General features: G+C 60.8%; 50 protein-coding genes and 2 pseudogenes (1 of these 52 running past the window's edge). 24 read left to right on the top strand and 28 right to left on the bottom strand.

Going from position 1 to position 57,671, the window contains the following annotated elements:
* On the bottom strand, nt 1–1,384 hold the 5' portion of the coding sequence (locus ACNQ62_RS13195; RefSeq protein ID WP_418095042.1) for a tetratricopeptide repeat protein. It extends 434 nt beyond the left edge of the window; the window shows 1,384 of its 1,818 coding nt (coding positions 1–1,384); the start codon lies at nt 1,382–1,384; the stop codon falls past the left edge of the window.
* Between the two features lie 118 nt (nt 1,385–1,502).
* Between ACNQ62_RS13195 and ACNQ62_RS13190 the strand changes: the two genes are divergently transcribed.
* The 5 genes from ACNQ62_RS13190 to ACNQ62_RS13170 are packed head-to-tail and all read left to right on the top strand — an operon-like array spanning nt 1,503 to nt 4,941.
* Nucleotides 1,503–2,234, top strand: coding sequence for a flagellar hook-basal body complex protein (locus tag ACNQ62_RS13190; protein ID WP_240790865.1), 732 nt, complete (start codon nt 1,503–1,505; stop codon nt 2,232–2,234).
* 21 nt (nt 2,235–2,255) lie between these two features.
* Nucleotides 2,256–3,041 carry a flagellar basal-body rod protein FlgG gene (gene flgG, locus ACNQ62_RS13185; protein ID WP_005849013.1) on the top strand — a complete coding sequence of 262 codons (786 nt, stop codon included), beginning with the start codon at nt 2,256–2,258 and terminating at the stop codon, nt 3,039–3,041.
* A 12-nt stretch (nt 3,042–3,053) separates the two neighbouring features.
* A complete protein-coding gene (gene flgA / locus ACNQ62_RS13180; protein ID WP_418095041.1) occupies nt 3,054–3,737 on the top strand; it encodes a flagellar basal body P-ring formation chaperone FlgA in 684 nt (227 codons plus the stop codon).
* The gene (locus ACNQ62_RS13175; RefSeq protein ID WP_005849010.1) at nt 3,734–4,471 is read left to right on the top strand and encodes a flagellar basal body L-ring protein FlgH; all 738 of its coding nucleotides are present in this window, start codon (nt 3,734–3,736) and stop codon (nt 4,469–4,471) included. The genes flgA and ACNQ62_RS13175 overlap by 4 nt, the downstream gene beginning before the upstream one ends.
* Nucleotides 4,472–4,485: 14 nt before the next feature.
* Nucleotides 4,486–4,941 (top strand): hypothetical protein, encoded by a 456-nt coding sequence (locus ACNQ62_RS13170; protein ID WP_005849008.1) that lies wholly within the window; start codon nt 4,486–4,488, stop codon nt 4,939–4,941.
* Nucleotides 4,942–4,950: 9 nt separating this feature from the next.
* Here the strand turns inward: ACNQ62_RS13170 and ACNQ62_RS13165 are convergent, their stop codons facing one another.
* The 12 genes from ACNQ62_RS13165 to ACNQ62_RS13110 form a co-directional block, all read right to left on the bottom strand.
* Nucleotides 4,951–5,622, bottom strand: a complete 672-nt coding sequence (locus ACNQ62_RS13165; protein WP_180829495.1) for a flagellar hook assembly protein FlgD — start codon at nt 5,620–5,622, stop codon at nt 4,951–4,953.
* Between the two features lie 13 nt (nt 5,623–5,635).
* Nucleotides 5,636–7,084, bottom strand: a complete 1,449-nt coding sequence (locus ACNQ62_RS13160; protein ID WP_418095040.1) for a flagellar hook-length control protein FliK — start codon at nt 7,082–7,084, stop codon at nt 5,636–5,638.
* 1 nt (nt 7,085) lies between these two features.
* Nucleotides 7,086–7,757 (bottom strand): sigma-70 family RNA polymerase sigma factor, encoded by a 672-nt coding sequence (locus tag ACNQ62_RS13155; protein WP_180829492.1) that lies wholly within the window; start codon nt 7,755–7,757, stop codon nt 7,086–7,088.
* A 126-nt stretch (nt 7,758–7,883) separates the two neighbouring features.
* Nucleotides 7,884–9,167: a TRAP transporter large permease gene (locus ACNQ62_RS13150; protein ID WP_009824360.1), complete on the bottom strand. Its 1,284-nt coding sequence runs from the start codon at nt 9,165–9,167 to the stop codon at nt 7,884–7,886.
* Nucleotides 9,160–9,681 (bottom strand): TRAP transporter small permease, encoded by a 522-nt coding sequence (locus ACNQ62_RS13145; protein WP_418095039.1) that lies wholly within the window; start codon nt 9,679–9,681, stop codon nt 9,160–9,162. Before ACNQ62_RS13145 ends, ACNQ62_RS13150 begins: the two co-directional genes overlap by 8 nt.
* Before the next feature lie 52 nt (nt 9,682–9,733).
* Nucleotides 9,734–10,714, bottom strand: coding sequence for a TRAP transporter substrate-binding protein (locus tag ACNQ62_RS13140; RefSeq protein ID WP_418095038.1), 981 nt, complete (start codon nt 10,712–10,714; stop codon nt 9,734–9,736).
* 88 nt (nt 10,715–10,802) lie between these two features.
* Nucleotides 10,803–11,684, bottom strand: a complete 882-nt coding sequence (locus ACNQ62_RS13135; protein WP_418095037.1) for an NAD(P)-dependent oxidoreductase — start codon at nt 11,682–11,684, stop codon at nt 10,803–10,805.
* A gap of 30 nt (nt 11,685–11,714) precedes the next feature.
* On the bottom strand, nt 11,715–13,202 hold the full coding sequence (locus ACNQ62_RS13130; protein ID WP_288960706.1) for an aldehyde dehydrogenase family protein: 1,488 nt from the start codon (nt 13,200–13,202) through the stop codon (nt 11,715–11,717).
* Nucleotides 13,203–13,422: 220 nt separating this feature from the next.
* Complete coding sequence (locus ACNQ62_RS13125; RefSeq protein ID WP_418095036.1) at nt 13,423–14,703, bottom strand: surface lipoprotein assembly modifier; 1,281 nt, start codon at nt 14,701–14,703, stop codon at nt 13,423–13,425.
* Between the two features lie 164 nt (nt 14,704–14,867).
* Nucleotides 14,868–15,860: a transferrin-binding protein-like solute binding protein gene (locus ACNQ62_RS13120; protein ID WP_235208571.1), complete on the bottom strand. Its 993-nt coding sequence runs from the start codon at nt 15,858–15,860 to the stop codon at nt 14,868–14,870.
* A 192-nt stretch (nt 15,861–16,052) separates the two neighbouring features.
* Entirely contained in the window at nt 16,053–20,915 is a 4,863-nt protein-coding gene (locus ACNQ62_RS13115) for a cytochrome P450 (protein WP_418095035.1), read from the bottom strand.
* Between the two features lie 56 nt (nt 20,916–20,971).
* Entirely contained in the window at nt 20,972–22,633 is a 1,662-nt protein-coding gene (locus ACNQ62_RS13110) for a hypothetical protein (protein WP_418095034.1), read from the bottom strand.
* Between the two features lie 162 nt (nt 22,634–22,795).
* Between ACNQ62_RS13110 and ACNQ62_RS13105 the strand changes: the two genes are divergently transcribed.
* Complete coding sequence (locus tag ACNQ62_RS13105; protein WP_418095033.1) at nt 22,796–24,481, top strand: thiamine pyrophosphate-binding protein; 1,686 nt, start codon at nt 22,796–22,798, stop codon at nt 24,479–24,481.
* 70 nt (nt 24,482–24,551) lie between these two features.
* On the opposite strand, the gene ACNQ62_RS13100 is transcribed toward ACNQ62_RS13105, so the two are convergent.
* Nucleotides 24,552–25,301 (bottom strand): SDR family oxidoreductase, encoded by a 750-nt coding sequence (locus tag ACNQ62_RS13100; protein ID WP_418095032.1) that lies wholly within the window; start codon nt 25,299–25,301, stop codon nt 24,552–24,554.
* Nucleotides 25,302–25,397: 96 nt separating this feature from the next.
* Between ACNQ62_RS13100 and ACNQ62_RS13095 the strand changes: the two genes are divergently transcribed.
* Nucleotides 25,398–26,033 carry a glutathione S-transferase family protein gene (locus ACNQ62_RS13095; protein WP_418095031.1) on the top strand — a complete coding sequence of 212 codons (636 nt, stop codon included), beginning with the start codon at nt 25,398–25,400 and terminating at the stop codon, nt 26,031–26,033.
* A gap of 13 nt (nt 26,034–26,046) precedes the next feature.
* Here ACNQ62_RS13095 and ACNQ62_RS13090 read toward each other — a convergent pair whose 3' ends face one another.
* From ACNQ62_RS13090 to ACNQ62_RS13075, 4 genes are all read right to left on the bottom strand, one after another.
* Nucleotides 26,047–26,340: a CcdB family protein gene (locus ACNQ62_RS13090; RefSeq protein ID WP_009824373.1), complete on the bottom strand. Its 294-nt coding sequence runs from the start codon at nt 26,338–26,340 to the stop codon at nt 26,047–26,049.
* An 8-nt stretch (nt 26,341–26,348) separates the two neighbouring features.
* Nucleotides 26,349–26,570: a type II toxin-antitoxin system CcdA family antitoxin gene (locus tag ACNQ62_RS13085; RefSeq protein ID WP_039911359.1), complete on the bottom strand. Its 222-nt coding sequence runs from the start codon at nt 26,568–26,570 to the stop codon at nt 26,349–26,351.
* 164 nt (nt 26,571–26,734) lie between these two features.
* Complete coding sequence (locus ACNQ62_RS13080; protein WP_005848981.1) at nt 26,735–27,880, bottom strand: ParB/RepB/Spo0J family partition protein; 1,146 nt, start codon at nt 27,878–27,880, stop codon at nt 26,735–26,737.
* A complete protein-coding gene (locus ACNQ62_RS13075) occupies nt 27,880–29,178 on the bottom strand; it encodes an AAA family ATPase (RefSeq protein ID WP_009824376.1) in 1,299 nt (432 codons plus the stop codon). Before ACNQ62_RS13075 ends, ACNQ62_RS13080 begins: the two co-directional genes overlap by 1 nt.
* A gap of 504 nt (nt 29,179–29,682) precedes the next feature.
* On the opposite strand from ACNQ62_RS13075, the gene ACNQ62_RS13070 reads away from it, so the two are divergent.
* From ACNQ62_RS13070 to ACNQ62_RS13035, 8 genes are all read left to right on the top strand, one after another.
* Complete coding sequence (locus ACNQ62_RS13070; RefSeq protein ID WP_009824377.1) at nt 29,683–30,363, top strand: DnaA N-terminal domain-containing protein; 681 nt, start codon at nt 29,683–29,685, stop codon at nt 30,361–30,363.
* Nucleotides 30,364–30,487: 124 nt separating this feature from the next.
* Nucleotides 30,488–31,249, top strand: a complete 762-nt coding sequence (locus ACNQ62_RS13065; protein ID WP_037941991.1) for an SDR family NAD(P)-dependent oxidoreductase — start codon at nt 30,488–30,490, stop codon at nt 31,247–31,249.
* Between the two features lie 24 nt (nt 31,250–31,273).
* The gene (locus ACNQ62_RS13060) at nt 31,274–32,434 is read left to right on the top strand and encodes an acetyl-CoA C-acetyltransferase (protein WP_418095030.1); all 1,161 of its coding nucleotides are present in this window, start codon (nt 31,274–31,276) and stop codon (nt 32,432–32,434) included.
* A 101-nt stretch (nt 32,435–32,535) separates the two neighbouring features.
* Nucleotides 32,536–33,513, top strand: a complete 978-nt coding sequence (locus ACNQ62_RS13055) for an NAD(P)H-dependent flavin oxidoreductase (RefSeq protein ID WP_005848974.1) — start codon at nt 32,536–32,538, stop codon at nt 33,511–33,513.
* Between the two features lie 58 nt (nt 33,514–33,571).
* Nucleotides 33,572–34,834, top strand: a complete 1,263-nt coding sequence (locus ACNQ62_RS13050; RefSeq protein ID WP_418095029.1) for a glycerate kinase type-2 family protein — start codon at nt 33,572–33,574, stop codon at nt 34,832–34,834.
* A 269-nt stretch (nt 34,835–35,103) separates the two neighbouring features.
* Nucleotides 35,104–38,220, top strand: a complete 3,117-nt coding sequence (locus ACNQ62_RS13045) for a CHASE domain-containing protein (protein WP_418095028.1) — start codon at nt 35,104–35,106, stop codon at nt 38,218–38,220.
* Nucleotides 38,221–38,355: 135 nt separating this feature from the next.
* A complete protein-coding gene (locus ACNQ62_RS13040; protein ID WP_418095027.1) occupies nt 38,356–40,008 on the top strand; it encodes an ATP-binding protein in 1,653 nt (550 codons plus the stop codon).
* A gap of 9 nt (nt 40,009–40,017) precedes the next feature.
* The gene (locus ACNQ62_RS13035; RefSeq protein ID WP_005848967.1) at nt 40,018–40,383 is read left to right on the top strand and encodes a response regulator; all 366 of its coding nucleotides are present in this window, start codon (nt 40,018–40,020) and stop codon (nt 40,381–40,383) included.
* An 88-nt stretch (nt 40,384–40,471) separates the two neighbouring features.
* Here the strand turns inward: ACNQ62_RS13035 and gspD are convergent, their stop codons facing one another.
* From gspD to gspG, 5 genes are read right to left on the bottom strand one after another with little or no spacing between them, the layout of a single operon-like run.
* The gene (gspD, locus tag ACNQ62_RS13030; RefSeq protein ID WP_418095026.1) at nt 40,472–42,394 is read right to left on the bottom strand and encodes a type II secretion system secretin GspD; all 1,923 of its coding nucleotides are present in this window, start codon (nt 42,392–42,394) and stop codon (nt 40,472–40,474) included.
* Between the two features lie 18 nt (nt 42,395–42,412).
* Nucleotides 42,413–43,306 (bottom strand): type II secretion system protein N, encoded by an 894-nt coding sequence (locus ACNQ62_RS13025; protein WP_289080765.1) that lies wholly within the window; start codon nt 43,304–43,306, stop codon nt 42,413–42,415.
* Entirely contained in the window at nt 43,303–43,680 is a 378-nt protein-coding gene (locus ACNQ62_RS13020) for a type II secretion system protein (protein WP_418095025.1), read from the bottom strand. The genes ACNQ62_RS13025 and ACNQ62_RS13020 overlap by 4 nt, the downstream gene beginning before the upstream one ends.
* Complete coding sequence (locus ACNQ62_RS13015; RefSeq protein ID WP_418095024.1) at nt 43,677–44,168, bottom strand: prepilin-type N-terminal cleavage/methylation domain-containing protein; 492 nt, start codon at nt 44,166–44,168, stop codon at nt 43,677–43,679. The genes ACNQ62_RS13020 and ACNQ62_RS13015 overlap by 4 nt, the downstream gene beginning before the upstream one ends.
* Nucleotides 44,169–44,187: 19 nt before the next feature.
* Nucleotides 44,188–44,673 carry a type II secretion system major pseudopilin GspG gene (gene gspG, locus ACNQ62_RS13010; protein ID WP_289082884.1) on the bottom strand — a complete coding sequence of 162 codons (486 nt, stop codon included), beginning with the start codon at nt 44,671–44,673 and terminating at the stop codon, nt 44,188–44,190.
* Nucleotides 44,674–44,830: 157 nt separating this feature from the next.
* Here gspG and gspL point away from each other — a divergent pair, with 157 nt between their 5' ends.
* The 4 genes from gspL to ACNQ62_RS12990 are packed head-to-tail and all read left to right on the top strand — an operon-like array spanning nt 44,831 to nt 49,084.
* Nucleotides 44,831–45,934, top strand: coding sequence for a type II secretion system protein GspL (gene gspL, locus ACNQ62_RS13005; RefSeq protein WP_418095023.1), 1,104 nt, complete (start codon nt 44,831–44,833; stop codon nt 45,932–45,934).
* A complete protein-coding gene (gene gspM, locus ACNQ62_RS13000) occupies nt 45,931–46,389 on the top strand; it encodes a type II secretion system protein GspM (protein ID WP_418095022.1) in 459 nt (152 codons plus the stop codon). Before gspL ends, gspM begins: the two co-directional genes overlap by 4 nt.
* The gene (locus tag ACNQ62_RS12995; protein WP_289080770.1) at nt 46,386–47,873 is read left to right on the top strand and encodes a GspE/PulE family protein; all 1,488 of its coding nucleotides are present in this window, start codon (nt 46,386–46,388) and stop codon (nt 47,871–47,873) included. The genes gspM and ACNQ62_RS12995 overlap by 4 nt, the downstream gene beginning before the upstream one ends.
* Before the next feature lie 2 nt (nt 47,874–47,875).
* Nucleotides 47,876–49,084: a type II secretion system F family protein gene (locus tag ACNQ62_RS12990; protein WP_418095021.1), complete on the top strand. Its 1,209-nt coding sequence runs from the start codon at nt 47,876–47,878 to the stop codon at nt 49,082–49,084.
* Here the strand turns inward: ACNQ62_RS12990 and ACNQ62_RS12985 are convergent, their stop codons facing one another.
* Nucleotides 49,085–49,705, bottom strand: coding sequence for a hypothetical protein (locus ACNQ62_RS12985; RefSeq protein WP_418095020.1), 621 nt, complete (start codon nt 49,703–49,705; stop codon nt 49,085–49,087).
* 146 nt (nt 49,706–49,851) lie between these two features.
* Between ACNQ62_RS12985 and ACNQ62_RS12980 the strand changes: the two genes are divergently transcribed.
* The 3 genes from ACNQ62_RS12980 to ACNQ62_RS12970 are packed head-to-tail and all read left to right on the top strand — an operon-like array spanning nt 49,852 to nt 52,258.
* A complete protein-coding gene (locus ACNQ62_RS12980) occupies nt 49,852–50,844 on the top strand; it encodes a penicillin-binding protein activator (protein WP_289082882.1) in 993 nt (330 codons plus the stop codon).
* Entirely contained in the window at nt 50,841–51,395 is a 555-nt protein-coding gene (locus tag ACNQ62_RS12975; protein ID WP_418095019.1) for a type II secretion system protein GspJ, read from the top strand. Before ACNQ62_RS12980 ends, ACNQ62_RS12975 begins: the two co-directional genes overlap by 4 nt.
* Nucleotides 51,392–52,258, top strand: a complete 867-nt coding sequence (locus ACNQ62_RS12970) for a general secretion pathway protein GspK (RefSeq protein WP_418095018.1) — start codon at nt 51,392–51,394, stop codon at nt 52,256–52,258. The genes ACNQ62_RS12975 and ACNQ62_RS12970 overlap by 4 nt, the downstream gene beginning before the upstream one ends.
* A 62-nt stretch (nt 52,259–52,320) precedes the next feature.
* On the opposite strand, the gene ACNQ62_RS12965 is transcribed toward ACNQ62_RS12970, so the two are convergent.
* Together ACNQ62_RS12965 and ACNQ62_RS12960 are read right to left on the bottom strand one after the other, a co-directional pair.
* Nucleotides 52,321–52,530 (bottom strand): hypothetical protein, encoded by a 210-nt coding sequence (locus tag ACNQ62_RS12965; RefSeq protein WP_064216680.1) that lies wholly within the window; start codon nt 52,528–52,530, stop codon nt 52,321–52,323.
* A 12-nt stretch (nt 52,531–52,542) separates the two neighbouring features.
* Nucleotides 52,543–54,105 carry a DUF4331 domain-containing protein gene (locus ACNQ62_RS12960; RefSeq protein WP_064216679.1) on the bottom strand — a complete coding sequence of 521 codons (1,563 nt, stop codon included), beginning with the start codon at nt 54,103–54,105 and terminating at the stop codon, nt 52,543–52,545.
* Between the two features lie 150 nt (nt 54,106–54,255).
* Between ACNQ62_RS12960 and ACNQ62_RS12955 the strand changes: the two genes are divergently transcribed.
* The gene (locus tag ACNQ62_RS12955; RefSeq protein ID WP_418095017.1) at nt 54,256–54,717 is read left to right on the top strand and encodes a prepilin peptidase; all 462 of its coding nucleotides are present in this window, start codon (nt 54,256–54,258) and stop codon (nt 54,715–54,717) included.
* 361 nt (nt 54,718–55,078) lie between these two features.
* On the opposite strand, the pseudogene ACNQ62_RS12950 reads toward ACNQ62_RS12955, so the two are convergent.
* A pseudogene (locus ACNQ62_RS12950) lies at nt 55,079–55,324 on the bottom strand (transposase); the annotation flags it as partial.
* A 113-nt stretch (nt 55,325–55,437) separates the two neighbouring features.
* Here ACNQ62_RS12950 and ACNQ62_RS12945 point away from each other — a divergent pair.
* Nucleotides 55,438–56,469: an IS110 family transposase gene (locus ACNQ62_RS12945; RefSeq protein ID WP_418095016.1), complete on the top strand. Its 1,032-nt coding sequence runs from the start codon at nt 55,438–55,440 to the stop codon at nt 56,467–56,469.
* A gap of 384 nt (nt 56,470–56,853) precedes the next feature.
* On the opposite strand, the pseudogene ACNQ62_RS12940 reads toward ACNQ62_RS12945, so the two are convergent.
* A pseudogene (locus ACNQ62_RS12940) lies at nt 56,854–57,588 on the bottom strand (IS30 family transposase); the annotation flags it as partial.
* Between the last annotated feature and the right edge of the window lie 83 nt (nt 57,589–57,671).

The raw sequence follows: 57,671 nt of genomic DNA, 5'->3' as shown, positions 1-57,671 counted from the left end.
CCTCCATCTCGGGGGCGATACTTACGTCCATCAGTTCCAACGTCAGCCGCGCATCGGCGAATTGCCCCCCCTGCACCTGCGCTTGCGCAAGCTTCATGTTCAGGCGAAAAATCTCGGCCGCGCGGGAGGTGCCTTGTTCTTCCTGCTTTTCTTGCAAGATACGCACGGCACGACGGTATTCCTTGGCCGCCAGATCGGTCGACCCCAACGTCAGGACGTAGTCACCCAGCGTTTCAATCTGCGCCGTGAACCCTTCGGTATAGCGGAAATAGGGCAGCAAACGCAGATGCAGCGCGACCCAAGCCGACAGCGGATACTGCCCCTCGCCCCCTGCCTTATAGATATCTGCCAGCAATTCTTGCGCCTGCGCCTCAATCGGGGCGGCTTCGGCAGGTTCGGGGAACCGCAGCAGAATACGGCCAAGGGTCAACACGGCTTCGGGATGATTGCCCAATGCGTGGTACACCCGCTCAAGCCGGCGCAAGACTTCCAGCTCGTACCGCCCGCCGCGCCAAGCCTCTGATCCGCCTTCTAGGGTCGATTGTGCCGCCAGCAGCGCGCCTCTTCCGCCATCGGCAAGCGCCATATCCGCCACCGCCAAACGGGCGCGCACGGCGTATTGGTCCCAGCCCTCTGCCGCTTCCAGATAGATCTTGAGCGCGGTCGCCGCGTCCCCCCGCTTTTGCGCAGCCCGTGCACGCAGGAATGTACCGGATGCGGCCCCCGCTAGCTCTGGCATTTCGTCCAGCAGGCGCAGGGTCGCGTCGACATATTCGCGCTTGTCCAGCTCAATCGCCGCCTCAAGCAGCACAGGCAGAACGGCCCGCACGACGGACTCCGGCTGTGTGCTCAGCCCGCCAAAGCTTGGCTCGATATTATCCGACAAGCGCCGAACGTCGGAGGTGGCAATCGCGTCCAGACTGGCCCAAAAGGCGCGATCCGGTCGGTTGCCTGCCAGCGGAGACGTGTTGAATGGTGGCGTTACCGCGGTCGGTGCTTCCCCTGCCAGCAGACGCACCGCGTCGGACAGCGCACGGTGACGGCGCTTATGAACCGGCGTATCAGGGGTCACTTCGGCAAGGATAGAGCCCGCCTCGAACAGCAGCATATGGGCCATATAGAGTTCGGCCACATCCATCATCACCCGCGTCTGGTCGCTGCCCCGTTGGCTGCCGAGCTTGGCAATGCTGTGCCGCAAATCATCACGCAACCCATCCGGAGACCAGCGCCGCAAATCCAGATCCCGTCGCCATGTCTGTCCTGCGTCTAACGCGCTGTGATCCAGCGTATCAACCACATCAGAGGGCGCGGCCACAAGTACACCCGCCGGAACCGCAAGAACCAGCAACGCCTTGACCACCGTTATGCAAATATACTGGCGCACACCTATCCTTGATAGTGTAAATAGAACTTGCCTTATCCTTGTATTCATGAAAATTTGTATTTGCAATGACATGTACAATGCGTTTTTTCGTGATGCTTCAGCACCGCCGGAGGATGAGATGAGCAATATCAGTTATGTGGCGCTTTCTCAGGCAACCGCGCTGACCCGCAGCATGGACACGACGGCGCATAACCTCGCCAACGCCACGACCTCGGGCTACAAGGCGATCCACCCCGTGCTTGAATCCATACCCGATGGCAGCGGCGATAACGCGATCAACTATGTGCGCGAAAGCGGGACATACCTTGAACTTGCCGACGGCCCGCTGATGCAGACCGGCAACCCGATGGACATCGCCGTGGCCGGTGACGGCTGGCTCAGCTTCCAGCTGCCCGGCGGCGAAACAGGTTACAGCCGTCACGGGCGCCTTGTTGTGGATGTCGACGGCCAATTGAAAACCGCAGGTGGTATGCCCCTGCTTGGCGTGGGCGGCGGGCCTGTCGTGCTACCCGATGATGTGGGGGACGAGGTGGTGATCACCACCAGCGGCACCGTGACCAACCCTCAAGGCGCGGTGCTTGGCGCGGTCAGCGTTGTCGCGATCAACGAGGCGGCGCAGATGCTGCCCATGGGCGCGGGCATGTACCAGTTGCCCCCGAACGCAGGCCAGCCACAGCAGATGGAGAACCCACAGGTCAAGCAGGGCTTTATCGAAGGCAGCAACGTGAACGCCGTCCTTGAAATGACCCGTCTGATCGACATCCAACGGGCCTATGAGAATTCAGTCAAACTGATGGGGTCGGACGATGATCTGACCCGCACGGCCATCCAGAAACTTGGGCGCGTATAACGCCGCCGGAAGGAGCATAAGATGAAAGCACTCGGGATCGCGGCCACGGGCATGTTGGCGCAACAGACCAACGTTGACGTTATCGCCAACAACATCGCCAACGCCAACACCACCGGCTTTAAAAGCGGGCGCGCCGCGTTTCAGGATCTGGTCTACCAAAGCTTTGCAAGCGCCGGATCGCTGACCTCCGAAGAAGGCACTGCGCGGCCCGTAGGCACTGATATCGGCTTGGGCGTGCAGGCGGCGGGCGTGATCCGTCACAACATCCAGGGCGGCTTGATCCAGACCGAAAACCAGCTGGACCTCGCGATCGAGGGGCGCGGCTATTTCACCGTGAACCGTCCCGATGGCACCCAGGCCTTTACCCGCGACGGGAACTTCCAGTTGAGCGCTGAAGGCCAGCTGGTCACCCTGAACGGCTATGAGGTAGAGCCCGCGATCATCGTGCCCGAACTGACCCGTCAGGTCGAAATCAACCAAGAAGGCGTGGTCATGGCCTATGTTGAAAACGACCCTGAACCGGTGGAACTGGGCCAGTTGAACTTTGCGACCTTCCTGAACGAAGCGGGCCTGAAACCCGTCGGTGATAACTTGATGGAGCAGACCGCCGCGTCGGGTGAGCCTGTGCAGAACGTCCCCGGCACCCCCGGCGTCGGCATCACACGGCAGGGATATCTTGAACAGTCGAACGTCAACATCATCCAGCAGATCACCGACCTGATTTCGGCACAGCGCGCCTACGAGATGAACTCCAAGGCGATCGAGACCGCCGATCAGATCATGACCACGACGAACCAGATCAAGTAACGGGTTGAACCGATGAAACGTGTTGCCATTGCCCTTTTCGTGTTGTTCCAGCTTGCCGCCGCCCTTGTCGTCGCTGGCCCTGCGCTTGCGCAATCGGTGCCCGTGACCGACCTGATCGAGGAACGCGCCGTCGCCGAACTGGGTGCCACTTTGCCCGCAAAAGCCAAGCTGGATATCCGCATGGCCGAGGGGATGATCAAGAAGGGCAACTTCGTGCAGGAGTTCTGGATCGACCCTGACTCGGGCCAATTCATCGCAAATGTGGTAACCGACAGCGGTGTCCCGCAACGCGTATGGGGTCTGGCGATGGTGACATTGACCGTGCCTGTTCCCAACCGGCGCATCGTGCCCGATGAAATCGTCCGCGCCCAAGACGTATCGCTGGTCGAAATGCCGATGCAGCGGGTCGGCAGCTATGCGATCAATGAATATGATCAACTCGTCGGCCAGCAGGTGCGTCGTATGCTGGTCACCGGCCGCCCCGTCCCGCGCAATTCGGTCATGCCGCCCCGTATCATCAGCCGCGGTGAAAAGGTCAAAATCCGCCTGACCCACGGCGGGTTGCAGCTAACGGCCAAAGGACGTGCCCTGGATGATGCCCATAAAGGTCAGGAACTGCGCGTCGTCAATCTTTCCAGCAACAAGGCCCTGTCGACCATCGCGATGGCAGCAGGCGTCGTCGAGGTCGTACAATGACATCCCTTCGTTTTCCCGCTCGGCTCGGCTGCCTGCTTGCAGCTTCGGCGCTTTTTCTGGCGGCCTGTGGTGATTTTCAGGAAACCCACAACCCCACGGTCAGCGATCTGACGCTCAGCCCCGACCACATGGGCGAGGTCAACCGCGTGAGCATCCCGATGCCTCTGCCCAAAGCGCCTGAACAGCCCAAACGCGCGGATCAGGCCAGCCTCTGGAGCAATTCAACACCGCGTCTGTTTCAGGATCGTCGCGCCGGCGACGTGGGCGATCTGGTCACCGTTCTGATCGATATCGATGACCGCGCGCAGTTGCAAAATGCCACAGGGCGCAGCCGGTCCTCCTCCACTGGGGTGGACGACCCCGATATCCTGAACTTCGACACCTCGACCGATAGCGGGCAGCTGATTGGCCTGTCGAGCAGCTCGTCCAGCGAAGGCGAAGGATCGATCCGCCGGAACGAGACGATACGTCTGCGCGTGGCCGCTCTAGTGATCCAGACCCTACCCAACGGGAATTTCGTGATCGCCGGACGGCAAGAGGTCAAGGTGAACAACGAACTGCGCGAGCTGCGCATCGCCGGCATCATCCGTCAGTCCGATATCAACGTCGGGAACACCATCGACTACGATAAAATCGCCGAGGCGCGGATCACCTATGGTGGGCGCGGGCAGATTTCGACGGTGCAAACCGCGCGCTACGGTCAGGACGCGCTTGAAGTGTTCCTGCCCTACTAAGGCGGGACGCGGGTGTGATCAAATACATCATCATCGCCGTTTGCGTGATTGGTGCGGGGGCCATGGGCTATGTCGGGGAACGCTTTATGCGGCCAACGACATCGGCCCCCTCGGATCAGGCGGCCACGCAAGAGTTGATGTTCAAAATGCCCTTGGGCAAATTCACCATGCAAATCATCCAGAGCCGCAAAATCCTGCATCTGGTGTTTGACATGGATGTCTATGTCATGGGGGCTTCGTCGTTTCACGAGATCAACGGTGCCGTCGGGCGCGCCCGTTTGCGTGACGCAACCGTGTCAGCGATCGCCGAGCTTGCGGAAACCGACCTGAGCCTCGCCCAACCGATCGAAGAAGAAGCCCGCAAAGCAGAGCTTGCCGCGCAAATCGTGCGCAAGCTCTACGTTAATTTCCCGGCGGTCCGCACGGCGCGGCTGAACAGCTTTTACGCCAATACCAGCCTGCGCAACTGACGGATCCGATCAGCTCGCCGATTTCACGGTGATCGACGACGCGGTTTCGCCGCCGTCCAGACCAAAGATGATCTCTCCCTCGCGGAAACGTACATCTTCGACGCGGGCACTGCGCGACGGCTGGATCGCGATATTGTTGCCAGCGGCATCTTTCGCCGTCAGCACCACGGTGTATTTCCCCGCCAACTGCGCGTTGCCGTAATCGTCCTTGCCATCCCATCCCAGCGGGTTCGTGGTGCCGGATACTGTGGACAGGCCGTTGATCGTACGCACATTGCGCCCCAGCGGATCATAGATTTTCGCGGTGACCTCGGCTGCGCCGGCCCCCACCTCGTAGGAGGTCGAGGTCGTGCCATCTTCCAGCATCACCACATCAGATTGCACTGTGACATCGCGCCCCAAAAGATCGGTGCCCCCCAGATTCAGCAAGCCGCTGATCTGGCTGGTCAATGTCTCAAGCTGGGTATTGGTCTGCACCGCTTGTTCCACCTGCGACAACTGCGCAAGCTGTGCGACAAACTGCGTGCTATCGACCGGCTCAAGCGGATCCTGGTTCTGGATCTGCGCGGTCAGCAGGGTCAGGAACTTGGTATAATCCTCGCCCAACTGGCCCAGTGAATCCTGCGCCGAGCTTTGGTTCGTGCTTGTGAAATTGTTCAACAGTGTCTGGCTTGTCAGCATGGATCACACCCCCTTAGGTGAGAATATCAAGTTGTCCGTCATCCACCACATTTTTGTGCTGAACGCCAGCGGTCACAGGGCCTGCGCCGTCATCAATGCCCCCACCGAACCCCGCGGTAGAGCGTTGTTGATCGCGCGCACCCTCGTCAGAGAACCCCTGCTGGAATTCAAAGCTGCCCGCGTCGGTAAACCCAAGCCCCTGCGCCAAAAGCTGGCGTTCATCGCGCAGCGTTTGCAGCACGGCAGGGTTTTCGACACGGACCACAACCCGGGTGCCGCTATCCTTGTCGGTGACGACCTCGATCTCGATTTGCCCCAACCCGCGCGGATGCAAGCTGACCGAGGTCCGGCCCTCTTTCGCCTCGACGGCCTTCACTTGGGAAATCAGCGCATCGGCAAAGGGTTTCGGTGCAGGTTTGGCCTGCGTCTCGGCACTTGGCGCGGCGGCTTTCAAATCGCTTGCTTGGTCAGCGAGGATCAGCGCGTTGCTTTCCACGGGCTGCGCCTGAACCACCTCGGCGGGCCGGAAGGTCGCGGTGACATCAACGGGCGCTTTGCCCTGTGCGGCTGCGCCATTCTGACCTGCGTTCAAAAAGGTCGGCTGCTCCGCCCCGAAAGCGGCCTGTCGCAACGGCGCGACGGGCGTATCCGCGTCAATTGATGGTTCTGGCGGGGCGGTTCCCTCAACAGCGGCCGCGGCTTGGGGTGCTGCACGCGGCGGGGTCGAAACCTTCTCACTAACCTGCGGTTTAGGGACGGGTTGCACCCCCGCCACCCCCTGCGTTTGCGCAACGCTTTGAACCTCTGCCGTAGCAGCGATTGGTTGCTGTGCCGCTACTGCTGTCGCGGGGGCAGTAACGGGCTGCGGCACAACAGAGGTTTGCGGTGCGGGTGCCGCGATTTTGACATCGGTTTTCGCCTCGACAGGGGATGGCACCGCAGGTGCAGCCGTTTCGGGCGCGACCTTAACAGCGGCCTGCGTCACATTGGCCGCTACCGCGTCAGCGGCCAATGGTGGCGCGGCCAACGGCAACTGAGGGTCAGTTTCGCCCGCGACACCTTGCACGAATGCCTGTGGCACAGCGACTGCGGGGGCGCCGACCGTGGTTGCGGTGGTTACTTGCCCAGTTGCTTGAACGATAGCCCCCTCGCCCGTCGGTTGGGCGGCCGACATCAGACCGGTGAAGGATGCCTCCATCGACAGGGCCGTCGGATCGCCCGCTTGCTCTGTGGTCAGCGAAAGCCCCAGCACATCTGCCATCCCTTCGGGGGTGATATCGTCACTACCCTGCAGAATAGGCTCACCATCGGGGCCGAGGGTGAAGGGCGGTACCGCAGCACCTGCCTCGCCAATTGCGACGGTCCCCATCAGCGCGGCGAACCCTTCGGGCACGGCGCTGGAGCCCTTGCCGGTTTTCACGCCAGCCTGCCCCGTCATCAATGCGGATAAAGCGACATTCATCTCAGTGCATCTTGCTTGTCATGACGCCACGCGCCGCGAGCTCATACTTCAACCGCGACATCGCGCGGCGTTCGATCTGGCGCAGCTTGGCGGGGGTGACCTCCATCCGCGTGGCAAGATCCTGAATGCTTTCGGGTGGCTGCTGCAAGGTCCGCGCCCGCAGCACCTCGCGGTCCATCGGCTGAAGCCGTTCCATCGCCTCAAGCAATCGCGCGCGGATCAGGGTTTGCGACGACTGCGCGATCACGGCCTCTTCGGGGTTGGGGTCTTCCGAGGCCAGCAGCGCAAAGCTGTCATCATCGTCAATGGAATGCTGCACCGTTCTCTGCACGCCCGCCGGAGTCTCGACAATGGCGCGCAGGTGGTTGCGGGCGGTCATCGTGGCGTTCTTGACCCACCATTTCGCATAGGTCGAAAACCGCACGTCCCGATCCAGATCAAACAGATCGGCGGCGTGGATCAGCCCCAGTATCCCTTCGGAAATCAGGTCTTCGCGTTCGGCCTGATCATCGCTGAGCTTGCGCGCCCAGTAGAACACGATACGCGCATGGGACAGCACCAAGGATTCAAGTGCGAACTTATCTTTGCTGACCTGCCAATCCTTTAACAGGACACGTTCATCTTCCAACGCCAACATCGGCGCATTGCGCGCTGCTGCATAAGTTATTGTCATTGCCTGCCCAACTTTTTCCCCAACATGACCACACTTCACGAATCTGGGAAAGTTTATTTTGCTTAAGGCACGGTTAAATTGGGTTTTATCCTTGGCAAACAACCCGATATCAAAGGACAGTTCCCCCTAGAACCCGCTGAGCGTCGGCAACCAAGTGGACAGCGCAGGGATAAAGGTGATCAACAGCAACGCCCCCATCAGTGCGATAAAGAACGGCGGCATTTCCTTGATCAGGGCCGATGGCTTGATGTTCACCGCCGACGAGACGACAAAAATCAGGCTTCCCACCGGCGGTGTGGTCAGACCAAGGGTCAGGTTCACAATCACGATAATCGCGAAATGATCCGGGTCGATCCCAAGCGCAAAGCTGATGGGCGCAAGGATCGGCACAAGGATCATCACCCCGGGCAGCGGGTCCATAAACAGGCCAAAGACCAGCAACAGCGCATTCACCGCCAGCAAAAAGACAATCGGCGACAGATCCCAGGCAATGATCGTCTCTGCCAGAAACTGCGGCACGCCTTCGATGATCAACACCCAGGCAAAGGCCCGCGCCGCGCCAAGGATCAGCAGCACCGCCCCCGACACCAGGGCCGCGCGCAGGATGATCGCGGGCAGATCCGCGACCCGCAGCGACCGGTAGACGAACATGCCGACGAACAGCGCGTAGAAGACCGCGATCACCGACGCCTCGGTCGGGGTGAACACGCCAAAACGGATACCGCCGACGATCAGCACCACCAGCATCAGCGCGGGCAGCGCGTAAAGCGCGATCCGCGCGATCTCGGCCAAGGGAGGCATCGGCGCGCCGCTGGCATAGCCGCGTTTGTGGCTGACCCGCGCATTGGCCAGCAGCACCGCTGCGGTGATCAGGATACCCGGCAGCACACCCGCCATGAACAGCGACCCGACCGATACCTGCTGGTCCTGCATGGCGTAGATAATCATCGTGATCGACGGCGGGATAATCGGCCCCACGACCGAGCTCGAGATGGTCAGCGCTCCGGCATAGGCACGGCCATAGCCACCCTTCTCCATCATGCGGATCATCATCGTCCCCGGCCCCGCAGCATCGGCCAGCGCCGAGCCGGAGATCCCCGCGAACATGGCAGAGCTGACTACATTCGCATGACCCAAGCCCCCTTTCAGATGCCCCACCAGCGATTGTGCCAAGCGCAGCATCGCAAGGGTCACCGCCCCGCCGGTCATGATCTCTGCCGCGAGTATAAAGAACGGCACCGCCAGAAGCGGGAAACTATCAAGGCCCGAGAACATCTCTTTCACCACAACGAGGTTGGGGTAGGACGACCCGAAGCTCAGCGCGACAAAGACGGATATCGCCATCGCAAAGGCCACGGGCAGACCAAGGGCGAGCAATACGAAAAGCGCGGGAAAAAGTATCTCAGCCATTTGCGCCTCCGGGCAGCGGATCGGCGGTGGCCCCATCCATACGTTTATAATCCCCCGCCATGATGAAGGGGCGCGCAATCAGCAGCAGGTGGGCGATCAGCAGCGCAAATCCGACCGGCATCGCCGCGTAGACATACAGGAAGGGCATCCGCAGTGCGGGCGTCACCTGATACTGCATGCGCTGCGCATATTGGATGCCGACGTAGACCATGAAACCGAAAAAGACCAAAAGCCCCATGGCAATCCCCGCCCGCAGCAGCTTTTGCCCCATGCTGGGCAGTGCATCCTGTAGGTTGGTGATCGCGACATGCCCGCCGGTGCGCAGCACAAGTCCCGCGCCGCCAAAGGTCATCCAGATCATCAGGTAGCGCGCCGCCTCGTCTGCCCAAGGCAGCGAATGGGCGGTCACATAGCGCAGGGTGATATTGGCACCGACGACCAGCGTCATTGCCGACAGCATGAGGATCAGCGCCCAACCGTTCAACGCCACGAAAATGGTTTCCAGTCTCTTCACGGCTTCCCCTCGCCCGATGTCGCCGGCATCCGTTGGATGCCGGCGGTATTGCTCACTCGAAGTTTACGATCGAGTCGACCAGCTCTTGGCCGTAGGTGTCATAGTAGCCTTCATAGGCCGATTTGATCGACGCCTGAAACGCGGCTTTCTCTTCGGCGGACAGGGCGTTTACTTCCATGCCACGCTCTTTCAGCGTTTCCACACCCGAGGTTTCCACGTTGTCGACATAGCCCCGCATCGCGGCAGCCGCTTGCGTCGCGGCTTTCTCCATCGCGGCTTTCTGATCGTCGTCCAGCCCGTCCCAGAAAGGTTTGGACACCAGCAGCATCGCGGGCGAATAGACGTGGCCCGACAGGGTCAGATATTTCTGAACTTCGTTCAGCTTGACCGAAACGATCACCGACAGCGGGTTTTCCTGACCGTCGATCACACCTTGCTGCAACGACGAAATCACCTCGGGCCAGGCCATCGGCGTGGGGGCGGCCCCCATGGCGTCGAATGCGGCGAGGTGCACGGGGTTTTCCATCGTGCGGATCTTCAGCCCTTCGACATCGGCAGGCGTGTGGATCGCATTGCGGTTGTTGGTGATGTGGCGAAAGCCCTGTTCGCCCCATGCCAGACCGTGCAGGCCGACAGTGTCGAACTCGCCCAGAATGTCCTGACCGATGGGCCCGTCGAGCACGGCGCGGGCGTGGTCCAACCCGCTGAACAGGAACGGAATGTCAAAAACACCGGTGGCGGGGACGAAGTTCGCCAGCGTGCCCGAGGACACGATTGTTGCCTCGATGGTGCCCAGTTGCAGCCCCTCGATCACTTCGCGTTCGCCGCCCAGACCCGAGGACGGGAAATGCTTGAAGCTGAACTGGTCGCCGGTCTCCGCCAGCACCACCTCTTCGAATTTCTGCGCCGCGACGCCGTAGTGGCTGTCGGGGGCCAGAGCATAGCCGATCTTGATCTCGGTCTGCGCGGCGGCGGAACCCGCCAGCGCGACAAACGCGCTTGCGGCCGCAAAATGTGTCAGATTGAATTTCATGGTAACCTCCCAGTAACCTTGTGGATGTGCTATCTAAACCCACCAAAGCTGACAAGATGCAGCCCTCGTGGCACCGCGCAACGCTGGCTTAGCCCTGCGCGGATTTCCGGAACAACTTTACCAGCTCGGGCACATAGGCCTGACCATGCCCCGCCTCGACCGTTCGGGCGAGCGCGGCAGAGACGTTATCGGCGACGGTCTGTTGCGCCCCCGATGCGGTCGACATGGCACGGTAATAGTCGATGTCTTTTTGTGCATTGCTGACGAAAAAGGGCAGCCCTTCGCGGTCGCCTTGCGTGATATAGGGGGCAAGGCGGTCCAGCGCGACACTGGCCCCGCCCCCGCCAGCCAGAACGTCCACGAACACCTGCGGATCGATCTGCGCATCGGCGGCCTGCGCTGCGGCCTCGGCCAGCAGGGTCATGAACCCGACCGACACATAATTATGCAGCAGCTTCAACCGGTGCCCGTGGCCAAGCGCACCGACGTGGTCGACCGTATCGGTAAAGCTTGCCAGCACGGGCCGGACCTTTTCCAGCACCGCGGCGTCACCCCCCACCAACAGGTTCAACGCCCCGTCATGGGCGTGTTTCGCCGTGCGTGTCATCGGCGCATCCAGATAGGCCCCGCCCGCGGCCTGCACCGCGTCGCCCATACACAGGGTGCTGTCGGGCAGCGCGGTCGAACAATCGACAACCACCGCGCCGGGTTTCAACGCCGACACCAGCCCGTGATCGCCCGTGACAATCGCCTCCACCTGAGGCGATCCGGTGACGCAGAGTATGATCACATCACTCACCGCCGCCAGCGCGGCAGGCGTGTCATACGCCACAGCGCCAAGGCCCGTAATCTCGTCTACCGGCTGGTTGCCGGGGTGATCCAGAAAGCCCAGTTCGAACTTGCCCTTGCGCAAGACGTTCCGCGCAATGCCATGGCCCATCAGACCGACACCGATAATGCCAACTTTCATCGCGTTCCTCCCTTTGTCCCGCAGCGCGGTTTAATCCGCGTTGATCCAGATCGCTTTGGTGTCCAGATATTCTTCCAGATGCTCGGTCCCGCCTTCACGGCCATAACCCGACATCTTGACCCCGCCAAAGGGCACTGCTGGATCAATGGCGTGATACATATTCACCCAGACGGACCCTGCTTTCAGCCGATGTGCCAGCTTGTGCGCCGTCCCCAGATTGGTCGAGAATACACCAGCAGCCAGCCCATAGGGCGTGTCATTGGCGCGGGTCACGACCTCGTCCAGATCATCGAACGGCAGCGCGGAAATCACGGGGCCGAAGATCTCTTCGCGGGCGATGCGCATGTCGTCGGTGACGCCGCCAAAAACGGTGGGCTGGATGAAATGCCCACCCTCCAGCGCCGCCCCTTCGGCGCGTTGCCCGCCGGTCAGAACCGTTGCGCCCTCGGCCGGACCGTCCGACAGGAAACCGGCGATCCGTTCAGCCTGACGGGCTGAGATGATGGGCCCGATATCCGTGCCCTCGTCAATCCCCTGCCCGATCTTCAGCCCTGCGGCAAACTCCGCCACGCGGCGGGTGAATTCATCATGGATCTCGCGCGCCACAAACAACCGCGATCCGGCGATGCAGATCTGACCCGAATTGGCAAAGACCGACATCGCGGCCACGGGCACCGCCTTGTCGATATCCGCATCCTTACAAACGATGACCGGCGATTTACCCCCCAGCTCAAGCGAGACGCGTTTCAACGTGCCCGTTGCCGCGCGGGCAATCGCCTGACCGGTGGCGGTTGAGCCGGTGAACACGATCTTGTCCACATCCGGATGCGCCGCCAGCGCGGCACCGGCATCGGCCCCCAATCCGGTCACCACATTCAGCACCCCGTCGGGCAGCCCCGCCTCTTGCATCAACCGCGCGATCATCAGCACGGTCAGCGACGCCTCCTCGGACGGTTTCAAGACCACGGTGCAGCCGGTCGCCAGCGCGGGCGCGATCTTCCAGACGGAACCGGCGATTGGCGCATTCCACGGGATGATCGCCCCGACCACGCCCACGGGTTCACGCACGGTGGATGAATAGATCTCGCCGGGGAAGGAGTTCGGGATTGTCTGGCCGTGGATCATCACCGCCTGCCCCGCATAGAACCGCAACATCCCCAAAACGCGACGGCTGTTGGCCAGCGTGCGCTGGATCGGCATCCCCATATCCAACGTGTCCGACAGGCACAGGCGTTCCCATTCTGCCTCGAACTTGTCGGCGATGCGCAGCAGCAGCGCCTGACGCTCGAACGGGGTGAACTTGGCCCAAGGCCCCTCGAACGCCGCGCGGGCGGCTTTTACGGCGGCATCAATATCCGCCGCGCCCCCCTGCGGTACAGTCGCCAGCAAAGACCCGTTCGCCGGATTGCGCGCATCCATCTCTGCGCCCGATTGGGCCGGGCACCATTTACCATTGATGAACATGGGCCGAAAGCTGCCGTCATACAGCGCGCTCGCCAAAGCGTTCCAGTCTTTCATACGTGTCTCCCTTGCTTTGCAGACCACCGCGTAGATGGCGTCTTTCTGCACCTCGGATCGAGGCGCCGCAAGGTAAGGCAGGCGAATTAATCCAAATTTTTGAAAGTTTTACGGCAAAGGCATGCCCGATTGGCCCGCAAACCTGTGTTTTGTCAGGATATTCGGGCCGTCTCTTTGGTGTTTGCAGGAACGGGCACCCCGTCAGGCTGCCCGCCCCACGTCAGAACTTGAGCGAGAGACTCGCCCCGATGTCGTGGCTGTCATAGTCGAACAACGCCACATTCGATTTCGCCCGCGTGTAGGTATAGGTGATGCGCGGCACGTATTTCCCGATCTGCACCTTGTTGTGCTGCACGGTGAAGGTGAGGCTGGTGGTGTCATCCTCGCGCGGGGTCGTGGTGCCGGGGAAGATGCCGTCGTATCTGTCCTGTTCGTATGCCAGTATCACGCCGGTCGAGAGACCCGATTTCCACTGTTTGTCGATCCCCATCGACACGCCGGTTTCATGGTGATCCAGATGCGCGCGCTGTGTCGTTTCGCGCAGCTGCGACAGGCCGAAGGATAGCCCGAGCGTGGGCGTCAACCGATGTTGGTACGAGACCGAGGCTCGCATCCGGTGCCCGTCCCGAAACGGGCTTTGGTCATAGGTCTGCCGATCAAACCGAAGCGCCCCCGACACCAGATCACGCGGACGCAGCTGATAGGCGCCGCGGAGCTCCGCCCCCCACCGTCGTCGCACGATGTCTGAATCAGAAAAGCTCAGCTCGGCAATCGGCCCGAAAGAGAACCGCCCCCGCTGCCCGCCACGAATGACATCGAACCGTGCGACGGCCGTGGTTTCCGTGTTCAGCGCGGAATCGTAGAATTTCGCATCCAGACTGGCGGTGCCCACGCCGGACCATCTTTCATTCCATTGCCAGCGCCGCCACGCAGTGCCGCCAATCGCCAGCCCCACCCCGGAAGACGCGCGCGACGCAGGGTTCAGCGTGAACGGCACCCCGCCAATCAGGATTTCCTGCTCGGCACTGCCGCGGGTCTGGTTCGACGACGGCAACAGCGCGAACCGCAGGGCAAAGCCGCCGGGCTTGCGCGAGCTATTATTCAGGATAAAGGTCTGCAATCCGGCGCGCAGCTGTTCGTCGGCGGTTTCCGCGACCAACCGTTCCGCATGATAGCGCGCAGCGGTCACGTCACCGCGATAGGCCAGCAGCAGGGTCAGCTCTCGTCTTGCCGGTTCATAATCGGGCGCGATGCGTACCAGATCGCGAAACAGATCAACCGCCGCCGCAGGCTGGTTCTGGCGCATCAGGATTTGACCTTCCAGATAGGCCTGATGCAGCGGCCCGTTCGGATCGCCCTTGACCAGCTGCGCCAGACTGGCCCGCGCGGCGTCATAGTTTCCCTGTTCCAGATAATTCTGTGGTGTCGCGGCCTGCGCCTGTCCGGGCGATTGGCACGCCAAAAGAACGCCCATCAGGGCGGCAAAAAGAAGATGTTTCATGGATTAACCCTCAAGCAGTTAAATCGGCGTGAAACCTGAACTCTGCACTGCGTCTCCCACATGAAATAATGGGGAGACGCAGGCATGGCTTGAGGTCATGCCCACGCCCAGAGAAGCGGGACCCGTAATTTGATCGACGCTTCTCTATCCCGTTGTCGTCGACCTTAGTCGACTTTGTCGGCCGAGAAGTAGCCGTTCCCGTTCAGCGACCCGTCGTCAGCGCCGATACCAAATGTCAGCGCACCGGCAACCTGTTCGGCGTTTGGCCCATAGAACGCACCGGAGTACGTCCCTTCGGCGCTATTGACGTCGATATCGCTGATGAAGTCCGCATCTGCCGTCAACGTCCCGGCAAAACCGTTGTTGTCGAACGTGGTTTTATCCATCGCGATGGTCCCTTCAACGGCATCACGTTCACCGTCTTCGGGGTCTTCGATGGTGGTGTTCCCGATGGTGCCCCAGATCTCGCCCGCGCCAAAGTCTGCCGTCATCGCAATTTCGCTGCGCACCTTGTACCGGCTTTCGCTGTTAGATTCGAAGCCGCTGTTTGGCACAACATTGATCCGCGACCGGCCCGTATATTCGGCTTTTGGCAGATCCTTCAGATCTTCATCCGCCGTCTCTGTGCCAAAGATCGCAAAGGTATTGTCACCCGACACATGACCTTCGGCGTTCTCTGAAGTCCGGAAAATGCTTACCACCTGGGCAAAGCCATTGCCCGCCGTCAGCAGTTCTTCGACCGGACCATTAAAGTTGTAGACCCCGGCGAATTTGCCATCCACTTCGACCTCGTAGCCGTCACCTTCGCCATTCACGTCGGCAGGGGTGAACGCCAGCTCTTCGCCGTCGATGGTCACGGTCAGCGCGCCATCGTCATTGCGCTTGATCGACGCGGTGACATCAGTCGTCGTGCTGGTTTCCCCGGTGTGATAGTTCAGGTTCTGCAAGGCGACGCCCACGGCGCGCGCGGTCAGCGTCTTGCCTGACGCGATCGCAGCACCGGCATCGACCGGATCACCATCCTCGTCTGTTGCAAAGGTCCGTTTGGCCTGCGCCTCTTCGGTGATGTCTGTCACATCAATCACCTTGTCGACCCCGTTCGATGACCCGCAGGCCGCGACGCTCAGCGCCAGTGCGGTCGTTGTCATCAATTGCATGTAAAGTTTCATTTCAATGCCCTTTCTAAATAGCCCCAAGCGGGCGGGTGCCTGCCGAAATCGCAGCAGGTTAAGAAAGGTTAAAAATCGACCGTAAACGTACCGTAATTTTTTGCGCGGCGCTCCGTGAAAAAATCGTGAAAAAAGAACGCATCAGGCGGTTTTTCATCGCTAAACGCTCAGGGGCCTAACCTATGGTTGCGACAGATATGCCAGCGCCTGTTTGCTTGGCATAAAGAAGTACCCCCCCGCCACTGTTCGGGTGAAATCCACCGGCGCAGGCTGTGCGACCCCCTCCCCTTCCGCGCGGGACATCGGGCACATATCCAGCGCCAGCGACTCCTCCGACCCCGGAATAATGAACGTATCACCCTTCTGTTTCGGCGTGATCAACGGGTCTGGCCCATGCCGCCCGCCGTGGAACCCGTCTGCGTTGATCCAGGTCTGCTGCACGAACTCGAACTGCCGTTCGATATTGGCGTTAAAGCACATAAAGAAGGTGCCTTCCTCTTGCTCAACCGGCGGTACAGTTTCGGTATCGCGCCGCACCCAGCCCGCGTCGATCAAGCCTGCGTCCTGCGGCGCGTCAAACGCGCTGCTATAGGTCCGGCCCCGCCGCAACAGCCGATGGCGGTTGTTGATCTGCAATGTGATCTCGTGACCGGGGCGGAAACTGTCGCGCGGGTTGGCGCGGCGGATATGCGACCCGATCGGGCAATACAGCCCCAAGGGGTCGTCCTCGCCATGGCGGAAATCATTGTCGGGGATCACCGGCCGCAGCAGATCGCGCGGTATGCCAAGCGGGCCGACCTCATGCTCCAGCTCTGACAAGGCATCGTTGAACGCGGCCCAGCCCTGCGCCGTCCAGATCGTCTCATCCATGCTCAGCCCGCCATCCACGCCCAAACGGACGCTTCCCCTTGGCGTGCGTGTCCGGTCAAGGAACTGCTGCAGCGCAACAAGATGGCCGTCGGTCGCAGGGCGCTGGTCCGTGGCGGCCTGCAATGCCTTGAGGCGCAGCCCGACATAGCGACGCACGACCGCGTGATAGCGCGCACGGTTGCGCAGGCTGCGCGACACCGACGGGTTGCGCGCCAGTGAACTGCCGTCCGCCCACCGACCGATGATCTTGGCGGTGATCCATTGCTCCATCCAGATCTGCCGTGCATCCGGCCCCATAGGCACATCGCCATAGGGCGACTGATCCATCTGCCCGCGCTGCATATCCCCCAGCACGATATCCTTGTCGCCGGGCATGTGGTCGCCCTGCCGGATCCTGATGTCGGCCTGCATATCCTCGCGGATCGCATCCGCGATGCCCTTTTGCGGCAGATGTCGCGCCTCAAGCCCGCGCGCCTTGGCCGCCACAAAATCCTTCAAAGCCTTGTCATTGTGCAAGATCTGCCGCACCGCCAGAAAGCTCCCGCCGCGGCCAAAATCACGCTGGTCCCCCAGATGCAGCCGCCCAAAGCGCGGCACCAGATCCGTGACCGGCCGCTCGACCGCCGACAGCCCCTGCGCCGCCGGCGTATCGGCGGGCACGGTGATCGCCAGCGGCAGGTAGCCCCGGGAATCGGGATACCCCAGGATGAACTCCCCCGCGCCGACCACATCATCCGGCGCGGCCTTGCCTTTGGCAAAGGCCTGGGTGTGGCGCATGATCGGCTGCGAGATACCGTCACGCGTGCCGAACCCGTCGCTATGGGCCAAGCCGCGGCGTTGCAGATCCGCCCGCACGATGCTGTCCACCGCGATGCCATATTGCTCGAACATCACGGTCAGCGTGTCGTCGGTTGCCGCCTGCTCCGAAGGATCGCGGGCATAGGACAGCAGCAAAGCATGCGCGGCACCGTCGCTCCACCGCCAGCGGGCGGGATCGGCGGGCGTGCCCGCATCGCCCAACACCCGCGCCCGTGCCGCCATGCCGCTGGCAAAGGCGTGGGGCAACGTCGCGCGCCCGTCGTGGGGCGTGTCGGGAAACCCCAGCAGCGACAGCCCGCCAGAGGAAAGAGCAATGAAATGCGCCGGATAATCGGGATAGGCGTCGCCAAAGCTCAGCCGCGCATCCCAAGGCGCACCGGGGGTCTCGGCATTGCGCGCCTCTTGCAGCAACTGCGCGATCAGGCGTTTGCCCCCCTGCCCCGTGTCAAAGCGCAGCACCCGCGCGGTCATCAACGGATGCCGCCCCAGCCCGTTGAACAGCAAGGTCTGCACCTGGTCCGTCTCGATCGCATCGGCCGGGCGCGGCGCGGTGTAGAATAGGTTGGCCCATGCGCGATATTCGTCATGGGTCAGCGCCCGCGCCAGCCCGTCGCGCACCAGCGCATTGGTGCGGATCATCCCAGTGGTCAGCAGCGGAAAGCGGCTGTACCAGACCTGCGTCTGCACCTGCTGGCGCCGCACCCAGCGTTTGAACCTGTCGCCGTCCTGTGCCCCATCCAGAAAAAACCACCGGCTGCGCGGAAAGCCCACGCAGTTATTCCACGCCATCGTCTGGCCGCGGTGCACCTTGGTGATGAAATCCTCTAGGTAGCTTTCCCAGCTGCCGTCATAATTGCCCTGAAAGATCAGCTTTTGACTGCCTTTGGGGCAGTACCAGCGCGCATAATGGATGGTGGCGAAATCGGTGACAAAGCCGGGGCGGAACCACAGGATTTTCATATATTTGATGATGTGGAACGCCAGCGCCGTGGTCAGCCGCCGCAGCAGCCCGGGCTTCAAGGCACTGACCGAGGTGATGTGGTTCTGCGCATAGCCGGGCAGATCCTCCATCGCTTGCACGGCGGCGACGTGATCATGAGGCGCATAGCGGTCATCCGGCGTCTCGCGCGTCTCGACCCGCCGCAACCATGCCAGCACCCCGCCCGCCACCGTGAGCGCAAGCAACAGCGGCACCATCCACAGCGAGACATAGACATCCGCCGCCTGCAGCAGACTGACAAGACCAAAGGCGACCAGCCCCACAGGCAGCACCAACGCCAGCAGCGCAAAGACCGCCAAGGGCTTCAGCCCCAGCCCCGCATATTTCGCGATAAACCCCGAGAAGGGGAAATCCTTGTGCCGCGAGAAACGCGGATAGCGATGGGATGGGCGGTACAGCAGCGCCGCTTTCGCAGGGTCCTCCTGCATCTGTCTGCGGATATCGGCCACCAGATCAGCAGGGTCCGTGGTGCCCTCGGCTGCGCGCTGCCGCACCTGCGCCTCGGCCCAGTCATAGAGGTTTTTCTCCGCCTCGATCTGGCGCACGGGCATATGTTCGGTGCCGTTGAAGTTCACCCCGATGGTGCCCCAGGGCTTGGTATCGGGGTGCAGCAGATGCGCGCGCACCGCCGCGATAAACCCGCCCTGCGCATCTTTCAGAAACGGCAGCACTGTCGAACAGGGCGCGTCGATCCGTTGCGCCAACCGCGCCAGCGCGTCCCGCGGCATGCCATCGGTGTTGAACTCTGCCAGCAGATGCGTGGGCCGCGCATCAAGCCGCGTCTCGGCCCCCAGATTGACCAGATTGAGGCTTGCGAAATGCACGATCCCTGTGCCCTCAAGCCCCTGCTTCAAATCCGACGTCTCCTCCTGCAACCCCGCCAGGACCGCGCGCAGCGCCTCTATATCCACCCCCTCTTTCAAGGGCACAGGCGCCACGATCGTCGACTGTGCCGCGTGGCCGTCCACCATGTCGAACCGCATCCGCAAGCGGCCCAGATAGGGGCCATAGAACTTTGGCCGCTCGGGCAGAAAGGCGATGCCGGGGCGCGACAGGATGATCTGGAACGCCTCGGTGATGATCTCATGCGCCATCTCATGCCCCAGACAGTGATGCATCCCCAAACCAAAGGACAGATCCGGCAGCGCGGTGCCGTCCTTGGCCAGGAACCCTTCGCCGGGCATGAAGCGGTTGGGGTGTTTCACCACCCGCGGATCATGCAGGGCTTGCGCTGTTGCCAGAATGACCACGGCACCGGGTTTGATCCGCCGCAGCGCCTCGGGCAGGCCGTGGGTATCGCCGGCCTCTTTACGCAGGCGGAACTGGCCGGGAAAAAGCGACGGATTGAAGCGGGCGATCTCGAACAATATGTCACGCAGGGCCAAGCGGGCCTGCGGGTCATCGGGGGCGGCTTCGGCCCGCGCGGCACAACGCAGCGCCTGATGGAACTGGTCCGGCTTGCGGCGCATCTGGTCGAGTATCTTGCCCGCCGCAAGCGCGGTGGTGGGCACAAAGCCGGTGATCACCCCGAACAGGATCACCCGCACGGTGTCTTTGTCCGACTGTTCCCAAACCGGCCCAGCATCGCCTTGCCGCGCGACCTGATCCATCAACCCTTGCAAGAACCCAGCCTGTGCGGGGTCCGCCCGTTCGTCGGCGGACAGATTGGCATAGGCGTCGATACTGGCATCCAGCAGATCGCAGATGCGCTTGGCCCCGATCATCGCCTGCCGACGCACCGCAGGCGTGCCCGAGGGGTCGGCAAAGATCAGCGAGGAACAGGCCGCCGAAAACGCGGCAAAGTTTTCCGCGCTCGGGGCCGCGATGCCAAAGGTCTTCAGACAGGCCTCTGCCGTAACGCGCATAAAGACATCGCGCGCCATGTCGATCTGCCCGCCGCTATCCTCCAGCAAAGCTTCGGTCACGCGGCGCACCACAGGGCGCACATGGGTCACTGGATCAATCGCCGCCCAAGGATCGCGCAAAATCGCCATCTGCGCGGCATGGGTCTGTGCATCATCGCCCAAGGCAAAAACCGGCGGGCCTGCCATCTCTTCCATCTCGGGGCCAAAGGGCACGCCGAACACATCGGGCCGATGCAATGCCGCGACAATATCGGCGTGGCGCGTGACAAAGTGATACGGCCCCAACCGCACCACCGGCGCAATCCGCTGCATCAGGCGCAGCCCGCCATGTTTCATCAGCCCTTGCGTGATCCGGCTCCGCAGCTGTGCGACCCAACTGCCGTTCAGCGCATCAAGCGTGAAATGCCGCGTTCCCAGATCAGAGGGATGCGCCCGCTCCTCCGCCTGCGCTTGCCGGATACCAGCGTAGTTGTCTGCATATTTCGTCATGCGTCGGATGCCTTCTGCAAAGGCCCCCCGGGGGGTCACCAGCCGGCGCGCCGTACCTAGAACATCTCTTCAATCATACGCGCGTTCAGCGACCGGTCCGAAAAGGGAAGCCAGTTGATATAGCTGCGGTTGAAACGGGGCTCGAACTCGTACAGGTCGCGCTTGGCACGCGCCACGGCGTCGGGGCGGCCCATGCGGTGCAGCGCCAGGACCTTGACCATATGGGCGTACCAATAGGCGGGGCGCAGCAACAAGGCGTGATCCGCGTGCTGCAATGCGGCCGACAGATCCCCGGCCAGCAACGCGGCAAGCGCTGTCTCCCCCTCGAAACAGAAGCGCTGCGGGTGGTGAGGCGACAGGCGGATCGCATGTTCCAGTGCCTCCAGCGCCGCCAAGGGGTTGCCATCATAGGCCAGATTCGTGCCGCGCTGGTCATGGGCAAAGGCCAGCGAGGGGCACAGCCGGATCGCCTCGTCCGTGTAATGCACAGCGGCCGTCTTATTGCCCAGCCAACATTCCGCACAGCCCGCAATCCAATAGCCCCGCCCGTCCGACACATCCAGCTTGATCGCCTTTTGCGCCTGTCGCCGCGCCAGCTTGATGTCACGTGGATCGGCGCGGCAGGTCCAGACCCGCCACAGCGTGGTCAGCGCAAGATAGACATGCGCCTCTATATGACCGGGGTTGCGCGCGATGATATCCTCGAAGATCGCCTGCGCCTTCTCGAAATCCTCAGCCGTGAGGCGGTTGATATGCCAACGCCCCTGCCACACCAGCGCCTCGTCACTTTGTGCCGGCCGCGACTGGGACCGCTGCTCGTAGGATTGCGCCAAGGCACAGCTGAAATTCCCCGCCACCTCAATCGCCATATCCCGCGCGACTGTGGCAAACCCCGCCCCGATGTCGGCAGCATCGGCCAGCGGCGCGGTAAACTGCGCACGTTTCACCGATTGCCCCGTGGTCAGATGCGTCAGCTCCACCATCAAGACCAACCGCCCGCCGCTCTGGCGCAACTGGCCGGTCACCACATAATTCGCCGTCGCAGGCCGCGCGGCACCGGCGGCGCTGCGGCCACTGTGCACGGCCCAATCCATAAAGCTGATCCAACGATGCCGCGCCAGCTGGTCCAACACCTGCTCTGCCAGCTCTTGCGCCTGAGGGGTCAGCGGCTCGGCACTGGCAAAGGGCATGAGTGTCACACAAGGCACATCCAGCGGCGGGGCGAAGTCAACCTCTGATGGGTCGGGACCGCCCTGCGAGGTCTCTAGCTGGCGGGACCAGAAGGCGCGCTGCTCGCGCAGCCAGTTGTCGAATTCAGGGTCCCTGATATCAAGCCCTTCAAGGAACTCCGCCTGCCCCGGCAACCGCTGCGCCACTGACGAAAGCTCAAGCGCATCTACCGCGACCTCGCTCAGCGACAGCGTGACCGTGGTGCGATCCGCCTCCAGCACATCGCCCATCGGGGCAAGCGCACGGCGCAGGGCAGACAGCGTCTGGCGCAGGCTCGCCGCACCTTCACGCTCTCCGCGTTCGCTCCATAGCTTGTATTGCAACCAACGTCTTTCGCGCCTGCCACCGGGGGCGACCGCCAACATCGCCAACACAGCGCGCGCCTTCTTCGAGGTGATGGTGACACGTGACCCATCGGTGCGCCGCAAATCGAACGGCCCGATGACATTTAGCTGCAATCCTAGAGTTTTATGAGAACCATCCGCCAAAACTACCCACCACTTTCGTCATGGTTGAGTGTGCGGGATACGTTTCCATCCGTCAATTTTTTTTCACCGCCGATGTTTCCCTAACGGCATTGCAAAACCCGCCCCAGCGTGCTGCATCTTCGGCAATCGAAAATACCAGATGACATGGACGGAGCCCGACCAATGACCCAGAACGCCCCCCTCAAACGCCGGACCGGCGGACAGGTCCTTGTGGACCAGCTTTTGATCCACGGGGCCGACACCGCCTATTGCGTGCCCGGTGAAAGCTACCTCGAGGTGCTGGACGCGCTGCATGACGTGCAAGACCGGTTCACCCTGATCAACGCCCGCCACGAGGCCGGTGCGGCGAATATGGCCGAAACCTACGGCAAACTGCACGGCACCCCCGGCATCTGCATGGTCACCCGCGGTCCCGGCGCCTGCCACGCCGCCATTGGCGTGCATATCGCGCAACAAGATAGCACGCCGATGATCCTGCTGGTGGGCCAGATCGCCCGCGACACCACCGACCGCGAAGCGTTTCAGGAAGTCGACTACCGCGCCATGTTCGGCCCTATCGCCAAATGGGCGACCCAGATCGACGATGCGTCGCGGGTGCCTGAATATATGGCCCGCGCCTTCCGCGTCGCCACCTCTGGCCGGCCCGGTCCCGTGGTCATCGCCCTGCCCGAAGACATGCTGACCGATATCGTCGAAGTCGCCGATGCGCGGCCCTATACCGCCACGCAGGCTCAGCTTTCGACAGCAAATGTAGACGCGCTGAAGGACGAGATCGCACAGGCCAAACGCCCGCTGATGCTGCTTGGCGGCTCCGGCTGGACCGAGGATGCCGCCGCCGCGATCACCCGCTTTGCCGAGACCAACAACATCCCCGTCGCCACCTCCTTCCGGCGACAGGATATCGTGCACAACCTGTCGCCCGTCTTTGCGGGCGATTTCGGCACCTCCACCGCGCCGACGCTTTTCGCCCACCAGAAAGAGGCCGATCTGCTGATCGTCATCGGGGCCCGCTTGGGCGAGATGACGACCAAGACCTACACCACCCTGCAATCGCCCAACCCCGATACCCGTCTGGTGCACCTGCACCCTGACGCGGACGAGATCGGCCGCGTCTATTCCCCCGACCTCGGCTTTGCCGCCTCCCCCGCCGCCGCGGCCTCGGCGCTAGGTGAGCTTGATCTGGGCCGCGCCGACGATTGGCAGGAGTGGTGCGCTAAGCTGCATGGCGATTACCTGACCGACACCGACAGTCCCAATGGCGAGGAATGGGAGCTCGACATGGGCGTCGCCCTTTGCCAGATCCGCGATAGCCTACCGCAAGATACAATCGTGACGCTGGACGCGGGCAACCACACCGGCTGGGCACAACGCTATCTGCGTTTTGGCCGCCCGGGGCGCATCGTAGGGTCGACCTGTGGCGCGATGGGGTATTCCGTTCCGGCGGGCGTCTCTGCGGCGCTGGCGCATAAGGATCAGCTGGTGCTGTCTTTCGTCGGCGATGGCGGCTTCATGATGAGCGGGCAAGAGCTCGCCACCGCCGCGCAATACGGGGCGACGCCGATCGTGCTGCTGTTCAACAACGGCATCTACGGCACCATCCGCATGCATCAGGAACGCGACCACCCCGAACGCATTTCAGGCACCACGCTGATCAATCAGGACTTCTGCAAAATGGCCGAGGGCTACGGCGCGCATGCGGAGCGCGTGACCAAAACCGCCGACTTCGCCGCCGCGTTTGACCGTGCCCGCGCCAGCGGTCGCCCGGCCTTGATCGAACTGGTCACCAACCCCGAACAGATCTCGACCCGCACCACGATCACGAAACTGCGCGATGCGGCAAAGAAGTAGGCTCTGAGCAGCGGATTAGAGCCTCATACCGGCACCCCGCCCGCAACCTTGCGCGGGCGGGGCCCCTGCCCTAACCGCGCCCGATAAAGGGCATCTTGGTCGCCATCACGGTCACGAACATGGCGTTTGAAGCAGGCGGCAGGCTTGCCATATAGACCAGCGTGCGGCCCACATCCTCTACATCCATGCGCGGCTCTGCCCGACGTGACCCGTCCGGTTGCAGCACGCCTTGGGCCATCTGCTCTGTCATCTCGCTGGCGGCGTTGCCAATGTCGATCTGACCACAAGCGATGTCATGCGCCCGCCCGTCCAGCGACAGCGACCGCGTCAGCCCTGTCACCGCATGTTTCGTCGCCGTATAGGGTGCCGAGAACGGGCGCGGCACATGGGCAGAGATCGACCCGTTGTTGATGATCCGTCCACCCTTGGGCGACTGCCGTTTCATCAACCCGAAGGCCGCGCGCGCGCATAGAAACGACCCCGTGAGGTTCGCGGCCACAATGGCGTTCCAGTCGTCCAGCGACAGGTCGTCAATCTCGACCGCGGGGGCGTTGACGCCCGCGTTATTGAACAGCAGGTCCAGCCGCCCGAACTGCGCTTCGATCCGATCAAACAGCGCCAGCACATCTGCCTCGACCCCGACATCGGCGGTGATGGCCAGATGCCCCTCCCCCGCCAACGCGGCGCGGGCCTCCTCTAGCGGGGCCATCCGGCGTCCCGTCAGCACCAGCGTAAACCCCGCCTCTGCCAGCGCTGCGGCGCAGGCGCGCCCCACGCCGCTGCCCCCGCCGGTAACCAGTGCAATCTTCCTCTCCATCATCCCCCCGATCTGCGCCTTTGTGATCCGCGCAAGCTGATTTATACCAAGGGCATAGCAACCCGTTTTCCCCCCTGACGCAAGCCGAAGGACGCCGCAATGATCGACCTCTATTCCTGGACCACCCCCAATGGCCGCAAGGTCTCTATCCTGCTAGAGGAGTTGGGCGTCCCCTATACCGCCCACCCTATCGACATCACCAATGATGACCAATTCGCGCCCGACTTCCTGAAAATCAGCCCCAATAACAAGATCCCCGCGATCAAGGACCATGACAACGGCCTCTGCCTGATGGAATCCGGCGCGATCATGTGGTATCTCGCTGATAAATATGGGAAATTTCTGCCGAGCGATGCGATCGGACGTGCCAAGGTGCATGAATGGTTGATGTGGCAGATGGGGGGCTTGGGCCCGATGGCCGGACAGGCGCATCACTTCTTGCAGTTCAACCCGGGCAAGGCCCCCTACGCCGAAACCCGCTATGCGAGTGAGGTCCAGCGGCTTTACGGCGTGCTCGACAAACAGCTCGACGGGCAGGACTTCATCTGCGGCGCCTATTCGATTGCGGATATGGCCTGTTGGCCCTGGGTCGCGCGCTATGAATGGCAGCGGGTGGACCTGACGCAATTCCCCAATGTGTTGCGCTGGTACAAAGCACTGCGCGCCCGCGACGCGGTGATCAAAGGGTATCAGGTGCCGAAAGATGTGGGCGAGGTTCCCCGCGGGGAACCGTAAGCCGCGCGCACCGTCACAGCCCGTCGATCAAGATATCCAACGCCCGCTTCAACGCATCGCGCTCTGCCTCAAGCGAGGTCACCTTGTCGCGCAGCGCGGTGCCGGGCACGGCGGCCAGTTCTTGCACCCGCACGATCCATGCGGTGCCGTCGACCTCTACCTGCGGGGTCAGACCGGGAAAGGCAGCGTACCGCCCCGCCTCGCGCAGCGGTGCCACCACGCGCGAGGCGTCGATGCCAATCAGGTCGGTTTGCAGATCCACCACAAGCTGCCCGCCCGCAAGCCGGTACACATCAAACTGCGCCATAGCTCGTCCTAGAAACTGCGGAAGCGTTCAAGCGGCAGGCCCTCGGCCTCTACCTCTTGTGCATAGGCATCCAGCGCCTGCTGGTTCTCGATCCGCCAGCGGCGGTTGCGTTCTGCCTTGGCGGCGTCCGAAATCGCGGCCTCTGCCAGCCGCGACATGTTCAGCCCAAGCGCGCGCGCCGTCTCGGCGACGCTGGCATCCAATGTAAGATTTACTTTGACACGGCCCATGGCACCCTCTCGCACTATGCGTATAGGGCAGGAGTATACGTGAGGCTGAGGATTCGGGCAAGGCGGCGCGGGTTGGCGCGAATATGTGGGCCTATACCGCCGATTAGGCCCGACCCATCGCAAAGAAGAAGGGGCAAGGCGATCCGCCCTGCCCCCTTCGAGTTTCAGTCTTTCTGATCCAGCGCTGCAAGGAACGCCTCGATCCCGCGCTGCAATCGCGCCTTGCTGACAGCCGAGAAATCGCGCGGCAAGCGCATCTCTACCTTACCGTCCGACGCGATCACCCGCATCTCCCCCTGTGGCAACCCAAGGCGCAAGGATGTCTTGGCAGAGCTTCGCCCCGCGGGTTTTGGGGCGGCTTTCTTCGCCGTGATCCCTGCCCGCAGAATCGCAAGTTCGGCATCGGCATCCCGTTCAGGCTGCTTGATCAACGCCTTTTTCAGCGCCATCGCATTGCCCGCCTGCGCATCAAGGAACCGATAGACATCCAGCCCAAGCGCCCGCGGGATCGCCTCGGGGTAGCGCAGCGCGCCGTCCAGATCGGCAAGCACACGGGCGAACTGCCGGATATAGGTCTTCTTCTGCTTAAGCGCAGAGGCATAGAGCGTGCCAACCGCGTCACTCACCTCGACGCCCGAATCCTGCGCATAGGACAGGGCCAACCGCGCCATCTCGCCAAAGGACAGATCTTTGCGCACAAGGTTCTCGTCCACCATCTTACGGTACAGATCGGCAAGGGGTTCCCCGCGGGGAACCAGCGCGGCGGGGATGCGGGAATAGCGCGGATCGCCGGTTTCGGCTGCAAGCTCGCGGAAAGCGGTGAGCCGGCGGAAGCCTTGAATAAGCTCATACCCGTTATCCGTCTGCTCCACCCGAATGGGGTTGGAGAGGCCGACCGACTGGATCGACTGTTTCAACTCTGCCAGTTCGGGGTCGACATTGGCCGACCGGTCGCGGGTCAGCTTGTCGGTATGCACATCCGAGGTCTGGATCAGATCGGTGATCAACCCCAGCCGTTTCAGCCGCACATGCTCATGCGCCAGCGCGTCGTTTTCCGCGCGAATGGCGGCCTCTGCACTGGCGCGCTCGGAAGTGGCTTCAAGCGTTTCCGAGATCGCGCTCGCCATCGGGCCGCGTCGCGACGGGGCAGGGGGGTTGGGCACAGGATCAGAGTTCTGCAACGGGTGGCCCTGAATATTGTACTCTTTCACAACGGGCGGTTCGGCAGGTGCGTTCCCCGCGGGGAACCCCGCGTCTTCCTCTTCATCCAGATCGAAGTTGATATCGAAAACAGAGCGTTTCTTAACCATTATTCATCCTCCAGTTTATCCCACGCATCGACAAGCGTGGCACGGAATTCATCATAGGCCCGATCAAAGGAGGCCCGCGCGCGGCGCCAGGTCTCGCGGGTCATCTGGCGGTAATCCATCTCGTAGATCGACGACAGGAACCGGCCTGACTGTTCAACCGCGCGGGTCATTTCAATCGGGTGCTCTGCTACATGTGGCTTAAAGACCTGATTAAATGCTGACTGCATCGCACGGTGCAGATCGTTATTCGGCTCGAAACGGGTCAATAGAAACTTGATGTCGGCAAAGGCCTTGACCGGATCGGTGCCCGACGGCAGCCGCCCGCGGAAGCGGCCCAGATCCTCAAGCGCTTCGGATAGCTGGCCGATGAAGCTGGTGGTGCTGTCATACTCCCAATAGCCGGGGCCGGAAGGGATATACAAAACATCCGCCGCAAAGACCGCGTTCATCGACTGGTAGCCAATGGCGGGCGGGCAATCAAAGATGATCAGGTCATAGGCGTCCGGCGGGATCGTATCAAGATAACGGGACACGGCGGCAAAGAACGACCATTCGGGGTTCAGGTGCCGGTACTGCGCGCTGGCAAATTCAACGAAGGCGGCATTGGCACAGCTGGGGATCAGGTCGATCGTGGGCCAGCTGGTTGGCTTGATGAAATCGGTGGCGCGCAATTCGCTAAGCCCCATACCGGTGACAGAGGCAGGCAGTTTGCGTTGGGGCAGGGTGGCCCCGCTTTCCGCGCCGCCCTGCACCGCGTTCATCCTCTCAGTCTCGCGGATCAGGTCGCGGGCCATGATGCCCCAGACGGTGACCTCTTCCGAGACATCCGACAGCCCCATCGAATGGCTGAGCGTGGCCTGCGGATCGAAATCCACGGCCAGCACGCGGTAGCCGTCAAGCGCGGCCGCATGGGCGAAATGCAGCGCGACGGTGGACTTGCCCGCGCCGCCCTTAAAGTTGGCAATCGCGGCACGCACCGCCCGCTTGCCCGCAGGGCGCGGCGGCATCAGCGACCGGTTCTTGATCTTCAGCTTGCGCCGCAGCTCGTTGATCTCTTCCAGCGCATACCAGCGCTGGCGGCCTTCCTCTTCCACCTGCCCCTCGGGCAGGGACGGGTCGGCGGCCAGCCGGCCGCGCAGGGTCGACGGGTTGGTCTTGAAGATCAGCTCCGCCACTTCCCAGCTTGAGAACCGGCGCAGGGTCTTTTCCATCTCGGGCGAATAGGTCTGATGCCGGATGTGCCCCTGCATCTTGAGCGACTGCGCCTGAAGCTTTGCCAGGTCCGCATAGGTAAACATAAGCTGTCCTTTTCCCTAACCGTTCCCCGCGGGGAACCGCCGCCCCGCACGCTGTGGCGGCACCGGAAAACCCGAAAGAGAACGCTAATTACTACTCAATTTGGATTTACGCTGAATTTGCATCTTATGGAAAGACATTTATTCTATAATCAGGTTTTCAATATCCCTTATACCACAGGGCCCCGGCGCGATTCGGGCGATAGGCGCGGCTCTATAGCTCCGGGGCGGAAATATAGGGGGACAGCAGGATCGGTCCCGCGACATATTGGGGGACAAAAATGCTGTAATAGGGGACGCTCTGTATGACCCCCTATACCAATGATACCTCAACTTTCAAATTTGAATGGGGAAGAAAGAGGGTCGGGGCAAAACCAATCCTTGACAGAATCGGGTTTCCGGACGCAAATCAGGGAAGAGGCGGAAAAGACGTTGTCTACGCCCCGAGGATCCATCAAGAGATCGAACTGAGGCTGCACATTCACACCGTGCCAGATCGGAGCAGCTATGCTTTCACCGAAACCCGTGGGGCGTGACGCCGCCGCGCGCAAGTATGATATCATCACCGCCTTGGGGGCCTATGCCCTTGCCGGCGGGAAACATGATCACCGTCTGGTGCTGCGCTTCATTACACTTGTAACGGCGCGCTACAACTGGGCGCGCAATGAACTGGCCGTGGGTCAGCGCGAGATCGCGCAGCTTTGGTCCGTTGATGAACGCACCGTCAAACGCGAGATGGCAAAGCTGCGCGGCTGTGGCTGGCTGGTGGTCAAACGTCAGGGCGCACGCGGACGGGTGACGGAATACGGGCTCGACCTTGATGCGATCCTTGAAAAGACGCGCCCGCAATGGCCGCAGGTCGGGCCGGACTTTGATCTGCGGATGCAGGGCGCGCCGGAACCGACGCGGGTGGTGCCTTTGCCCGTGCGTGGCACCGCCCCGACGCCGCCTGTCGAAGGGGGCAGCGAATGGGCGTTGGCGCAGGCCGTGCTCCATGCCGAAGATGCCGGTGTCTATGGCAGTTGGCTGCATAATCTCACGCGGCAGGATCGGGCAGGGGGGCGTGTCACGCTTCAGGCCCCCAGCCGTTTTCACGGGGCCTATGTGCAGACCCATCTGACCACCCGCGTGCTGGCCGCATTGCAGGCCGTAGATAGTGACGTGTCCGAGGTCGTGATCACCGCCTGAACCGGATCGGCTGAACGGGGGCACCGCGTGCCCCACGCTTTGCCATTGTAATCCGCGAAACCGCAGGCGACATTCCCCGCAATTAAACTGTTGCCCCTGCGTCAGCAGGGAAGGGGAGGATACCATGCAATTGAACGGACAAGCCGCCATCGTCACCGGTGGCGCTTCGGGATTGGGCGGGGCCACGGCAGCGTTTCTGGCGCAGGCCGGGGCCAAGGTCACCATCTTTGATATGAACGCCGAACTGGGCGAGGAAAAAGCCACCGCCATCGGGGGCAAGTTTCTGCGCGTTGATGTCACCGACGAAAGCGCGGTAGAGGCCGCGATCGCAGAGGCCGAAGGGCTGCACGGCAAGGCGCGTATTCTGGTAAACTGCGCGGGCATCGGCCCACCTGCCAAAGTCGTGGATCGTGACGGCGCGGCGCTGCCCTTGGCAAGCTTTACCAATGTCGTGAATGTGAACCTGCTGGGCTCGTTCAACGTGTTGTCGAAATTCGCCGCGGCCTTGCACAAGGCAGAGCCCGTGGGCGAGGAACGCGGCGTGATCATCAACACGGCGTCGGTCGCAGCGTTTGATGGTCAGATCGGGCAGGCGGCCTATGCGGCATCGAAGGGCGGGATCGTGGGCATGACCTTGCCCGTCGCCCGCGAGCTGGCGCGCTATGGCATTCGTGTGATGACGATCGCACCGGGGCTGTTCCTCACACCGCTGCTGGAGGGGCTGCCGCAGGAGGCGCAGGATTCGCTCGGCGCGCAGGTGCCCTTCCCCAGCCGTTTGGGCGATCCGTCGGAATACGCCAAGATGGTTGGGGCGATTATCGACAACCCGATGCTGAACGGTGAAACGATCCGCCTTGATGGCGCGATCCGCATGGCACCGAAATAGAGACTGAATAGAGGGGAAAGCGTTATGGCACATGCCTATATCGTAGAGACAGCCCGCACCGCAGGGGGGCGCCGTGGCGGCGCGCTGCGCGACTGGCACCCTGCCAATCTGGGGGCCGAAGTGTTGAATGCGCTGGTGGCGCGGTCCGGGATCGACGGCGCGGTGATTGATGACGTGATCGTCGGTTGCGTCAGCCAGGGCGGAGAGCAATCCTTTGCCTTCGGGCGCAACTGTGTGTTGGCGTCGAACCTGCCGCAATCGGTGCCCGCGGTCACCATCGACCGGCAATGCGGCAGCTCGCAACAGGCGGTGCAATTCGCGGCACAGGCGGTGATGTCGGGCACGCAGGATGTGGTTGTCGCCATGGGCGTCGAAAGCATGACACGGGTGCCGATGGGGTCGAATGTATCGCTTTATGCCAAGGCGGGGTTGGGCGAGGGCCCGTTCAGCGACCGGATCGAGGCGCGCTACGGCACCAAGAATTTCAGCCAGTTCATCGGCGCGGAAATGGTCGCGCAAAAGCACGGGTTCACCCGCGCGGAACTGGACGCCTATGCGCTGGAAAGCCACCGCCGCGCCGCCGCTGCGCGGGATGGTGGGGTCTTTGACGCAGAGATCATTCCGCTGGCCATCGAGGGCGGGATGCACACCCGCGACGAAGGCATCCGCGATGATGCGACGCTTGACGGGATTTCCTCTGTTAAACTGCTGGATCCGGACGGCATGATCTCTGCCGCGAATGCGTCGCAGATTTGCGATGGGGCGGCGGGCGTGTTGGTCGTGTCCGAAGCTGCGCTCAAGAAATACAAGCTGACCCCGAAGGCGCGGATCGTGAACCTGACGGTGACCGCGGGCGATCCGGTGATCATGCTGGAGGAACCGCTGCCCGCCACCGACCGCGCGCTGGAGCGGGCCGGTATGAAAATCGACGACATCGATCTGTTCGAGGTCAACGAAGCCTTTGCGCCGATCCCGATGGCCTGGGCGAAACACACCGGGGCCGATCCGGCCAAGTTGAATGTGAACGGCGGCGCGATTGCGCTTGGGCATCCTCTGGGGGCCTCTGGTGCGCGGCTGATGACGACGCTGGTGCACAGCCTGCATGCGCGCGGCCAAAGATACGGGTTGCAAACCATGTGCGAAGGCGGCGGCATCGCCAATGTCACCATCATCGAGGCGCTGTAGTCCCGATCACAAGAAGGGGGTGACGGACGCAACGTTCGTCATTTCCAAAGCGCGCACATCCTGACAAGTTGCAGGAAAATAATACGTCCCGGAGGAACAAGATGACGCTACCCGCCCTTTTCGACAATTTGCGTATCCCGCTGATTGGCAGCCCGCTGTTCATTATCTCGAACCCTGATCTGGTGATTGCACAGTGCAAGGCCGGTATCGTGGGCAGCTTTCCAGCGCTGAACGCACGCGAAGCGGAAGGGGAGCCGATTGAGCTGGACCGCTGGTTGACGCGCATCAAGGAAGAGCTGGACCGTCACAACCAAGCGAACCCCGACAATCCTGCCGCCCCCTATGCGGTGAACCAGATCGTGCATAAATCCAACGCGCGGCTTGAACGGGACGTAGAGATTTGCGTCAAGCACGAGGTGCCGCTGTGGATCACGTCGCTCGGGGCGCAGGAATGGCTGAACGATGCGGCGCATGGCGCGGGCGGTGTTGTCTTGCACGACATCATCAACAACCGCTTTGCCCATAAGGCGATTGAAAAAGGGGCCGATGGTCTGATCGCTGTGGCCGCCGGGGCAGGGGGGCACGCCGGTGCCTTGTCGCCGCTGGCGCTGATCCAGGAGATCCGCGAATGGTTCAACGGGCCGCTGTTCCTGTCGGGGGCGATTGCCAAGGGCGACAGCATTCTTGCGGCGCAGGCCATGGGCGCGGATGGCGGCTATGCCGGGTCGGCGTTTATCGCCACGCAAGAGGCGAATGCCGACGCACGCTACAAGCAGATGATCGCGGATTCGGGGGCCTCGGATATTGTGTACTCCGATTTGTTTACCGGCGTTTGGGGCAACTATCTGAAAGCCTCGATCGAGGCGCAGGGCATGGACCCGAACAACCTTGAACGGTCCGACCCGTCGAACATGAACTTCGGTGCCGATCGCGAAAAGCCCAAAAGCTGGAAAGAGATTTGGGGTGCCGGTCAGGGCATCGGCGCGGTCAAGGATGTGCGCCCCGCCGCCGAGGTGGTCGAGCGGATGGCGACAGAATACGCCGCGGCCCGCAAAAGGCTGTTCGATCAGACTGCGTGAGTGTAAAACAGGCCGTCCCTTCGGGGGCGGCTTTTTTGATGACGGGATAGGGATCGCCATGCACACCGCGCCGGAGACGACTTTACGCCGCTTGTTCGACCGCGCGGTCGCCGTGGCCGATCCGATGCAATCGCTGGCCGCGCATCTGCCGCCGAAACCGGCGGGGCGTGTGGTGGTGATCGGTGCGGGCAAGGCCAGCGCGCGCATGGCCGAGGCGGTCGAAGCGGCTTGGGGCCCCTGCGACGGTTTGGTGATCACCCGCTATGGATACGCCCGCCCCTGTCAGGGCATCGAGATTGTCGAGGCCGCCCACCCCGTGCCCGATGCCGCCGGACAGGCCGCAACCGCGCGGATGCTAGAGCTGCTGCAGGGCTTGGGCGAGGAGGACTTTGTGCTGGCGTTGATCTCGGGCGGGGCGTCGGCGCTGCTGACCGCCCCCTTGGGGGAGATTACGCTGGCCGAGAAACAGGCGGTGAACGCGGGGTTGCTGGCCTCTGGCGCGCCGATCACGCAGATGAATGTGGTGCGCAAGCATCTGTCGCAGGTCAAGGGCGGGCAGCTGGCGGCGGCGGCCTATCCGGCAGCGATGCACACGTTGATGATCTCGGATGTGCCGGGGGATGATATGGCGATGATCGGGTCGGGCCCCACGGTGGGCGATGCCTCCACCTCGCGTGATGCGCAGGCGATCTTGACGCAGTGGGGCGTGGCGGTTCCGGCCTCGGTCACGCGGGCGCTGGCTGCGGGGTCGCAGGTCGTTCCGCCGGATGATGCGCGGCTGTCGCGTGTGATGAACCGGATTTATGCGGCCCCCAAGCAATCGCTGGATGCGGCACAGGCTTTGGCCGAGGCAGAGGGGTTTCGCGTGATCCGTCTGGGCAATGACCTAGAGGGCGAGGCCCGCGAGGTCGCCCGCGCCCATGCCGCCTTGGCCCTGCAAGAACAGGCGCGTCTACATCCCGGCGATGCGCCGATTGTAATCCTGTCGGGCGGCGAGCTGACGGTCACGCGGCGCGGGGATGGCGTTGGTGGACCGAATGCGGAATATGCCTTGGCGCTGATGCTGGCGCTGAACGGGGCGGCGGGTATCTGGGGGTTGGCCTGCGATACCGACGGCGTCGACGGTGCGGCAGAGGTCGCGGGGGCGATCATCGGGCCCGACATATTGGCACGGGGCGGGGCCGCGCGCGCCGACGCAGAATCGGCGTTAGCGGTAAATGACGCCCACGGTTTCTTTGGCCGGATGGGCGGTCAGGTGGTGACGGGACCGACGCTGACGAACGTCAACGACTTCCGTGCTATGATTGTGCATCCCGTATGATCAGCAACCCTGAGTTGGGGCGTCTTTAGATTCTCTTGAGGTTTCTGTCTTTATCCTGTGCGCAAGTAATAATTAACGTTGGCAGGGAAACCGGTGCTACTTATAAGTGAGGGATGCCGGTAACATGATCAGCGGGTGGCTTTCATCGATTAGGCGCTTTTTTCAGTTTCGCGAAATGTGAGAGTATAGTTTTGTTCAAGCGCTTAGATTTGATTTTGGTCGTTGTCTGCCTTCTCGTGACCTTCGGGATCTACGCTGAAGGCGCGCGAATGAACCGCGCCGCGGCCAAGGCCGAATTCACCCGCATCACCGAAGACGGGCTTCAGGCGCTGGATCGTCGGATGAACATCTATCTGCAAAGTCTGAACGGCGCCGCAGGGATGATGCAATCGTCGGAGAATATCGAATACGACGATTTCGAGACCTTTGTCGAAAGTCTGGATTTCGAAAACTATCTGCCCGGCATCAACGGCATCGGTTTTGTCGAACCCGTGGCCAAGGTGGACGAGGATGCTTTCGTCGCCGATATGCGTGCCAATGGGACGCCGGGGTTCGAGATCAGGCCGGAAACGAACCATGACCAGAAATATGTGATCAAATATATCGCGCCGGTGCTGCCCAACAAGGAAGCCGTAGGGCTGGACATCAGCTTTGAAAAAGGGCGGCGCGAGGCGGCGGATCGGGCGCGCGAAACCAACACCCCGCAGCTGACACCGCGCATCCTGCTGGTGCAGGACGCGATGAAGGAACCGGGGTTCTTGCTGCTGCGCCCGCTGTTCTATGCCTCCGGCCCGCGCGAGGGGACGTTTCGCGGCTGGGTCTATGCGCCGTTCATCGGCCGCAACCTGTTGCAGGATCTGACGCCGAACCAGAACAATGTGTATGATTTCCACGTCTATGACGGCGACACGACCGACCCCGAGGCTCTGATCTATGCCAGTCAGGATCACGAACATGCGGCGGGTAAGTATAGTGTGGCCTATGCCACCGAATTCTTCGGGCGGACCTGGACCGTCCAATATGAAAGCACCCCCTTGTTCGAGGCGTTGTTCCCCGGTGGAACACCGCTGCTCGCGCTGATCGCAGGGATTGCCCTGACCGCGATGCTGATCGTGGTGCTGCGCGCCATTCGCCAACGCGGGGATTCTCTGGCCGAGGTGGCCGCGCTGCGCGAACAGCAGATCAGCGCCCGCGAAGAGGAAAACCGGTCGATCATCGAGAACAGCGTTGTGGGCATCTTCATTCTGGATGAACGCCGCGAGATCCTGTTTGCCAACCACGCCGCGCTCGAGATTTTCGACAAGCATGAAGACGGGATGGGCGGGTTGCCCCTGAAGAAATTCGTGACAGAGGCGGGGTGGCTGCCCGCAGAGGCAGGCTATAACGCCACGGGCACCAAACATGACGGATCCACGCTGCACCTTGATCTACATTATAACGAATGGGAAACGCTGAATGGCGTCAAACGCATCACCGCTATTGTGCGGGATGTATCGGTCGAGGTCGGGGCCGTCGGGGAACTGGCCGGGATCAAGGAACGCTATGACCATGCCCTCGCGGGGTCAGAAATTGGCGTGTTCGAGATCGACCTGATGTCGGGCAAATCGGTGGTTTCGCCGACGTGGCGCAAGATCATGGAGGTCGGTCCGGAGGTCGAGGATACGCAGGAAGAGTTCCTAAGCCGTATCCACCCCGACGATCTGCCCCGTCTGATCGAGGCGGATCAGCACTGTATCACCGGCAAGGCAGAACGGTCGCGGACCGAATACCGGATGCAGTTCGGCGAAAGCTGGCGCTGGATGCGGTCGGATGCCGTGGTCGTGGACCGCGCCGACGATGGGTCGGCGATACGGATGGTCGGGACGCAAAGCGACATTACCGGGCTGCGTCACGCCCGCAACGCGCTTGAGGCGAGCGAGAAGCGATTCCGCACCGTGCTGGATGCGGCCCCCGTTGGCATGGCGACCCTGAACAGCAACGGACAGTTCACCAGCGTGAACAACGCCATGTGCGAGCTGACGGGATATTCGCAAAAGGTAATGACCGACCGGTTCAACCTTGCGCAGATCATCCCCGAGGAAGATGTGAAGCTGATGCGTGATATCGTGACCAAGTTCACCGAAAGCGGGTCGAACGAGGTTTACCGCGGCGAACATCCGATCCTGCACAAGGACGGCGGCCAGCGGTGGGGGCTGTTCAACATCACCTGGACCTTCGACAAAAACGAAGGGGCCTATGTCTTTATCGCGCAGGTCAACGATATCACCGACCAGAAGAAGATCGACGAGATCAAGAATGAGTTCGTGTCCACCGTCAGCCATGAATTGCGCACGCCGCTGACCTCTATCAAGGGGGCGCTTGGCCTGATCGAGATGTCGGCGCGTGACACCATGCCGGCCTCGGCGCTGCGCCTGATCGAGATCGCGCGCAACAACGCCGACCGTCTGACCACCATCGTCAACGATATTCTCGACCTCGAAAAGATATCGTCGGGCAAGATCGAGTTTGACCTCAGCCCGATGAGCCTGAACGAGGTCATCTCTTCGGCGGTGCAAGAGATGATGCCCTTTGCCGTCACCCATAACACCAAACTGGTGATGGATCTGCCCGACACCGACATCAATGTAACCGCCGATTGGTCACGGATGATGCAGGTGCTGGCGAACCTGATGTCGAATGCGTGCAAGTACTCGACCGAAGGCACCGACGTCACGATCAAGGCCGAGACGATTGGCGACATGGCGATTGTTTACGTGCAGAACTTCGGCCCCGGCGTGCCCGAGAATTTCAAGAACCGGATTTTTCAGGCGTTTTCTCAAGCCGATGGATCGGACACGCGGGCCAAGGGCGGGACGGGCCTTGGGCTGAATATCACGCGACAGATCGTCTGGCGTCAGGGCGGCAACATCGGCTTTGAAAGCAAGCCGAGCGGGACCACGGTTTTCTGGTTCACCTGTCCGCTGGCCACCGATGCCGAAGGGTATGACGTGCTGCCCGATGCCCGCACGTTCGAAGTGATCGACGGCACGAGGAACAACCTTAGGGTGTTGCACCTTGAGGATGACGAAGAATTTGCAGAGGTGCTGCGCGAAGGGCTGAGACCCTTTGCCGATGTCCATAACGTCACGCGGCTGAACGAGGTCCACGAAGCGCTGAGCGCGGGGCCGCTGGATGTGATTATCCTTGACTGGACCGTGCCAGATGGCGACGCCGCTGCCGTTCTGGACGATATCGCTGAGCTTCAGCCAACGGCGCGGGTGGTCGGGCTGACCTCTGACGCGGCGCGCGAGAAGGATAGTCGGGTGGGCACCCATCTGGTGAAGTCGCAGACCGATCTGAACCACATTATCGAAAGTATTGTAGGTCCGACACAAAGAGCGAGTTGATCTCCTTATGGTTGTTTCTAAAGTTGCTAAAAATCGCCTTAAAAATGTCTAGATACTTTTGTCTATGATGGCGCAAGGGATGGAGAGGGTGCTTGGCTAGGGATGGTGCCTTCTTTTTGTAAGTAAGGACGCGATATGTCTTGGAACGGAAAGAAGCGCCATAGTGCGACCGGTTTCGTCGCCGGATCGGCCTTGGCTGGGGGGTGGTACGCCGCGACCTCGGCGCTGCTGTCGGGCGCACCGGCGCAAACCGTTCCGGTTATCGGGGCCATCGCCATTGCAAGTCTGGTACCGCTGATCGCCGCGAACGTGCGGGCCACGCCGGCGCGTGCGACGGTTGATGACAGCGTCGCCCAACAGCTGCGTGTGCTAAAGATGCACACGATGGTAAACGTGGTCGACACCGATAACCTGCTGGTCGAGGTGAACGACCTGTTGCTAGAGGCAACCGGCTATACCCGCCAAGAGCTGATCGGCAAACCGGTCGCGATGCTGTATTCCAAGGACAATAGAACCACCGCCACTGAAATCCGCGATCTGCTGCGGCAGGGCAAAAGCTGGCAGGGTGAAACGACGCTGCGCAATCGCGACGGGTCAAACTGCGTGACACAGACGACAGTGACCCCGTTGCTGGATGCGAATGGCCGCTGGATCGGGTCGATCTCGGCGCGGACGGACATCACCTCTACCACCAAGCTGATCGCGCGGCGCGACACGGCGATGACCTTGCACGAGCTGCGCGACGACATCTGGATCGTGTCGGAAGACAACCTTGAGTTGCGCTATATGAACCTTGCCGCCAAAGCACGGTTCGGCTGGTCGACGCGGCCCAAGAACGGGCAAACGGTGCGCGATATGGCGGCCGAGCGCGGCTGCGAGGATGTGCTCGACGCCTGTCTACGGATGATGGATATCGGCGACACCTATATGACGTTCAGCGCAACGATATCGGGCACGAACTTTGAAGGGTCGATCAAGTGGCTCAACAAGGGGACAGTCGACGGGCGTCTGCTGATCATGCTGCACGATATCACCGAACGGCTTGAACAAGAGCAACTTCAGGCGGATTTTATCTCTATGGTCAGCCACGAACTCCGGTCGCCCTTGACCTCGATCAAAGGGTCGATGGGGCTGCTGTTGTCGAAAGCCGCGGGGCAGCTGCCGCCCAAGGCCGAGGGCCTGCTGGAGATCGCGCATCGCAATGCCGATCGTCTGGTGCTGATCATCAACGACATTCTGGATATGGAGAAGATCTCCTCCGGGCGTCTGGATTTCGAACTGGAAACCGCCGACCTGTCAGAACTGGTGGCCGAATCCCTGCGCGCCAATGCGACCGCGCATCAGCGGTTCGGCTTGCAGATCAAATGCCACGGGGTGGATACGCCCACCTATATCGAGACCGACGCCAACCGTATCATTCAAGTTTTAACCAACTTGATGTCGAATGCTGCGAAGTTTTCCAAGCCAGGCGGCACGGTGGAGATCTCCGTCGATAAAACGCCCGAAAACGTATGTGTGTCTGTACGCGATGAGGGTATGGGCATTGCGCCCGAAGACCAGCATAAGATCTTTCAGCGGTTTGCAGATATGGCGAATTCCGACCGGGCGACCAAAGGCGGTACCGGTTTGGGGCTGAGCATCTGTAAAGCAATTGTTGAAGGTTTGGGTGGTACGATCGATTTTGTCAGTAAAGAAGGGCGGGGGACAACTTTCACCTTCACTTTACCTGTCAAAACGCGCCATTCTGGGCCAGAGAATGATTTTGAAAGACTAGAGAACGTTGGATAAGAGTCCCGTATGATTAAATTGCTTCACGTAGAAGACGACGCCGATATTCGCGAAATCGCCAAAATGTCACTCGAACTGTCGGGTGATTTCGTGGTGGAGCAATGCGATTGCGGCGAACAGGCGCTTGAAAAGACGCTGGATTATATCCCCGACGTGTTTTTGCTGGATATGATGATGCCCGGCATGACCGGCCGTCAAACGCTTGAGAAACTGCGCGAGAATCCGGATTTCGCAAATGTGCCCGCGATCTTCATGACCGCCCGTGCCCAACCGAACGAGCTGGAAGAACTGCGCGGCATCGGCGCGACAGAGGTGATCAGCAAACCCTTTGATCCCATGTCGCTCGCCGACCAGATCAAGGCCGCCATCGCCTAAAACGCATTTAACTTTATGATACCTGAACCGCAGTGGCACCATTGCGGTTCTATTGGTGTGTCTCAGTCGTCAAGCTGTAGCCGTCATTCTAGTACAAGCCGTTGATCTCAAGCGGTAGGCGTTTGACCTTACGCTCTTTCAACAGGCTGCGCGGTGGTTCTGCGGCGTCTGCCTTGCGAACGCGTTGGTACTGGCGGTTGGCCACGGCCTGCGCTTTGTGCTGGCTGTCGATCACAGTGGGGCGCAGGAAGACGAACAGGGTTCGGCGCGTCGAGTCCTCTGATCTTGAACGGAATAGCCCGCCGATCAAGGGCGCGTCACCAAGACCGGGGACCTTGCCTTTGGCATTGCGCGAGTCATCGGTGATCAGCCCGCCGAGCACGATTGTACCACCGTCTTGCGCCTGAACGGTGGTTTCAATCAGGCGACGGTTGGTGACCAGATCCACGGCCCCTTCGACATTGGCGTTCACGAGGCTGGACACCTCTTGCGAGATATCAAGCCGCACGATGCCATTTGACGTTACACGGGGCAGAACCTGCATTGTGATCCCAACATCACGCCGTTCGATTGTCGTGAAAGGCGTCGCGGTATTGCCGTCGGTGGCGAAAGACCCTGTGCGGAACGGTACGTTCTGTCCCACGACAATTGTCGCGGCCTTGTTGTCGGTTGTGGTGATCGATGGGGTGGAAAGGAGGTTCGCCTGTGTGGATTGCGACAGGGCCTGAACCAAAATGCCAAAGTTGTCTGAACCCGCGCCCAATGTCAGACCGCTGGCCAGACCAGAGGCCTGAGACACACCCAACGCCCCCAGAACATTGCCCAAGGAGCTGCCGCCGGTGCCAAAGGATGTCGCTGCGAAGCCGCCGTTGGGAATATTCGACCCTAGCCCCAGCTGCGTTCCCAACCGTTCTGCAACCTCGCCGGAAACTTCGACGATTGCGGCTTCGATCATGACTTGGCGTGGCCGTTTGTCGAGCGCACCAATCAGGCTTGTGGCCTCTTGGATCTGGCTTTCGGTGCCGCGGATCACGATGGAATTGGTTTCGGTGGAAGCTTGCACCGATACCTCGGACGCAGGACCAGTGGGCGCGACGGGCGTTTCGCCATCCACAGCTTCAGCGACGGGATTCACAATGTCTGTGCCCCCTTGCAGCGTGTTCGATACGATCTCTGCCACGACCTCGGCATCGCCGTATTTCAGCGCATAAAGGTGGGTGCGTTTGCGCGCTTGGGGGTTTCTGCGCGGCGCGACATCAAGATCGCGGGCGAGTTGACGGATTTGGCTAATGTCACGTTCGTCACCTCGTACCAGCAGCACGTTAGAGGCTGCATCAACAGAAATACGCGCCCCTGTCCCAGAGGTGCCCAACACCTCGTCCATCGCCTGAGCAACGGTTGTGGCTTCGGCGTAGGTGAAACGAATAACCTCTGTGCGCTGGTCCTGAGGGGTGTCAAAGGTGCGGGCGATATTGACGATACGGTCCACGTTGGCCTGAGTATCGGTAATGATGACGGCATTCGGATCGGTCAGCGCCTCGATATATCCGTTTGCAGCCACCAAGGGGCGCAGCACGCGCACCGCTTCGGCGGAGGGAAGGCGTTCAAGGGGGACAAGTTTGGTAACAACGTCCTGATCCCCCGCGCGCCCGCCCGGTGGAATGGTTCCCCCTTTAGAGACGGATTGCGTTTCAGGGACGATCTCCCAGACGACGCCGCTTTCAACCGCAACAAACCCGCGCACGCGCAGCATTGACTGGAACAGCGACCAAACGCCTGCTTGGGTCAGTTGTTTTGATGAAATGACCGTCACGCTGCCGGTTAGGTTCGGGTCGATGATCAAGGTCCGTTGGGTAATCTCGGATACCTGTTCAGCCAGCACCGAGATTTCGGCATTGCGCAGGTTCACGATGAATTCGGCTTTGCTGTCATCCAGCGCGATGGTCTGCGCCGACATAGGGGCCGCCAACAGGCTGACAATCAGCGCGAGAACCGTCGCCAGCTTATACATGAAGGATGTCCATACTCATTACCTCAGCGGAAACGTCAGCAAGATTGCTTTGCCGTTCCTAAAAACCTCAAGTCGCGCAATACCTGATGCGGCGACTTCATCGTAAAGCTCTTTGTCACGCGCCAGATCTCCGACGGTCTGGCCATTAAGGCTTGTTATCACATCACCGGGTTTCAACCCAGCTAAAGTAACGCCGATATTGGGATCCTCTTTCACCCTGTAACCATTTTCCACCACTTCGACGCCAACCGTATCCATGGCCGCCTGGGGGTTGTTGCTGATCCGGTCCCGCCATAGGTCGATGTATTCCTGTGTCGTTTCGGCGGGAGGAGCCTCGCGTAGGTCGATGGACCCGTTGCCGGGCACAATGGCTGCGGCAAGGCGCGCAAGGGGGTCGGCGGATTCCTTCGGTTCAGGCGAAGGGTCGGATGCCGTCGCTGTGCCAGTCCCTGCCTGATCGTCGATCAAGCCGTCGAAGCCGATAACGTGCAGGCCCGTCTCTGTGCGCAGGGTGATTGTATCGGCATTGATTGCCACCAGTTCAGCAGATTGAACGGTTTCGCCAAGCCGGTATGTGGAAGTGGTGCCTGACACCAGAACAAAGGCGCGGGATTGGGTGGGGTCGCCATCAAGCAAGACACCGCGCAGGGCCACATCCAACCTGACCGTCGATGCCGCGGGTTGCGCCTTTGGCAGCGCGGCAGCTTGGCCGAAAGGAGCGAGCGTCGTGATCGCCTCGGTATCGCGTTGGTTCATCTGCGCGGTTTGTGGGGCGCTTGCCGCGACCTGCAGGGGCATGACGGCGGTATGCCCTTGCAGGTGCCAGCCTGTTCGAATGCCAGCCAAGGCCAGTGATACCAGCAAGACAACTCCAATTGCGACGGTCAGCGCCCAAAGACGCGCGGCGGTCATGGGCGTGCATCCGTGCGGGCGATGTAACCGGTCAATGAGACAAGTGTGGCGTCTGGCCCTGCGGCCGTGTCGGCAACGGACGCGGTCACGGATTGCAGACCCGACCCGGTTAGGGCGCGTGCACGCAGGGTAACCGACCAGTCGATATCAAGGGCGCGGGTCCATTGGTCTTGGGTCGGCACGCCCAAGGTCGTCGCAGCCAACGCGTTTTCAGCAACCCAGCGGGCCACCAGACGGTCTGACAATCCGTGCACCCGTGCGGCATGTCGTTCAACCCCGACCAGCAAGGTGACCGACCCCACAGCAAGCACTGCGAGCGCGACCAGCGTTTCGATGAGGGTAAACCCCGCTTGAGAAACGCGCGTGTCGGTCATTGGGTTTGCTGCCCTACCTGTGCGGTTGCGCCATCGAAAATGATGGTGCGACCTTGGGCGCCCGACGCCAGCCTAAGGGACACGATACCCGTGGGGGGTGGCAGAAGCGCGGGCGTAATTGCAAAAGTACCCCTTTGCGCGCCTGTAGTATCGGACAGTGTTGCCCCTCGGTCGAGCGTATGTGACACGGACAGCGACGCGTCGGTTGCGGTGTGCCACGCATCGTCTTTCCACGTTTCGAAGCGGTATGCCTCCGATTGCCAGATCACCCTATAGGTTTCACCGGCGACAAGGCTCCGGTCGGCGACGTTGGTCAACCGCGCCGCCAATAGGGTGGCTTCTTGTTCCAAAGTGCGTGCGTTTGCCCCAGAGGGCAGCGCATAGCTGACGATCCCTGCACCGATACCGATCAGCGCCAGCACCACCAGTATTTCGATCAGGGTCACGCCACTGTCGTCTGCGCGCTTTCGGGGCGTGAAGGCAGGCATAGGCGTTGTGCGTGCAGGCCTAACCATTTGTCGCGGTCGCAAGTGCGATATCGGCGTTTACACCTTCACCACCGGGCTGGCCGTCGGCCCCCAGACTGATGAGGTCGAAATTGCCATTCTGCCCCGGTGAGCGATAGACGTAGTCCCCGCCCCAAGGGTCCTGGGGCATGATGCCCAGATATCCGCCCGAAGCCCAGCTTACGGGCTCCGGCGGCACAGTGGGGCGGGTGACCAGCGCCTGAAGCCCCTGTGCCGATGTCGGATAAACGCGATTGTCCAGCCGGTACAGTTCAAGCGCGCCGGCAATTGACCGCATATCTGTTTGTGCGACGGTAACCCGCGCTTCGTCAGGGCGGCCGATAACATTGGGCACAATCATGGCCGCGACCACAGCGATGATAACCAGAACGACCATCATCTCAATCAGGGTCACGCCGGCATCAGGCGCCCGTTGCCGTTTGGCTTTACTGCCTACATACTGTCGCAGACTACGTAAGTAGAACATGGTGAAACTATCCCTCTGGTTACACGTGTGTTGTATATCACCACAAACATCGCGCAAGGCTGCTCAGAGCATCTAGTCACGGTGAACCATAACATAGAATGACTTTGTGAAAAGGTTAAAAGACAAAATATTTCAGAATGTTAGCGCTTCTTTCGCAATGGGAGATGCGTCCAGTTCGGCTGTCGAAACACCCGTTGTAGAGGGTGAGAACGCAGAGCGTCGTGTAGTTTTTGACCACTTGATCGCGAAAGACAGCGCCGCCGGTGTCGCAGTCATTCCTGCAGAGCTGGTTCATCTGCATCATGTGCAACTGCCCATACGCGGTGCGCGGCAACGCCTGGCGGCGCTTCCGTTTGCGTTGGAAGACTTTGTAGCGCAAGGCCTGGCCAGTACGCATTTCGCGATCTGCGGCACCGACGCGGAGGGATCGGTTCTGGCTGCGGTTCTGAAGACGGACACTCTTGAACGGTACCTGGCTGACGCTGCGGATCGCGCTTTAGTGCCCGAGCAGGTCTTGCTGCCGCCGCCTGCGCCGGGCCCGGACGGGGCGATGACATGGCGCACCTATCGTTCAGATGATCGCGTTCTGGTGCGGCTTTCAGATGGGACGGGGTTCGCGGTGACCACTGATATGTTGCTGGCGGTGTGGCAACTGGCAGGTGAACCCGCGATCGAAAACCTGGCATCGGCCTTGCCGACAGCTATTGCCTATAAGGACCAAGGCGGCACAGGTGTGACCCCCGCCCCGATCCTGTGGGAGGCAGACCTGCGCCAAGGGGTGTATCGTCCGACACGCGGGTTTGCCCGACCCTTGAAGTGGCTTGCCGCCTGTCTGGTTTTGGCCGGGATCGGCCACCTCATGCTCGCCGCGCTTGATGCGACTGCGCAGCGCCGGATTGCAGATGACTTGCGCGCGAAGGCCGCGGTGGCGTTGACCGCCAAGCTGCCCGGTGCATCCCCCGATGATCCGCCAGCCCTTGTGATGCGCCGGTTGTCAGATGCGAACAGGCCGCAGGGGGGATCGGGTTTCCTGCCTGTGATGGATCGCGTGGCAAGCGCATTACGGGCACAAGGCGACGCGGTGCAATTCCAAGAGCTGACTTGGTCTAACGGTGCGCTGCGCCTGACTGTAGAGGCCGCGAACCTTGATACAATACAGCAAGCGCAATCCCGTCTGGATGAGGCGGGGCTCCAAGTTTCTGCGGGGTCGGCGACAGCCAGCGACGGTGCAGCCCGCTCTGAGTTGACGGTGCGCCCATGAAGCTGTTGTCCCGCCTGAACCCGCGCGAACGGATGCTGGTGCTGACTGGCGGCGCGGTCTTGTTGTTTTATGGCCTATGGACGTTCGTCTGGCTACCGACCGTGTCCGAGCGCGCTTTGCAGACGGATCGGATTGCGCGCTATCTGGCTGTAACACAGATTGCGTTGACGGCGGATGATGCCGTGCCTGTCGCCGTGCGATCGCCGAACGCCGCGATCCCTTTGGCACCTCGCATCACCCAAAGCGCCGAGGGCGCTGGCATCCCCTTGGCGCGCCTCGACCCCGAAGGCACAAGATTGCGGATCACGGTTGCAAAGGCGGGGTACAACGATTTGATCGAATGGATTGCCGCCTTAGAAGCGACGCAGAATGTGCGCGTTGTATCGGTGGAAATGTCGCGCGCGACCGAGCCCGGTCAAGTATCATTGCGGCTGCTGCTGGAGGATGCGGGATGACGGGACCGGTGCTTAGTTACAGTTTCGCCAAGACACACGGTGTTTTGTTGGACCCGTTGCAAGTTGATACTGCGCCGGTGTGCATGCATCTGCCCGATGCGCCCCTGCCTGCGTTGATCGAGGCGCAGCGTATCGCCGGTGCGCTGATCCGGTTTGAAGCCGTGGATGCGGCGACCTTCGATAAAGCGTTGTCAGCGTCCTATCGCGACAGCGCTGCCGAAGCGGCGCAAATGGCCGATGATGACAGCGATGATCTAAGCGCGCTTGCCGAAACAGCGGCATCTGTTGATGATCTACTTGACCAAAAAGACGACGCGCCGGTGGTTCGGCTGATCAATGCGTTGCTGCTGGAAGCGGTGAAAGACGGCGCATCCGACATCCACATCGAAGTTGAGGAAAAACGGCTTGTCGTACGGTTTCGTGTCGACGGGGTGTTGAGGGATGTGCTTGAACCACGCCGCGCGCTCGCGTCCCAACTGTCCAGCCGGCTTAAGGTGATGGGCAAGCTGGATATCGCGGAAAAGCGTCTGCCCCAAGACGGGCGTGTCAGTTTGCGCGTGGGCAGCTACGATCTAGATGTGCGGATTTCCACCTTGCCGTCGCAGTTTGGCGAACGTGTCGTTCTGCGCCTGCTGGATCGCGGCCAAACCCAGCTGGGCATTGCGCATCTTGGCATGTCAGAGCGGGACACGAACGCCTTTAACGAAATCGTCACGGCACCCGAAGGGTTGGTTCTGGTCACAGGCCCGACGGGATCGGGGAAAACCACATCGCTCTATGCCGCATTGGGTGCATTGAACGACCGTCAACGCAATATTTTGACGGTGGAGGACCCGATCGAATACTCGATGGCTGGGGTGGGCCAGATTCAGGTTAATTCAAAAACCGACATGACATTTGCCCGGGGGTTGCGGGCCATTTTGCGACAAGACCCCGATGTCATCATGGTCGGCGAAATCCGCGATGGCGAAACGGCCAAGATCGCAGTGGAAAGTGCGATGACCGGACACCTTGTTTTATCTACGCTGCACACGAACACGGCGATTGGCGCGGTATCGCGGTTGATTGATATGGGGGTAGAGCGGTTCTTGCTGGCCCCAATGATACGGGGATTGGTGGCGCAGCGTCTGGTGCGCAAGTTGTGCGCCGATTGCCGAGCACCCCATTCCGTGACCGAGACAGACGTGAGCCTGCTGGCAGGATCTTTGGCCGTGGGTGATCGCGTGTACGAGGCGAATGGGTGCGAGGCATGTGGCGGTACCGGCTATCGCGGCAGGCTGCCGCTTTATGAAATTGTTGTCGCGACCCAACGGCTTGAAGCGATGATCCACGAGGGGGCCTCTGAGGCGGCGTTGACGGCTGAAGCCCGCAGGACAGGGCCCGGTATCATGCAGGACGGCGCCCAGAAGATCGGCGCCGGACTTACCACGGTGCAAGAAGTCGCCAGAGCAGTACGAGACGATGTTTTAGCAGGGGAGCGCTGATCATGCCTGCGTTTTCCTATCGCGCTGTCAATCCGGCAGGAAAGCAGACGAAAGGGCTGATCGAAGCAGCAAGCCTTGCAGCGGCCCGTGCAGACTTGCGCAAACGCAATCTTTTGCCGTTATCGGTCAATGCTACAACACGCGGCGCTGCGGGGACGGGCCGCGGGCGGGCACACCGGCTTGGACTGAAGAAACAGGTGTTGGTGACGCGGCAACTGGCCACTCTGATTGGGGCGCAGGTACGGATCGAAGACGCGCTGAAGATCGTGGCAGACCAGATCAAAGGACCGAAAGATGCATCACTTTTGTTGAACTTGCGTGCCGCGATTACCGACGGGCGCAGCTTTGCCGACAGCCTTGAAGACGTGCCGGGCAGCTTTGATGAATATTACCGCTCGTCGGTGCGGGCAGGCGAGAGTGCGGGCAAATTACCCCAAGTGATGGAGCATCTGGCCGCCCACATCGAGGATCGCAGCCGCAACCGTCAAAGCCTACAGTTGGCGTTGATCTACCCGGCTCTGTTGGCGTTGGTATCGCTTGGCGTGATTGTGGCGCTGCTGGTTTTTGTCGTGCCGGACATCGTCCGCGTCTTCACGGCACGGGGGGCCGAATTACCCGCATTGACCCGTGGTCTGATCGCGGTTTCCGATTGGATGCAGCGTTGGGGGGCTGCGTCGGCAGGGGGGATTGCTGCGCTTATAATCGGCGGGCTTGCGCTGTTGCGCCAACCTGCGGCGCGGCTTGGCTGGGACCGATGGATTGTGCGCGCGCCGATTATCAGCCCGCTGGTGCTGCGTCTGAATTCGGCGCAGTTTTCCGGCACATTGGCGACCCTGGTGCAATCGGGTGTACCACTGTCGGAGGCGTTGTCCGCAGCGGCGGGCACGGTGCCGAACCGGTTCATTCGTGCACGCGTCGCGCAGATCACCCAAGAGGTGAATGATGGTGCCGTGTTGTCCAAGTCGGTACTGGCGGCAGGTGTCTTCCCCCCGATGTTGGTCGCGATGATAGCAAGCGGGGAGGCAAGCGGTCGCTTGGGCGACAGTCTGGACCGCGCTGCAAGCGATCAGGCTGCGTCTCTTAAGGCTTCGGTGACCGCGATCGTCGCACTGGTGGAGCCCGCGGTCTTGCTGGTGATGGGGGGCATTGTGATGCTGCTTGTCATGTCGATCCTGATGCCGATTGTGGGGCTGAATGCGTTGGCAGGGTGATCAGAAGGGCAGTTGCAACGCAATCGGGCCGCTGCTTGGTAGCTGGGGGAACACCTTTGATGCGGAGGGTTGGATCAAGATATCAAACACCCGTTTCCGGCGGATTTTGACGGTTGCCATCGGCGGCGCGTCTTTTGCAGACAGGGCGATTACCGCATCGTTCCCTTCGCTGCCCAACGTCATCACAAGCGGCGGCACATCAACCGTTTGGCCCGACTTTGAACAGCTGCCCTCTGGGGTGGACAAGCCACCCGAGGCAGCCGCACTGCGCCACCCCCAGCTAAAGGATACATCCGTGACGCGTGCGGTCATATCGCACTCCCACGCGCCTTCAATAAGCCCCGCCAAACCCGGCCCTGCGCGGCCTTGTGTATCGTGCAGGGCGATCCCGCGCGGACCGGTGGTTAGCGCGCCGGTGATGCGGGTATCGTTCCCTTCAAGTACATATCGGGTATCCAGATGAGGCACCCAAAGCACCGAAGCCGCGGTTTGCCAGCTCAGAACATACCCGCCCTCCAGCGTGGCGCGACCGCGACGAAGCGAGCCGTGAATATCAATAATCGTTGGCGCGAGATTGGTGTTTCGTGTAACAATACTGATCGGTGCTACGGCGAAAATCATCCCTATCATTAGGAAAAGTATACAGCATGTCACAGCCGCCAAAACCAACCCGTACCGCAGACCATGCAAGCGTCCCGTCGCGCCGCCGCGTATTGTCAGGTCTTTCTGCGGCATCTGTTGTCTCCTTGGTTGGGGGATGCGGTGACGTGTCGTTTGGCAACGGTGGTGGTGGTCTGCGCGGCAATGACGGGCCGCAAAAATCCGTGATCATGTTACCGCTTTCCGGCACCTCAGCAGAGTTAGGGCAGACATTGCGCACCTCTGCAACCCTTGGCGGGGGGCCGGGTGTCGGGATCGAAATCGTCGATAGCGGATCGACACCTGAAACAGCGGTGGCCGCCGCCACGCGGGCGGTCGAGGCCGGGGCCAAGATGATCGTTGGGCCCGTGTTCAGCGCACAAGCCGAAGCGGTGGGAAAAGCAGTGCGCGTTCCCGTCGTGACCCTATCCAACAACGAAGCCTTGGCGGGCGGCGGCACGTTTGTGTTTGGTGTGACACCGGCGCAGTCCGCACAAGCGATCTTGTCAATTGCGGCGCAACGCAACCTCAGCGATGTCGCCGTCGTCGTGCCCTCGACCGCATTTGGTGCACAATCGGCAGAGGCCGCGCGGAGGGTGGGCCGCGCCTTGGGGCTGAATATACGTCCCGAAACGGTTCAGGCCGGCAGCGCAGGTCTATTGGCCGCCCTCAATCAGGGGGGGAAACTGCCCGACGCGGTCTATCTGCCCGTTGCAGACGCGACGTTGGCCCCTTCTGCCGAAGCATTGCGCGGTCAGGGGATACAGCTGTTGGGGTCGACCCAATGGTCCACGCTGGACCTATCGGACCGTCCGGCATTTCGCGAGGCTTGGTTTGCGGCCCCTGATCCACTGCGCTTTGCAGCGTTTAACGATGCGTTTACCGAGGCGGGCGGCACCAGTGGTGGGATCATCAGCGGACTGGCATTTGATGCCGTCGAATTGCTGCGGGTGCTTGGCCAGCAAAGGCAGCTCTCTGCCAAGGGGTTGACCCGCACGGAAGGGTTCACCGGCGTCGTCGGGCCATATCGGTTCGAACGTTCTGGCCTGTGCGAACGCGGGCTTGGCGTTCTTAAGGTGGGTTCCGGTGATTTCAGCCTGATCGGCAGCACCTCTGTATGAACGCCAAACGCGCCGGCGATGCAGGGCTGAGCCTGATCGAAGTGCTGGTGTCGCTGGCGATATTCGCTGTGATCGGGGTTGCAGGGCTGACTGTTTTGGACACGGTGGCCCGAACGGGTGAAAATACCGAAGGACGACTTGAACGATTGGCCGACATTGATAGGGCCTTCTTGGTGATCCGCCGCGATCTGGCGCAGATTGCGCCTATTGACGTGACCCTGACGGACAGCAAATTGTCTTTTGCGCGCGCATATGGCGAGAGAACCCGAAGCATCGCCTATTTCCTCGAGGACGAAACATTGGTCCGGCAGGTCAAAACGGGCACAGGAACAGGCCCTGTCGATCAGCGGCTGTTGGTTGGGGTGTCTGCGTTGGGATGGCGGCTCATGGGACGGGGGCAACGGTGGCATGACGTATGGCCGCCGAACGCGAGCGCCACGGTTGGCGCGCCGATGGCCGCTGAATTGGCGATAGATGTCTGGCAACGGCAAGGCGTGCGCCCCGCAACGGTAACGCGCTTGATGGTTTTGCCAGCAGGGCAAAGCCAGTGACACGCCGCAAGTCAGACGAAGGCGTGGTCTTGATCAACGTCCTTGTGGTGCTTGCCATCGCAGGGGGTTTGATGATGCTGTTGATCACCAGCCAAGAAGCTGCGCTGGATCGCGTGTCCCGCGCATCGGACGCAGCCACCGCCGAGCAGATTGCGATGGGTGCCGAGGCGTCTGTCGTGGATGCGCTGCGCCGCGATCTTGATACAGGGCCAGACACAGACCATTTCAGCGAACCTTGGGCGCGGTCCGTGATCCAGGAAGAAGTGGCTTTGGCCACAGGACGGTTTTCGGTTGGCGTCACCGATCTGCAGGCGAAATTCGATATCAATCAACTGGCGCAGGTGACCCTAGGCACGCAGGAGTTCGCAAAACGGTTGATGGTGGCCCTAAACCAACCGCCAGAGACAGTTACCCAGATCGTGCGTATTCTAAGCGTGTTAGAGCGCGTGAATGCACTGGATGACCTTGCGAGTTTTGGCGTATCTCCTGTAACACTGGATGCCTTGGCGCCCTATGTGACTGCATTGCCGGTCGCCGGTGCGATCAATCTGAATGCGGTGGACCCGTTTTTGTTGACCGTCATGTTGCAGAATAGAAGGCAGGCTTTGCAACTGGTGCGCTTGCGCGAGGCACAGGGTTTTCTGACGCTGGATGATCTTGCCACAGTCGGCGCGCTGCGTCCCCAAAACAGCGGCTTTACCTCGAACGCCTATCTGGTGGATGTGACGGCGCAGGCCGGACGCGCAGAGATTGCAATGCAAAGCCTGATACTGCGTCGGAACAAGTTAGGGGTCAAAGCGGTCGAGATTGTGCAGCGCAGGTTTATCTATTCAGAGCCGGACTCGTCAGAAGACGCAGAATAGGTCGAACGCAAAACGGCCCTCCGAGAAACGGAGGGCCGTCGGTGGTTTATTCAGATCACCCCTTAAGGGTTAAAGGGATCCGTGGTGAAGCTGACCGCGGCAAGATCGACGTCTTGTGCGTCGACGGGTTCGCCTGTCGCACCGTCCGCGTTGAACGCCGCAAGGAAGCTGGCACCCAATTGCTGGATACCGGTCAGCCCAATGCCCGAACTGCCACAAGCCGCAAGAAAGACAGCTGTGCCAAGAAACGCTGATTTAGATCTTAGTTTCATGTGTTGTCCTCCTTATTCGTTGGTTGCGCCGGGCAGTGGGGTGTTCAGGTAAGGGAACACAGCCTGCATCTCAGCAGAACTGATAGGTGCGCCGTCGATGAACGGTTGATCGCCAACCGGTGCATCGGATTCTTCGCACAGACCCAGATTGATAAAGTCGCTTTCAGTATCTTCCTCAGCGCCATCCACACCCAGTTCTGCCCCTAGTGGTACGGGGTGGCACAGGGCACCCATGACGACGCGCAGGGCGATGTCTACGGTATCGTCACCGGGGCGACGGCCGTTCGGGAAGCCTGCAAGGTCTTCACCGACAACGCCAAACGGGCTTTGCTCTGCTTGAGCTGTGGGGGCAATCGCAGTGTTAAGGCGCATCATTTCAGACGCCGTTACAGTTGCCTGCTGGTTCAGACCGGGAAAGCCGGTCAGGAACGCGGTGACAAGGTCGTTGCGCGGGAAATTTGAAGGCGCAATGTTGTCGTCGGCTCCCAAAGCTTCACGGAACAGGATGTCGATCAGTGCAGGCAGTGTCGGGTTGGTCACGTAAGTCGCCAGAGCACTGTCTTGTGTCGGCTGCGCGGCATTGAACAGGTCTTTGTCAGGTAGACCGATCACCAGTTCGTTCACCAAAGGCGCGGACAGACGCGATTGTTGCACGAAAGCACCGCCATACTTGGAGGTCTCTGCGTAGGTCGGCGATGGGTCTTCGACTTCGGCTTGGGGCAGGCTGGCTGTTGTCCATGCGCCGATGACACCGTTACCGTCCCCGGTGAGGCAGGTAATTGGCACTTCGACGGCCAGTGAGGTGACGTTGAACCGGTCCACCAGATCGTCGTTAGAGCGGTCATTCGGGATCGACCCTTCAAGGGGGACAAGGTTCACAAGGTCGAAAACTTCGCCCAGGTTCACAGCAAAGGCTTCTTCGCGCTGACCAACGAACACTTTGCCCGGCATGTCGCAGCCCGGAATAGTCATCGTATGAATAAAGCTGTTTGCGTATGTTTCGTAGTCCGGCAACGTCTTCTCGCCGATATAGTCCAGCGGTTTGGCAAATGTCTCGCCGTTCGAACCGGTTACCGCCGCACGCTTACCGGACCTTCGGTCGCCTGTGATGTGGGTCAGCGTGTAGCTTTCGATCTCGTTCAAAGGATCGGCAGCGGCACCAGTGATCTGACCGGCTGTCCGCAGCGGAATAGCAACCGTCGCATCGCCAATTTCGAGGGCAATGCCCGCCCCGTCATTCGCCAGTTCGTTGTCAAAGTTGAACTGGAAGGTAATGTCTTCAACCGCGTCACCGTCGTTGTCGATGTGGATTTCATAGATCGCGTCGGGATCCATGGTGAAATAGTTCGGTCCGCCATACGGAGCCTGCAATGGCTGGTAGTTGGCGATGAAGGTCACATAGTCCGGGCGCCCTGTTTCGTAGCTGCGGAACATGTAGAAATCTGACGCATCAACCTTTGGCTGTTCGGTGATGCCAGGCGCTTCCCGGTGGGATGACGCTGTTGCAGACGACGCGACCAGCGCAGCGGCGCTGACTGTCATTGCAAGCTTTGTGGCACTTTTGTAAAAAGTCATTCGTTACTCCCTAATTTTATTGTCCACCGCACATACGGCGATCGCTTATTGACGGTACTTTGAATAATACCTTTCTTAGGCACGTGGCGGTTCCCCGCTTAGTTTCGAGAAAAAGCAAGATTTCGCCGCATCTTTTATAAGGACATGGGATTGCTGATTATTATTATTGCGACATCTGCCCTTGCCGCAGTTCTTGCGAGGCTCGCATGGGTTGATCTCAGGACTTTCCGTTTGCCAAATATCTACACGGTTCCTCTGATCGGGGCGGGTCTCGTCTTGGCGCTGGTGACCGATCGGATCTCGATTGGGGCGTCGGTGGCTGGTGCCTTGACCGGCTTCGGACTGTTCTGGGCGATCGGTCAGTTCTATTTCTTTCGCCATGGCGAGGAGGGGTTGGGCCTGGGCGATGCAAAGCTATTCGCGGCTAGCGGTAGTTGGCTTGGTGTTGGGTTGCTGCCATATGTGTTGCTCGTCGCCAGCCTTGGCGGCTTGGTCTATGCGCTGATTACCCGTCGTAACCCGGATCGCAGAGTCGCCTTTGGCCCATGGCTCGCTTGCGCATTTATGGTTGTGTGGATTGTGTCCGCGGGCGGGGTCTTGTTGTCAGAATAACGCGGTTCCATCGCTTGCGGGCAGGGGGTTCACTCCGCCGCGTCTTGCGTAGGTGCTGGCGTTTGCGGCTTGTGTGCTCAGGATTTCCGGCTCCGACGAGAGAACGGTTGCAAACAGGCCCGTTAGGCGGGTTGGATCGTTGGCAGTAAAAAATGGCTGGACGCGTAATCGCGCAAGATGGTGTAGTTGTCGGTCCAATTACCCTAATTAATGGCAATCAGAACATCACGGATCAACGCCACTGCGAAGCTGCGTTCCACCTCTACGTACCGCTGTGCAAACACGGGCGTACCAAGCGTTATGCCCGCAACAAGCACCGCGCAGAAAATGCGCGGTGTGAGCGATAGCCGAACCGCGACTCCTATAGCCTTTGAGGGTAGGGATGTTGGCCCATCTCCTCCATCATTTTTTCACGGAAGACCTCCGCAGGTGTTTTCCATCCTAAGCATTTGCGGGGCGTGTTGTTGAGTTGGTCACAGATCTGCTTAATATCATGGTCTGTCATTCCCCTGATGTCACGCTTGCGAGGCAGCCATCTTCGGGCGCGGCGGTTGGTGTTCTCGACGGTGCCTTTTTGCCATGGCGAGGAGGGATCGCAGAACATGGGGTAATCGCTCTGTCACTCCGCGTTTCGTCATGGCATCGAAATGTTTTTTCTCCGGTATGATCCAGAGCGTGATCCGAAAGGGTCTTGTTCGAAGCAACAGATGGAGATTGAGCATGGGCCAGTACATAGGGCTTGACGTTTCGTTGAAGGATACCGCGATCTCAATCCGAGAAGACGGCAAAAGAATATGGCGCGGGAAATGTCCCTCCGACCCGGGAATTATTGCGCAGGCGGTTCGGAAGCATGCGGACGACCCCCTGAGCGTCGTTTTCGAAACTGGCCCCCTCGCCACTTGGTTCTTTCATGCCTTAACGGGGGAAGGACTCCGGGCGATCTGCATTGAGGCGCGGCATGCTCAGAAAATTCTGGGTGAGACGCTGAACAAGACCGATGCAAACGATGCTGAGGGATTGGCCAAACTTGCCGAAACCGGCTTCTATAAGGCTGTCAGGGTCAAGTCGTTCGAAGCGATGCTGATCCGGTCATTGGTTGCAGCCCGCACCCAACTCTTGGCCATCACGACACAATTGACCAATCAGATCCGTGGTTTGATGAAGACTTTCGGTCTTGTCGTGCCCAAGAGCAAAGGCCGGGTGTTCATAGAAAAGGTTAACGATCTACTGGACGGACATGTCGAGTTGAAAGGGATCATCTATCCGTTGCTTGAAGCTTGGCAAGCTGTCAGGGAGCGGGCGTCTACGCTCAGCCGCCAGCTCTTGTTGGCGGCGCGACAGTGCCAAAGCACGCGTTTGCTCATGACGATACCAGGCGTTGGGGCGATCACAGCAGTTTCCTATGTGGCCGCTATCGAAGACCCGAAGAACTTTCCGAAGTCCCGATCTGCCGGCGCATGGCTTGGCCTCACTACACGCCGATACCAATCGGGAGAGATGGATTTTAACGGCCACATCTCTCGAAGGGGGGGGCAACGATTGCGTGGGCTCCTCTACGAGGCTGCGACCTCGTTGCTTACGAGGACTCGAGCCGAAACGGTCAGTGATCTAAAAACCTGGGGGCTTCAATTGCGCGAACGCCTTGGCTTCAAGCGGGCGGCGGTCGCCGTTGCTCGCAAACTCGCCGTCATCATGCATTCCATGCTGAAGACCGGTCAAACCTTTATTCCAACGCGCGAGGAACTCGCCTAAGGCATTGTCCCTCGCACACCGAGCTCAGCGCATCATAACTTGATGCGAGGAGGCGTCCCTGTCGTGGACGGAGGTCAGGCCAATCCGAAAGACGTGGCAGCAGCTATTACAGACTGCGTGCAGAACAAAGGAAGGCTTCACCTGCGGAACCCAAAATGCGGCAGCCAAGTGCTGACCGCGGAGACAACCATGCCCCGGACACACGCATGACCTCAATAACATAAACGTGCTGAGAGCGAACTGAGCAAGAACCGGAGGCCGAAATGCTCTAAAGGCATTTCGATAGGCCGTGCTTTTGCATCAAGGCTTGACTGCGGCCTTGCGATTAGACAACCACGCATCTGCGCCGATCCCGGCCTTGAGATGTCTCCATGCGGAGAATTAGGTGCCGCGGTCGAATGTGATCGACTGACGCGCATCGGCGGGCAGGGGAGCCAGGCCCTGGATCAGCGCCTCCATGATCGGTTTGGACTGGCGATCCTCGTTGCGCATGACGACAGCATACCGGCTCACCCGTTCGACCAGAGACGTCACGTTGACCTTTCCATGCTCCTTGCGGAACATCATCAGATCGCATTCCCAGTGGCCGAACTCGGCACGCTCTGAGATGCTCTCAGGCCTGTACGACAGGCTCTGCGTGTCGAAGATGTGGGTCCGGTTGTGCCTGCGGTAACCACGCGGCCTGCGACGTCTGCGATGTTCGGGAAGATGGCGATAAAACTGTTCATCGCGACCATCTTTGGAATAGGCGAACCGATAGATCGTCTCGTGACTCACGCGGATCGGATGGCGCTCCAACCGCATGCGGCCCGCAATCTGTTCTGGTGACCAGCCAGCCTTCAATCGGTCTTCAATGGCTTCCTTCAGTTCAGGGTAAACGATCATCTTGCGATGGATCGCGCGGCGCGCCTCGTATTTGTCCTGAGCGACAAGCGCGTGGTATCCATCCAGTTCCGGTATCTCTTTGTCAGTGTAACGATTGCGCTTAATGTCTCGGTATATCGTGGAGGGATCGCGGCCCAGGCGATCCGCAATCTCTGAAATCGGCATTTTGGCTTCCAGCCACTTTGCAAGCTTGCGTCGTTCGTCCAGCTTCAGGTGACAGTAGTGGATTCCCATTCTTCATACTCCATGCAACTCTCTGTATTCGTACAGAATTTGCACTTCGTTTGTGAATCCACCCCCCTACATTATCGCAGCCG

The organism is Sulfitobacter sp. SBS6, assembly GCF_048285585.1.
Classification (GTDB): domain Bacteria; phylum Pseudomonadota; class Alphaproteobacteria; order Rhodobacterales; family Rhodobacteraceae; genus Sulfitobacter; species Sulfitobacter pontiacus.
This window is presented reverse-complemented; position numbering and strand designations above follow the sequence as displayed.

Coding starts and splice junctions, on each gene's coding strand:
- gspM (WP_418095022.1), top strand. CDS start 45,931: ATGAAGCTGTTGTCCCGCCTGAACCCGCGCGAACGGATGCTGGTGCTG.
- ACNQ62_RS12975 (WP_418095019.1), top strand. CDS start 50,841: ATGAACGCCAAACGCGCCGGCGATGCAGGGCTGAGCCTGATCGAAGTG.
- ACNQ62_RS13120 (WP_235208571.1), bottom strand. CDS start 15,860: ATGCAATTGATGACAACGACCGCACTGGCGCTGAGCGTCGCGGCCTGC.
- ACNQ62_RS13025 (WP_289080765.1), bottom strand. CDS start 43,306: ATGACCGCCGCGCGTCTTTGGGCGCTGACCGTCGCAATTGGAGTTGTC.
- ACNQ62_RS13175 (WP_005849010.1), top strand. CDS start 3,734: ATGACATCCCTTCGTTTTCCCGCTCGGCTCGGCTGCCTGCTTGCAGCT.
- ACNQ62_RS13050 (WP_418095029.1), top strand. CDS start 33,572: ATGCACACCGCGCCGGAGACGACTTTACGCCGCTTGTTCGACCGCGCG.
- ACNQ62_RS13045 (WP_418095028.1), top strand. CDS start 35,104: ATGAACCGCGCCGCGGCCAAGGCCGAATTCACCCGCATCACCGAAGAC.
- flgA (WP_418095041.1), top strand. CDS start 3,054: ATGAAACGTGTTGCCATTGCCCTTTTCGTGTTGTTCCAGCTTGCCGCC.
- ACNQ62_RS13080 (WP_005848981.1), bottom strand. CDS start 27,880: ATGGTTAAGAAACGCTCTGTTTTCGATATCAACTTCGATCTGGATGAA.
- ACNQ62_RS13015 (WP_418095024.1), bottom strand. CDS start 44,168: ATGCCTGCCTTCACGCCCCGAAAGCGCGCAGACGACAGTGGCGTGACC.
- ACNQ62_RS12985 (WP_418095020.1), bottom strand. CDS start 49,705: ATGATTTTCGCCGTAGCACCGATCAGTATTGTTACACGAAACACCAAT.
- ACNQ62_RS12995 (WP_289080770.1), top strand. CDS start 46,386: ATGACGGGACCGGTGCTTAGTTACAGTTTCGCCAAGACACACGGTGTT.
- gspG (WP_289082884.1), bottom strand. CDS start 44,673: ATGTTCTACTTACGTAGTCTGCGACAGTATGTAGGCAGTAAAGCCAAA.
- ACNQ62_RS13085 (WP_039911359.1), bottom strand. CDS start 26,570: ATGGGCCGTGTCAAAGTAAATCTTACATTGGATGCCAGCGTCGCCGAG.
- ACNQ62_RS13165 (WP_180829495.1), bottom strand. CDS start 5,622: ATGCTGACAAGCCAGACACTGTTGAACAATTTCACAAGCACGAACCAA.
- ACNQ62_RS13035 (WP_005848967.1), top strand. CDS start 40,018: ATGATTAAATTGCTTCACGTAGAAGACGACGCCGATATTCGCGAAATC.
- ACNQ62_RS13090 (WP_009824373.1), bottom strand. CDS start 26,340: ATGGCGCAGTTTGATGTGTACCGGCTTGCGGGCGGGCAGCTTGTGGTG.
- ACNQ62_RS13070 (WP_009824377.1), top strand. CDS start 29,683: ATGCTTTCACCGAAACCCGTGGGGCGTGACGCCGCCGCGCGCAAGTAT.
- ACNQ62_RS13150 (WP_009824360.1), bottom strand. CDS start 9,167: ATGGCTGAGATACTTTTTCCCGCGCTTTTCGTATTGCTCGCCCTTGGT.
- ACNQ62_RS13140 (WP_418095038.1), bottom strand. CDS start 10,714: ATGAAATTCAATCTGACACATTTTGCGGCCGCAAGCGCGTTTGTCGCG.
- ACNQ62_RS13100 (WP_418095032.1), bottom strand. CDS start 25,301: ATGATGGAGAGGAAGATTGCACTGGTTACCGGCGGGGGCAGCGGCGTG.
- ACNQ62_RS13040 (WP_418095027.1), top strand. CDS start 38,356: ATGTCTTGGAACGGAAAGAAGCGCCATAGTGCGACCGGTTTCGTCGCC.
- ACNQ62_RS13095 (WP_418095031.1), top strand. CDS start 25,398: ATGATCGACCTCTATTCCTGGACCACCCCCAATGGCCGCAAGGTCTCT.
- ACNQ62_RS12965 (WP_064216680.1), bottom strand. CDS start 52,530: ATGAAACTAAGATCTAAATCAGCGTTTCTTGGCACAGCTGTCTTTCTT.
- ACNQ62_RS13055 (WP_005848974.1), top strand. CDS start 32,536: ATGACGCTACCCGCCCTTTTCGACAATTTGCGTATCCCGCTGATTGGC.
- ACNQ62_RS13125 (WP_418095036.1), bottom strand. CDS start 14,703: ATGAAACATCTTCTTTTTGCCGCCCTGATGGGCGTTCTTTTGGCGTGC.
- ACNQ62_RS13020 (WP_418095025.1), bottom strand. CDS start 43,680: ATGACCGACACGCGCGTTTCTCAAGCGGGGTTTACCCTCATCGAAACG.
- flgG (WP_005849013.1), top strand. CDS start 2,256: ATGAAAGCACTCGGGATCGCGGCCACGGGCATGTTGGCGCAACAGACC.
- ACNQ62_RS13115 (WP_418095035.1), bottom strand. CDS start 20,915: ATGACGAAATATGCAGACAACTACGCTGGTATCCGGCAAGCGCAGGCG.
- ACNQ62_RS13130 (WP_288960706.1), bottom strand. CDS start 13,202: ATGAAAGACTGGAACGCTTTGGCGAGCGCGCTGTATGACGGCAGCTTT.
- ACNQ62_RS13060 (WP_418095030.1), top strand. CDS start 31,274: ATGGCACATGCCTATATCGTAGAGACAGCCCGCACCGCAGGGGGGCGC.
- ACNQ62_RS13135 (WP_418095037.1), bottom strand. CDS start 11,684: ATGAAAGTTGGCATTATCGGTGTCGGTCTGATGGGCCATGGCATTGCG.
- ACNQ62_RS12960 (WP_064216679.1), bottom strand. CDS start 54,105: ATGACTTTTTACAAAAGTGCCACAAAGCTTGCAATGACAGTCAGCGCC.
- ACNQ62_RS12945 (WP_418095016.1), top strand. CDS start 55,438: ATGGGCCAGTACATAGGGCTTGACGTTTCGTTGAAGGATACCGCGATC.
- ACNQ62_RS13160 (WP_418095040.1), bottom strand. CDS start 7,084: ATGAATGTCGCTTTATCCGCATTGATGACGGGGCAGGCTGGCGTGAAA.
- gspL (WP_418095023.1), top strand. CDS start 44,831: ATGGGAGATGCGTCCAGTTCGGCTGTCGAAACACCCGTTGTAGAGGGT.
- gspD (WP_418095026.1), bottom strand. CDS start 42,394: ATGTATAAGCTGGCGACGGTTCTCGCGCTGATTGTCAGCCTGTTGGCG.
- ACNQ62_RS13155 (WP_180829492.1), bottom strand. CDS start 7,757: ATGACAATAACTTATGCAGCAGCGCGCAATGCGCCGATGTTGGCGTTG.
- ACNQ62_RS13065 (WP_037941991.1), top strand. CDS start 30,488: ATGCAATTGAACGGACAAGCCGCCATCGTCACCGGTGGCGCTTCGGGA.
- ACNQ62_RS13190 (WP_240790865.1), top strand. CDS start 1,503: ATGAGCAATATCAGTTATGTGGCGCTTTCTCAGGCAACCGCGCTGACC.
- ACNQ62_RS13075 (WP_009824376.1), bottom strand. CDS start 29,178: ATGTTTACCTATGCGGACCTGGCAAAGCTTCAGGCGCAGTCGCTCAAG.
- ACNQ62_RS13105 (WP_418095033.1), top strand. CDS start 22,796: ATGACCCAGAACGCCCCCCTCAAACGCCGGACCGGCGGACAGGTCCTT.
- ACNQ62_RS12990 (WP_418095021.1), top strand. CDS start 47,876: ATGCCTGCGTTTTCCTATCGCGCTGTCAATCCGGCAGGAAAGCAGACG.